Source organism: Methylorubrum sp. SL192 (genome assembly GCF_026672325.1).
GTDB lineage: Bacteria > Pseudomonadota > Alphaproteobacteria > Rhizobiales > Beijerinckiaceae > Methylobacterium > Methylobacterium extorquens.
The window spans coordinates 4,626,767-4,682,513 of the sequence record NZ_JAPPQV010000003.1 but is presented as its reverse complement, the minus strand read 5'-3'; the positions used below and the strand labels follow the sequence as shown (position 1 = coordinate 4,682,513).

General features: G+C 67.9%; 51 protein-coding genes, 2 tRNA genes and 2 pseudogenes (2 of these 55 cut by a window edge). 24 read left to right on the top strand and 31 right to left on the bottom strand.

Going from position 1 to position 55,747, the window contains the following annotated elements; genetic code table 11:
• A protein-coding gene (locus OVA30_RS22625) for a methyltransferase domain-containing protein (protein ID WP_268177011.1) crosses the window boundary here: on the bottom strand, positions 1–632 show its 5' portion. The gene continues 262 nt to the left of window position 1, outside the view; only the first 632 of its 894 coding nucleotides appear in the window; its start codon is at positions 630–632; its stop codon lies beyond the left edge, outside the window.
• Positions 633–835: 203 nt separating this feature from the next.
• Here OVA30_RS22625 and OVA30_RS22620 point away from each other — a divergent pair, with 203 nt between their 5' ends.
• On the top strand, positions 836–1,063 hold the full coding sequence (locus OVA30_RS22620; RefSeq protein WP_056500819.1) for a hypothetical protein: 228 nt from the start codon (positions 836–838) through the stop codon (positions 1,061–1,063).
• Between the two features lie 29 nt (positions 1,064–1,092).
• A complete protein-coding gene (locus OVA30_RS22615) occupies positions 1,093–1,860 on the top strand; it encodes a ComF family protein (protein WP_268177010.1) in 768 nt (255 codons plus the stop codon).
• An 80-nt stretch (positions 1,861–1,940) separates the two neighbouring features.
• On the opposite strand, the gene OVA30_RS22610 is transcribed toward OVA30_RS22615, so the two are convergent.
• The 4 genes from OVA30_RS22610 to OVA30_RS22595 all read right to left on the bottom strand — a co-directional run bounded on the left by OVA30_RS22610 (position 1,941) and on the right by OVA30_RS22595 (position 8,854).
• Positions 1,941–3,200, bottom strand: coding sequence for an MFS transporter (locus OVA30_RS22610; RefSeq protein ID WP_003603607.1), 1,260 nt, complete (start codon positions 3,198–3,200; stop codon positions 1,941–1,943).
• Between the two features lie 262 nt (positions 3,201–3,462).
• Entirely contained in the window at positions 3,463–7,209 is a 3,747-nt protein-coding gene (locus OVA30_RS22605; RefSeq protein WP_268177009.1) for an AAA family ATPase, read from the bottom strand.
• Positions 7,210–7,220: 11 nt separating this feature from the next.
• Positions 7,221–8,468, bottom strand: a complete 1,248-nt coding sequence (locus OVA30_RS22600) for an exonuclease SbcCD subunit D (protein ID WP_268177008.1) — start codon at positions 8,466–8,468, stop codon at positions 7,221–7,223.
• A 131-nt stretch (positions 8,469–8,599) separates the two neighbouring features.
• The gene (locus OVA30_RS22595; protein WP_268177007.1) at positions 8,600–8,854 is read right to left on the bottom strand and encodes a hypothetical protein; all 255 of its coding nucleotides are present in this window, start codon (positions 8,852–8,854) and stop codon (positions 8,600–8,602) included.
• 341 nt (positions 8,855–9,195) lie between these two features.
• On the opposite strand from OVA30_RS22595, the gene OVA30_RS22590 reads away from it, so the two are divergent.
• Complete coding sequence (locus tag OVA30_RS22590; protein WP_003597305.1) at positions 9,196–10,113, top strand: L,D-transpeptidase; 918 nt, start codon at positions 9,196–9,198, stop codon at positions 10,111–10,113.
• Between the two features lie 68 nt (positions 10,114–10,181).
• Positions 10,182–12,062 (top strand): S9 family peptidase, encoded by a 1,881-nt coding sequence (locus tag OVA30_RS22585; RefSeq protein ID WP_268177006.1) that lies wholly within the window; start codon positions 10,182–10,184, stop codon positions 12,060–12,062.
• Between the two features lie 77 nt (positions 12,063–12,139).
• Here OVA30_RS22585 and OVA30_RS22580 read toward each other — a convergent pair whose 3' ends face one another.
• Both OVA30_RS22580 and OVA30_RS22575 read right to left on the bottom strand, forming a co-directional pair.
• Positions 12,140–12,487, bottom strand: a complete 348-nt coding sequence (locus OVA30_RS22580) for a hypothetical protein (RefSeq protein ID WP_268177005.1) — start codon at positions 12,485–12,487, stop codon at positions 12,140–12,142.
• 185 nt (positions 12,488–12,672) lie between these two features.
• Positions 12,673–13,707 carry an alpha/beta hydrolase gene (locus OVA30_RS22575; protein ID WP_012778998.1) on the bottom strand — a complete coding sequence of 345 codons (1,035 nt, stop codon included), beginning with the start codon at positions 13,705–13,707 and terminating at the stop codon, positions 12,673–12,675.
• A 146-nt stretch (positions 13,708–13,853) separates the two neighbouring features.
• Between OVA30_RS22575 and meaB the strand changes: the two genes are divergently transcribed.
• On the top strand, positions 13,854–14,843 hold the full coding sequence (gene meaB, locus OVA30_RS22570) for a methylmalonyl Co-A mutase-associated GTPase MeaB (RefSeq protein ID WP_012778997.1): 990 nt from the start codon (positions 13,854–13,856) through the stop codon (positions 14,841–14,843).
• On the top strand, positions 14,840–15,457 hold the full coding sequence (locus tag OVA30_RS22565; protein WP_268177003.1) for a pyroglutamyl-peptidase I family protein: 618 nt from the start codon (positions 14,840–14,842) through the stop codon (positions 15,455–15,457). Before meaB ends, OVA30_RS22565 begins: the two co-directional genes overlap by 4 nt.
• A 7-nt stretch (positions 15,458–15,464) precedes the next feature.
• On the opposite strand, the gene leuD is transcribed toward OVA30_RS22565, so the two are convergent.
• Positions 15,465–16,070, bottom strand: a complete 606-nt coding sequence (gene leuD, locus OVA30_RS22560; RefSeq protein WP_012252105.1) for a 3-isopropylmalate dehydratase small subunit — start codon at positions 16,068–16,070, stop codon at positions 15,465–15,467.
• Positions 16,071–16,229: 159 nt separating this feature from the next.
• Here leuD and OVA30_RS22555 point away from each other — a divergent pair, with 159 nt between their 5' ends.
• Entirely contained in the window at positions 16,230–16,403 is a 174-nt protein-coding gene (locus OVA30_RS22555; protein ID WP_003597291.1) for a hypothetical protein, read from the top strand.
• Between the two features lie 115 nt (positions 16,404–16,518).
• Here the strand turns inward: OVA30_RS22555 and trpS are convergent, their stop codons facing one another.
• Complete coding sequence (gene trpS, locus OVA30_RS22550) at positions 16,519–17,580, bottom strand: tryptophan--tRNA ligase (RefSeq protein ID WP_012778995.1); 1,062 nt, start codon at positions 17,578–17,580, stop codon at positions 16,519–16,521.
• 151 nt (positions 17,581–17,731) lie between these two features.
• Positions 17,732–18,061 (bottom strand): ArsR/SmtB family transcription factor, encoded by a 330-nt coding sequence (locus OVA30_RS22545; RefSeq protein WP_003597287.1) that lies wholly within the window; start codon positions 18,059–18,061, stop codon positions 17,732–17,734.
• A gap of 108 nt (positions 18,062–18,169) precedes the next feature.
• Between OVA30_RS22545 and OVA30_RS22540 the strand changes: the two genes are divergently transcribed.
• Both OVA30_RS22540 and OVA30_RS22535 read left to right on the top strand, forming a co-directional pair.
• The gene (locus tag OVA30_RS22540) at positions 18,170–18,916 is read left to right on the top strand and encodes an SDR family oxidoreductase (protein ID WP_268177527.1); all 747 of its coding nucleotides are present in this window, start codon (positions 18,170–18,172) and stop codon (positions 18,914–18,916) included.
• A gap of 297 nt (positions 18,917–19,213) precedes the next feature.
• Positions 19,214–19,900, top strand: coding sequence for a DUF2490 domain-containing protein (locus OVA30_RS22535; RefSeq protein ID WP_268177001.1), 687 nt, complete (start codon positions 19,214–19,216; stop codon positions 19,898–19,900).
• Positions 19,901–20,009: 109 nt separating this feature from the next.
• Here OVA30_RS22535 and OVA30_RS22530 read toward each other — a convergent pair whose 3' ends face one another.
• On the bottom strand, positions 20,010–22,076 hold the full coding sequence (locus OVA30_RS22530; RefSeq protein WP_012778992.1) for a protein meaA: 2,067 nt from the start codon (positions 22,074–22,076) through the stop codon (positions 20,010–20,012).
• Positions 22,077–22,442: 366 nt separating this feature from the next.
• Here OVA30_RS22530 and OVA30_RS22525 point away from each other — a divergent pair, with 366 nt between their 5' ends.
• Positions 22,443–23,912 carry a catalase gene (locus OVA30_RS22525; protein ID WP_268176999.1) on the top strand — a complete coding sequence of 490 codons (1,470 nt, stop codon included), beginning with the start codon at positions 22,443–22,445 and terminating at the stop codon, positions 23,910–23,912.
• A gap of 180 nt (positions 23,913–24,092) precedes the next feature.
• The gene (gene ccrA, locus OVA30_RS22520; RefSeq protein ID WP_003597276.1) at positions 24,093–25,391 is read left to right on the top strand and encodes a crotonyl-CoA carboxylase/reductase; all 1,299 of its coding nucleotides are present in this window, start codon (positions 24,093–24,095) and stop codon (positions 25,389–25,391) included.
• Between the two features lie 72 nt (positions 25,392–25,463).
• Here the strand turns inward: ccrA and OVA30_RS22515 are convergent, their stop codons facing one another.
• The 4 genes from OVA30_RS22515 to OVA30_RS22500 form a co-directional block, all read right to left on the bottom strand.
• Positions 25,464–26,336: a class I SAM-dependent methyltransferase gene (locus OVA30_RS22515; RefSeq protein ID WP_268176997.1), complete on the bottom strand. Its 873-nt coding sequence runs from the start codon at positions 26,334–26,336 to the stop codon at positions 25,464–25,466.
• 63 nt (positions 26,337–26,399) lie between these two features.
• The gene (locus OVA30_RS22510) at positions 26,400–27,053 is read right to left on the bottom strand and encodes a pyridoxamine 5'-phosphate oxidase family protein (protein ID WP_056202347.1); all 654 of its coding nucleotides are present in this window, start codon (positions 27,051–27,053) and stop codon (positions 26,400–26,402) included.
• A gap of 167 nt (positions 27,054–27,220) precedes the next feature.
• A complete protein-coding gene (ilvC, locus tag OVA30_RS22505; RefSeq protein ID WP_003597269.1) occupies positions 27,221–28,240 on the bottom strand; it encodes a ketol-acid reductoisomerase in 1,020 nt (339 codons plus the stop codon).
• A gap of 33 nt (positions 28,241–28,273) precedes the next feature.
• Complete coding sequence (locus OVA30_RS22500) at positions 28,274–28,921, bottom strand: TetR/AcrR family transcriptional regulator (protein WP_268176995.1); 648 nt, start codon at positions 28,919–28,921, stop codon at positions 28,274–28,276.
• Positions 28,922–29,144: 223 nt separating this feature from the next.
• Here OVA30_RS22500 and OVA30_RS22495 point away from each other — a divergent pair.
• Positions 29,145–29,219 (top strand) — tRNA-Val (locus OVA30_RS22495).
• Positions 29,220–29,357: 138 nt separating this feature from the next.
• Positions 29,358–29,912 carry a tellurite resistance TerB family protein gene (locus OVA30_RS22490; protein ID WP_268176994.1) on the top strand — a complete coding sequence of 185 codons (555 nt, stop codon included), beginning with the start codon at positions 29,358–29,360 and terminating at the stop codon, positions 29,910–29,912.
• A gap of 94 nt (positions 29,913–30,006) precedes the next feature.
• Here the strand turns inward: OVA30_RS22490 and OVA30_RS22485 are convergent, their stop codons facing one another.
• From OVA30_RS22485 to OVA30_RS22440, 9 genes are all read right to left on the bottom strand, one after another.
• Entirely contained in the window at positions 30,007–30,738 is a 732-nt protein-coding gene (locus OVA30_RS22485) for a hypothetical protein (protein WP_268176992.1), read from the bottom strand.
• Positions 30,739–30,812: 74 nt separating this feature from the next.
• A complete protein-coding gene (locus OVA30_RS22480) occupies positions 30,813–32,345 on the bottom strand; it encodes an acyl-CoA carboxylase subunit beta (RefSeq protein ID WP_003597263.1) in 1,533 nt (510 codons plus the stop codon).
• A 284-nt stretch (positions 32,346–32,629) separates the two neighbouring features.
• Positions 32,630–32,767, bottom strand: a complete 138-nt coding sequence (locus OVA30_RS22475) for a hypothetical protein (RefSeq protein ID WP_196773959.1) — start codon at positions 32,765–32,767, stop codon at positions 32,630–32,632.
• Positions 32,768–32,938: 171 nt separating this feature from the next.
• Positions 32,939–33,742: an ATP12 family chaperone protein gene (locus OVA30_RS22470; RefSeq protein ID WP_268176990.1), complete on the bottom strand. Its 804-nt coding sequence runs from the start codon at positions 33,740–33,742 to the stop codon at positions 32,939–32,941.
• A gap of 60 nt (positions 33,743–33,802) precedes the next feature.
• Positions 33,803–34,504: an HAD-IA family hydrolase gene (locus OVA30_RS22465; RefSeq protein ID WP_012605466.1), complete on the bottom strand. Its 702-nt coding sequence runs from the start codon at positions 34,502–34,504 to the stop codon at positions 33,803–33,805.
• A gap of 644 nt (positions 34,505–35,148) precedes the next feature.
• Positions 35,149–36,555 (bottom strand): RluA family pseudouridine synthase, encoded by a 1,407-nt coding sequence (locus OVA30_RS22455; RefSeq protein ID WP_076641415.1) that lies wholly within the window; start codon positions 36,553–36,555, stop codon positions 35,149–35,151.
• Positions 36,556–36,781: 226 nt separating this feature from the next.
• Positions 36,782–38,029, bottom strand: a complete 1,248-nt coding sequence (locus tag OVA30_RS22450) for an Hsp70 family protein (protein WP_268176987.1) — start codon at positions 38,027–38,029, stop codon at positions 36,782–36,784.
• Positions 38,030–38,191: 162 nt separating this feature from the next.
• Positions 38,192–39,685, bottom strand: coding sequence for a carboxypeptidase M32 (locus OVA30_RS22445; RefSeq protein WP_268176986.1), 1,494 nt, complete (start codon positions 39,683–39,685; stop codon positions 38,192–38,194).
• A gap of 35 nt (positions 39,686–39,720) precedes the next feature.
• A complete protein-coding gene (locus OVA30_RS22440; RefSeq protein ID WP_268177526.1) occupies positions 39,721–41,034 on the bottom strand; it encodes a replication-associated recombination protein A in 1,314 nt (437 codons plus the stop codon).
• Between the two features lie 132 nt (positions 41,035–41,166).
• Here OVA30_RS22440 and OVA30_RS22435 point away from each other — a divergent pair.
• Both OVA30_RS22435 and OVA30_RS22430 read left to right on the top strand, forming a co-directional pair.
• Positions 41,167–41,255 (top strand) — tRNA-Ser (locus tag OVA30_RS22435).
• A 437-nt stretch (positions 41,256–41,692) separates the two neighbouring features.
• The gene (locus OVA30_RS22430; protein ID WP_253386862.1) at positions 41,693–42,223 is read left to right on the top strand and encodes a hypothetical protein; all 531 of its coding nucleotides are present in this window, start codon (positions 41,693–41,695) and stop codon (positions 42,221–42,223) included.
• A 167-nt stretch (positions 42,224–42,390) separates the two neighbouring features.
• Here the strand turns inward: OVA30_RS22430 and OVA30_RS22425 are convergent.
• The 3 genes and pseudogenes from OVA30_RS22425 to OVA30_RS22415 all read right to left on the bottom strand — a co-directional run.
• Positions 42,391–42,579 (bottom strand): annotated as a pseudogene (locus OVA30_RS22425) (integrase core domain-containing protein); the annotation flags it as partial.
• A pseudogene (locus OVA30_RS22420) lies at positions 42,576–42,701 on the bottom strand (IS3 family transposase); the annotation flags it as partial. The pseudogenes OVA30_RS22425 and OVA30_RS22420, both read right to left, overlap by 4 nt.
• Before the next feature lie 104 nt (positions 42,702–42,805).
• On the bottom strand, positions 42,806–43,141 hold the full coding sequence (locus OVA30_RS22415) for a hypothetical protein (RefSeq protein WP_253386864.1): 336 nt from the start codon (positions 43,139–43,141) through the stop codon (positions 42,806–42,808).
• Between the two features lie 73 nt (positions 43,142–43,214).
• On the opposite strand from OVA30_RS22415, the gene OVA30_RS22410 reads away from it, so the two are divergent.
• Complete coding sequence (locus OVA30_RS22410; RefSeq protein WP_017486745.1) at positions 43,215–43,388, top strand: hypothetical protein; 174 nt, start codon at positions 43,215–43,217, stop codon at positions 43,386–43,388.
• Between the two features lie 8 nt (positions 43,389–43,396).
• On the opposite strand, the gene OVA30_RS22405 is transcribed toward OVA30_RS22410, so the two are convergent.
• Positions 43,397–45,559, bottom strand: coding sequence for an AAA family ATPase (locus OVA30_RS22405; RefSeq protein ID WP_268176985.1), 2,163 nt, complete (start codon positions 45,557–45,559; stop codon positions 43,397–43,399).
• Positions 45,560–45,978: 419 nt separating this feature from the next.
• On the opposite strand from OVA30_RS22405, the gene OVA30_RS22400 reads away from it, so the two are divergent.
• From OVA30_RS22400 to sorB, 5 genes are all read left to right on the top strand, one after another.
• Positions 45,979–47,007 (top strand): IS110 family transposase, encoded by a 1,029-nt coding sequence (locus tag OVA30_RS22400; RefSeq protein ID WP_015951499.1) that lies wholly within the window; start codon positions 45,979–45,981, stop codon positions 47,005–47,007.
• 419 nt (positions 47,008–47,426) lie between these two features.
• Positions 47,427–47,915, top strand: a complete 489-nt coding sequence (locus OVA30_RS22395) for an RNA polymerase sigma factor (protein ID WP_091950927.1) — start codon at positions 47,427–47,429, stop codon at positions 47,913–47,915.
• Positions 47,915–48,631 (top strand): anti-sigma factor family protein, encoded by a 717-nt coding sequence (locus OVA30_RS22390; protein WP_268176983.1) that lies wholly within the window; start codon positions 47,915–47,917, stop codon positions 48,629–48,631. The genes OVA30_RS22395 and OVA30_RS22390 overlap by 1 nt, the downstream gene beginning before the upstream one ends.
• A 123-nt stretch (positions 48,632–48,754) precedes the next feature.
• Complete coding sequence (gene sorA / locus OVA30_RS22385; protein ID WP_108939631.1) at positions 48,755–49,966, top strand: SorA family sulfite dehydrogenase catalytic subunit; 1,212 nt, start codon at positions 48,755–48,757, stop codon at positions 49,964–49,966.
• Between the two features lie 13 nt (positions 49,967–49,979).
• Entirely contained in the window at positions 49,980–50,300 is a 321-nt protein-coding gene (gene sorB / locus OVA30_RS22380; protein ID WP_174804894.1) for a SorB family sulfite dehydrogenase c-type cytochrome subunit, read from the top strand.
• Positions 50,301–50,349: 49 nt separating this feature from the next.
• On the opposite strand, the gene OVA30_RS22375 is transcribed toward sorB, so the two are convergent.
• Together OVA30_RS22375 and copM are read right to left on the bottom strand one after the other, a co-directional pair.
• Positions 50,350–51,789 (bottom strand): YncE family protein, encoded by a 1,440-nt coding sequence (locus tag OVA30_RS22375; RefSeq protein WP_091950973.1) that lies wholly within the window; start codon positions 51,787–51,789, stop codon positions 50,350–50,352.
• A 49-nt stretch (positions 51,790–51,838) separates the two neighbouring features.
• Positions 51,839–52,237: a CopM family metallochaperone gene (copM, locus tag OVA30_RS22370; protein WP_091950935.1), complete on the bottom strand. Its 399-nt coding sequence runs from the start codon at positions 52,235–52,237 to the stop codon at positions 51,839–51,841.
• A gap of 197 nt (positions 52,238–52,434) precedes the next feature.
• Between copM and OVA30_RS22365 the strand changes: the two genes are divergently transcribed.
• The 3 genes from OVA30_RS22365 to OVA30_RS22355 all read left to right on the top strand — a co-directional run bounded on the left by OVA30_RS22365 (position 52,435) and on the right by OVA30_RS22355 (position 54,684).
• Positions 52,435–52,944 carry a sigma-70 family RNA polymerase sigma factor gene (locus OVA30_RS22365; RefSeq protein WP_091950938.1) on the top strand — a complete coding sequence of 170 codons (510 nt, stop codon included), beginning with the start codon at positions 52,435–52,437 and terminating at the stop codon, positions 52,942–52,944.
• Positions 52,941–53,738, top strand: coding sequence for an anti-sigma factor family protein (locus OVA30_RS22360; RefSeq protein ID WP_091950940.1), 798 nt, complete (start codon positions 52,941–52,943; stop codon positions 53,736–53,738). Before OVA30_RS22365 ends, OVA30_RS22360 begins: the two co-directional genes overlap by 4 nt.
• Positions 53,739–53,799: 61 nt before the next feature.
• Positions 53,800–54,684, top strand: a complete 885-nt coding sequence (locus OVA30_RS22355) for a LysR substrate-binding domain-containing protein (RefSeq protein WP_091950942.1) — start codon at positions 53,800–53,802, stop codon at positions 54,682–54,684.
• Between the two features lie 14 nt (positions 54,685–54,698).
• On the opposite strand, the gene OVA30_RS22350 is transcribed toward OVA30_RS22355, so the two are convergent.
• Positions 54,699–55,747 carry the 3' portion of a molybdopterin-dependent oxidoreductase gene (locus OVA30_RS22350; RefSeq protein ID WP_091950944.1) on the bottom strand. 43 nt of this gene lie beyond the right edge of the window, so 1,049 of the gene's 1,092 nt are visible here — the last part of the coding sequence; its start codon lies off the right edge, out of view — the gene reads right to left on this strand; it ends in the stop codon at positions 54,699–54,701.

Genomic DNA, 55,747 nt, shown 5'->3' with positions numbered 1-55,747 from the left:
ATCGCCCGCAGATCGCGCATCAGCGAGAAAGGGTCGCCGTAGCGCACGGTGATGGTGTCCGCGTCCACGACCGGCAGGGCGAAGCCCGCCCTCTGAAGCAGGCCGCCGAGGTCGCGCAGTTCGGCAAAGGGCGCCACACGCGGGCTCGCGCCGCCTTCGGTCTCGCTCTCGGCCTGGAGGAAGGCCTGGCGCAGCTCCGTCAGCGTCGCCCCTCCGAGGAGGCCGGCGAGGAACAGGCCATCGGGCTTGAGCGCACGGCGCACCTGCAGCAGGGCGCCCGGCAGGTCGTTGACGTGCTGAAGCGCCAGGGCCGACACCGCGAGGTCGAACCCGGCATGTCCACCGAACGGCAGCACTTCAGGGTCTCCGACCACCGACCCGCCCGGCTCGGAGACCGGAGCGAGGCGGATCATCCGCTCGACGCGTCCGGTCTGCAGCAGGCGCTCGGATACGAGGGGAAGCGGTGTGCCGAGATCGAGCCCGAGGGGAAAGGAACGGGTGACCGCCGCCAGACGATCCTCCAGATCCTCGGCGACCCGCTCGAGCAGGAAACCGGCATAACCCGATCTCCGCGCGCGCGCGATGCGTCGTCGAACAAGGGCGGGATCAAACAGGGGGGCGGACTCGTTCATCGATCGGGGAGATGGGGCTCCGAGGGCATGACGGCCAGGGCGTAAGTTCAGCCCCGACCTTATGTCCGTAGGCATCCTTCCGGCAGTGTAAGGCGCGGTTTCACGATTTCGCGAATCATGCCTCTACACTATCGTCTGGTCGGGATGGTCTTGGAACGGAAACCGGGTCTCTCCGTTTTGCTCGTCGATCGAGGAGATTGAAGATGACACGGATTTTGATCCGCGCCGCTCTGATCCTTGCCGCCGTGGCGCTGGCCAGCACCGCGGAGGCCAAGGGTTGCTTGAAGGGTGCTGCGGTGGGTGGCGTGGCCGGGCACATGGCCGGGCACGGCGTCATGGGTGCCGCGGCCGGATGTGCCATCGGCCGGCATCAAGCGAACAAGAAGGATAAGGCCGCACAGCAGGGCGGTCAGGGAAATAGCGCGCGCTAACGGCGTCGTGTGACAACGATCGGCTCTTGATGGCAGCGCCCGGCCCTCCCGCTCTGAGTGGTGGGATCCGGCGCATCGCTTCGACCCTCATTGGCCTGATTTATCCGCCGACCTGCGTATCCTGCGGAGCGGCGACGGGTCAGCCGCACGCTCTCTGCGCCGCCTGCTGGAGCGGTTTGCGGCTGATCGAGCGGCCCTATTGCGAGCGGCTCGGCACTCCCTTTGCCCTGGATCTCGGTGTCGGCCGCCTGTTGTCGCCCCGCGCGATCGCCGAACCGCCGGCTTTCGGTCGGGCCCGGGCGGCCGCCGTCTACGAGGGCACCGCACGCGACCTCGTTCACCGTCTCAAATACAACGACCGCCTCGATCTCGCTCGGACCATGGCCCGCATGATGGCCTCGGCCGGGCGTGAGCTGCTGGACGAGGCCGAGTTGATCCTGCCCGTGCCTCTGCACGGCCTGCGCCTCTGGCGCCGGCGCTTCAACCAGTCGGCCCTGCTGGCTCGAGAGATCGCGAAGGTTTCGGGAACGCCGTGCGACCTGCGGGCGCTCGCCCGTGTGAAGGCGACACGGCCCCAGGTCGGCCTGACCCGCCATCAGCGCGCGATGAACCTTCAGGGTGCCTTTCGTGTGCCGGACGACGCGCGGTCGCGGATCGCCGGCCGGCGCCTCCTGCTGATCGACGACGTGGCCACAACCGGTGCCACGGGCAACGCCGCCGCACGGGTGCTGCTGCGCGGCGGTGCGGCGAGCGTCGATCTCCTCACCTTCGCGACCGTGACGTGGGACGGGTTGTAGGCCCGCCCGTCCCTGAGAACGGAAACGGGGGCCGCAAGGGCCCCCGTCCAACCGATCCATTTCGGACGGAGCGATGCGTCTTACGCGTTTGCCGGTTCCATGCGGCCCCCGGCCTGAACCTGCGCCTCGGCCGGCTGGTCGAGCACCTTGCCGCGGGGCCCGACCCAGGCGCCGACCCACTTGCGCTGCCATAGGAACAGGCAGCCGAGCACGAGGCCGGTGAACAGGGCGTAGGCCACGAAGCCGGTGGCGAACCCGCCGGTGTACTGCTTCGAGAAGCCCATGACGTTGGGCAGGATCGCGCCGCCGAGCGCCCCGACCTCGCCGATCATCGAGCCGGCCACCGCGGTATTGGTCGGCCAGCGCAGGGGCACGAGCTGGAACAGCGCGCCGTTGCCGGCGCCGAGTGCGGCGAAGCAGAGCATGAACAGCAGCGTCGTCACCGCGAGCGAGGGCGTGGCGGTCAGCGCCAGGAACGAGCCGATTGCGGCCAGCAGCACCAGGGAGAGGACGAGGATGCCGCCCATTCGGTCGGCGAAGTAGCCGCCGAGGATGCGGATGCCGGAACCCATCAGGGCGGCTAGCATCGTCAGGCGCCCGGCCTCGACCTTCGTGACCGCGAACTGCTCGTAGAAGAAGGTCGGCAGGAAGTTCGACAGGCCGATGAAGCCGCCGAAGGTGATGATGTAGATCAGCGAGAACGACCAGCCGTCCTTGGTGAACAGGCAGGAGACGTGCTCCTTGAAGGTCTGGCCGTGGCAGTCCGGCGGCTCCTTGGCGAGAAAGATCATCACGAGGATCGGGATGATCATCACGAGGCCGGCAAAGCCGTAGACCGCCTGCCAGCCATAGGCCTGGGCCAGCGGCGGCGCGAACAGCACGGCGAGCACGGTGCCGGAATTGCCGGCGCCCGCGATGCCCATGGCGAGCCCCTTGTGCTCCGGCGGGAACCAGCCCGAGCCGAGCGACAGCGCCACGCCGAACGAGGCGCCGGCGATGCCGAGCAGCACGCCCATGGCGAGCACGTCGTTATAGGAGGAGACGAAGAAGAAGCCGTAGGCCATCGCCAAAACGATGACGCCCATCTCCGTCAGTGCCGCGTTCTTGCGACCGATATACTGAGCCAGGATTCCGAGCGGAAAGCGCATGATCGCGCCGGCCAGGATCGGAAGCGAGATCATGAAGCCGGTCTGGGCCGGGGTGAGGCCGTAGGTCTCGGTGATGAACGGGCCCATGGCGCCGTTGAGCACCCAGATCGCGAAGCAGAAATCGAAATAGAGGAACGCGGCGAACAGGGTCGGGGGGTGGCCCGACTTCATCACGGTCTTGAAGGATGCCATCGGCGTGCTCGTTGGGCTCGAAGACGCGCCGCTGGTCTAAACCGGGCGCGGTCTCTCATGCGGAAGAGTGTGTCCGGACATGCGCCGTCCGAGCGCGAGGCGCCGTTGCCCCGCTCGCCGCCCGAGGGCTGCGAGGCCGACAATGCAGTCGGCGTGCCAACTCTCTCCCCCGCTTGAAACCCACAGTCACGCCCGGATGTGACCGCCGCGTGCTGCCGATGCGGGCACCGCTGCCTATGAACGATGCAGCGGAGACGCTGCCTCAAACGACGGCAGCGCCGCGATCCACCACCCGGACCACGCTGCGACCGCTGCCGCGCTTCTCCACCCGGATCTGCACGGCGATGCGTTCCATCATTCCGGCGACGTGCGTGATGACGCCGACCTTACGGCCGCGGCCCTGGAGCGTTTCGAGGGCATCGACGGCCAGATCGAGGGTCTCGGCGTCGAGCGAGCCGAAGCCCTCGTCGATGAACAGGGTGTCGACAAAGGATTGCCGCCCTTCCAGGCCCGACAGCGCCAGCGCCAGCGCCAGCGAGACGAGGAAGCGTTCACCGCCCGACAGGCTACGGGTCGCCCGGCGCTCGTCGCCCATGTCGCGGTCCACCACATGCAGCGCGAGGTCGGCGCCGACGCTGCGGGCGAGGCGGTAGCGGGGGCTCAGGGCCCGGAGCTGTTCGTTGGCGAGATGCACGAGGTGATCGAGGGTCACCCCTTGCGCGAAGCGGCGGAAGCGGTCGCCGCCCGCCGAGCCGATGGCCTCCTCGACCCGGTGCCACGTTGTCAGCTCAGCCGTTGCCGCCTCGATCTCCCCTGCGAGGTCGGCCGCCTTGGCGCGGGCGGCCTCATCCCGGCGCAACTCCGCATCGAGGGCGCCGAGGCGTTGCTGGGCCTGCGCCATGGCTTCGGCGAACCGGGCCGTCTCGGCCTCAGCGGCGGCAACGTCGATCCCGGCCTCGGTGTCCAGGGCTTCGACATCCGCACGGCGGGTGGCGAGGGCGGTTCGCGTCTCGGCGGCCTCACGCTCCAGCCGGTCGAGGCCGGCCCGCAGCGCGTCGCGGGTCTCGGTCGGCACGGCGAGCAGCGCGGCCACCGCCTCGCGCCCGCGCTCACCGCAGGCCTGCGCGAAGGCGTCCTCGGCCGAGCTGTGGCGTGCGGCGGCACGCTCCGAGGCCGCGATAGCACCGGCCTCGTCGGTGACGGCGCCGGTCAACGCACGGGCGGCTTCGGCACACACGGTCTGCGCGGCCTGGAGGGCTTCGCGGGCGGCACGGCGCTCGTTGTTGAGCCGGGTGCGGTGGGTGCCGGTCGGTTCGCCACCGAGGAGGCCGGCGCGTTCCGCACGGGCCTGCTGCAGACGGGTCTGCCGTTCCTCGGCCTCCGCGCGGGCCTTCACGGCGGCCCGCGTCTCGGCCTCCCGTGAGGATGCGGCGGCGGCCCGTTCGGGAGCCAGGGCGCCGAGTTGCGCCTCCAGGCCGGCCAGCCGGGTCCGCAACGCTGCGTAAGCCTGCCCGAGCCTTGAGACACAGTCGGCGCACCTCTCCGAGTCCCGGTCGAGATCGGCCAGGCTCAGATCGGCGGCGCTCAGGGCGGGGGCGATCTCATCTGCCAACTCCGCCACGCGCTGGATGAGGGCGGCCCGCGTGCTCTCCGCGCGCTCGGCCGCCAGACCGGCCTCGGTCCGGCGCCGGGTGAGGGCGTCGAGCGCGCGGGCCTCCGCTTCGGCCCGCGCCTCCGCCGCGTCGCGTTCGCGGATCAGGCCATCGATCTCGCCGCGCAGCGTCCGCGCCGTGGCAAGCACGTGCAGGGTGGCGTCGCGTTCAGTCCGGGCGGTCGTCCCGGCGGCGGCCAGCGCTGGCGCATCGGGCCCCGGCGGCAGCACGGCCGTCAGGCCCGCCGCTTCGAGTGAGGCCAGGAGACCGGGCAGCGTGGCGCGATAGCGCGCAGCAGTGGCCGCCGCCGCCTCGGCTGCGGCGGCGGCGCGCTCCTGGGCGTCGTCGCGCCGGCCTTCCGCCGCCGCGAAGTCACCGCGGGCGCGGTCGCGGGCGGCTTGATGCTCGCCGATCCGCACATCGAGTTCGGCGCGACGGGCCCGCATCTCCTCGGCGAGGCGGCCGAGCGCGCCGTCGGATTCGTGGGCGTGCGGATGGTCGGAGCTGCCGCAGACAGGGCAGGGCCCGCCTGCGACGAGCAGGCTGCGCAGGCGGGCGGCCTCGCGCGAGACGCTTTCCTCGGCCAGTTCGGCCAGGGGCGCGATCTCGGCGCGGCGGATTCCGGCCTCGTGCAAAGCTTGGTCTTCCACCCCGTAACGCGCGGCGGCCTCGGTCGCGACCAGGCCGGCCTCGGCCTCGGCCTCCGTGGCGGCGGCCCGATCGGCGAGCGCCGTGCCGTGGCGTCCGGCCAGGGCGTAGGCCTCGCGCAGGGCATCGAGCAGCCCTTCGAGAGCGGCACTACGCGCCTGCGCGGCGGGTTCGGCGAGCGCAGCGAGTGCGGCCTCGCGTTCCGCGCGAGCGCCGGCCAAGGTCTCGCGGCGCGCGCGGAACGCGGCGAGGCGGGCCGTGCCGGCTTCCGCTTCACCGTCGCAGCCGGCAATCTCGGCCCGCTGCGCCGCGCCTTCCTTTCCGGCCGCCTCCGCCTGCTCCTGCAGCCGCGCCCGTTCACGGATGCGCCGGGCGATGTCGTCACCACGTTCGGCCAGCGGCGCATGGCTGCGGTCGGCCTCAAGCTGGCGGGCCGCGGCGTCGCGTGCCGCCCGCGCCTCGTCGAGGCGGCGCTCGATCGCGGTGAGTGCGACATCCGCCGCCGCCGCCGCTTCATTCGATCGGAGGGCCACCTGCGCGGCAGCCGCGGCTTCCTGCTCGGCGATGGCAATGGTCGCGTCGAGCGCAGCGGCCCGGTCCCACAGCGGCCCGAAGCTCTTGAAGACGGCTTCCGCCGCCTCGTCCCCGGCATACGCCTCAGCCCGCTTCGCCTCGGCTGCCGCGGCGGCGGCGCGGGCGTCTCGGACACGGGCAGCGGTCGCCTCGACCCGCGCCTGCGCCTCGCCGCGCTCGCGGGCGGTCTCGCCCAAGGCCTCGGCCCGTCCGCGCAGCGGCTCGACCGCGTCGAGCTCGGCGAGCCGGGCCCGCTCCGGCCCGGCCGCGTCCAGGCTTTCACCCGCCGACACGGCGCGCCGTTCGGCCTCCGCGAGCGCCGTGCGCGCGGCCTCGATCCGGCGGGCCGTCTCCAGGATGCGGCCGACCGCGGCCTGCTCGCCGCGCCATGCCTCGACCCCAGTGCGCAAGGCCTCGCGCTCGGCGTTGCGGCTCGACAGACCCTCCGCATCGAGCAGACCGATCTCGCCGCGGCGGAGCTCCAGCGCCTCGACCGCGCGGCGGTGCTCCTCGAAGCCGAGATGCACCCGCTTCGAGATCTCGGAATAGATCGCTGTGCCGGTGATCTTCTCCAGAAGCTCGGCCCGCTCGCCCTCGGCAGCAAGAAGGAAGGCGTCGAACTCGCCCTGCGCCAGCAGCACCGTGCGGCGGAACTGGTCGAAGGTCAGGTCGGTCAGCGCGACCACCCGGTCGAGCACCTGCGTCTTGCCCGCGGCGACGGCGCTGCCATCGTCGAGCCGGTGCAGGCGCCGCCGCTCCGCCTGAAGCTTTCCGGTCGCCCGGTTGCGGGCCCGAAAAGCCTCCCAGCCGACGCGGTAGGCAACGCCATCCTGCCCGATGAAATCGACCTCGGCATAGCCGGAGCCCGCGCCCCGGCGCAGGATCGCCCGCCCGTCGCTGGCGCTCAGCGCCTCGCCACCGGGATCGGGCACGTCCTCGCGGCGGCTCACGGCGACGCGGGGATAGCGGCCGTAGAGCGCGAGGCAGAGCGCGTCGAGGATGGTGGACTTGCCCGCGCCGGTCTCGCCGGTGATGGCGAACAGGCCGGTGGCGCCGAGCGGCTCGGCCGCGAGATCGACCGCGAAGGGCGCGGCGAGGCTCGCGAGGTTCTCGCCGCGGATCGCGAGGATGCGCATGCGTTAGAGCCTCAGGCTTCCGCTCGTGCGCGGTGGAACACGTCGAGATGGGCGGGCTCGGGGTCCTCGTCCCACTTGGCGCGGTAGGCAAGGCGGAACAGCTCTTCCGGATCGCGCTCGGACAGGCGCGGCGGCGGCGCTTCGGATTCCTCGATCGCGATCGCGGTCCGCGGCGGCACCGTCACCCGCACATCGACCACGCGCACCGGGAAGCTCTCGGCGATGCGGTCCACCTCGGCGCGGTAGCCGGGCAGCAATCCCTCGCGGGCGAGCCGCACCTGGATGTAGGGCCGCGCCTCCATCGGCGGATCGGGGTCGAGCGCCAGGGCGGTGAGATGATCACCGAGATCGGCCAGCGGCATGTCGCCCGAGGCCGGCAGGCGCAGGAATGGCACGGGGCGGGGGATCTCGATATGCTCGATCTCTGCCGCGCCCGCACCGAGCGTCACCAAAGTGACCCCGTGGCGGTAGGGCTGCTCGGCCGCCGAGAGCGGGATCAGCGAGCCGCAATAGCGCACCTGTCCCCGGCCCAGCACCTGCGCCCGGTGGAGATGGCCGAGCGCCACGTAGCGCGCTTCCTCCGGAAACACGTCGGACGGCACGGCATGCTCGCCGCCGACGAGGATGCGCCGCTCCGCGCCCTCCGATTCGAGCCCGCCCGCCACATGGAGATGGCCGGTGACGAGGAGCGGCAGGCCGGCGAGCCGCGGCCGGGCCGCCTCGAAGAGCTGGCCGTAGAGGTCGCGTACCGCCCGCACGATCGGCGAGGTCTCGCCGATGCGGGGCTGCTGGCCGAGCGACGAGAGCGGCGGCAGGCAGGCGGCGGTGGGATAGGAGACGGCGAGCACCTGCGCGGCCACGTCCCCGTTGGCCGAGCGAACCGGCACGAGGTGCCGGTCGAGGTCGATCGCGCCGTCGCGGCGTCGGACATTGCCGACGACGTGGACGCCGATGGCTTCGAGCAACGGGCGCGGTGCTTCCAGCCGCCCGGCGGCATCGTGATTGCCGGCGGTGATGACGATGGTCATGGCCGGCCGCGCCGCGTGGAGCCGCGCCATCAAGGTGTAGAAGCGGGCCTGCGACTCGCCGGACGGGTTCTGGCTGTCGAACACGTCGCCGGCCACGACGAGGGCATCGACCTCGCGCTCCACGACGATGCTCTCGAGACAGCCGAACACCGCGTTGTGCTCGCGTTCGCGCGAGAAGCCGCGCAGCGTCTGGCCGATATGCCAGTCGCCCGTATGGAGAACGCGGATCACTGGAGACGCCACTCACCGCTACCGGGGCCGCGACCGTCGCCGCCTCGAGCGGTTTGTAGCGGGTTAGGACGCCGGCTTCGAGAGCGTCCCGGCCGCAGGCCCGGATCTCCTGTGATTCGTCGGCGACCGGCTCAGTGGCAGACGGTGACCGTCTTCACGATCCAGCCCTCGTCGGCCTGCCAGAGCTTGCGCCGTACGCGGTTGCAGTTGGGGGATTCGGCCGCGGTCCAGGCGGTCTGCGGCCCGAGCGGCTGCGGTACCGGCTGCGCGACCGCCGTTCGCGCCGGGCGCGGGGGGGCCGCCTTGCGGGCGGCTAGGGCTTCGCCGGGCAGCATCAGGCCGAGGCAAAGCAGTCCGAGCGAAGAGCGGAGGAGGGAGGCGCGCAAGGGAAGGGGTCCGTGGATCGGGCCGAACGGCTACGCTTGATCTAGAGACCGGCCCGGCCAATGCAATCGCCGTCCGCCACAATTCGCCCCGGAATCCGCACCTTTTTTACGAAATCGTTAAAGCCCTTCATTCGGCGCATGGCGGCCGCGCGTGTAACCTTTCGGACACAATGTTCGCACACTTGCCGGTGCAGGAGGCGTGACGGTTGCGATCGGCCCTGACGCCCGGCCGCTTCCTTGCTAGGGAGCAAGCGGGGCAGTTCAGCCGGCCCGGATGATCGTGACCGTTTCCCCGTATTCCGGAGACGTTTCCCGGCCCGGCCACTTCGATCGAGCGATCCATGTCAGTTCAGAACCGCCGTAAGCTTCTTCTCGGAGCCATGACGAGCCTCGGGCTCGCGAGCCTGCCGGCGCGCGTCCTCGCCCAGAGTTTCGAAGGGTTCGACGACGACCGTCTTTATCAGGACAGCGCCGGCCAACTCTACCGCCGCCGGGGCGGGCAGTACGTTCCCTATAATGGCCGGGTGAGCAACGGACGGCCGGTGCCGGATTCGCAGACGGATCTCGACGCCGAGGCCTATGCCCGTCGCCGGGCCGAGCGCTATGGCGAGCCGCCCGCCGCCGAGGCGCCGAACCAGACGCCGCGCCAGCAGCAGGCCGGTTATCCGGTGCCGCCGCAGGAGCCCGATAACGGTCCGATCGACTACACGCGGGCCTACGCGGCGATCGCCAACGAGCCGTTCCCGGTCCAGGCGATCCCTTACAAGAAGTTCGACCCGGTCTTCCTGCGCCAGGAGGTCGATTTCCGCACGAACGAGGCGCCGGGCACCATCGTGGTCGATCCCAAGGCGCACTTCCTCTATCTCGTCCTGCCGAACGGCCGGGCTCGGCGCTACGGCGTCGGCGTGGGTAAGCAGGGCTTCTCGTGGTCGGGCAGCGCCACCGTCAACTCGAAGCAGGCTTGGCCGGATTGGTATCCGCCCAAGGAGATGATCGCCCGCCGGCCGGACCTCGCCCGCGAGGTCGACAAGCTCCAGAGCGGCCTCGGCGTGCCCGGCGGCAGCCGCAACCCGCTCGGCGCCCGGGCCATGTACCTCTGGCAGAACAACAAGGACACGCTGTTCCGCATCCACGGCACGCTGGAGCCGCACTCCATCGGCAAGAGCGTGTCCTCGGGCTGCATCCGCATGATCAATCAGGACGCCATCGACCTGTTCAACCGCGTCGAAGTCGGCGCGAAGGTGGTGGTGCTCGGCTGATCCCGCGATAGTTTCCTAGCACGGTCAGCCCGCCTTCGGACGGCGGGCACCCGAAACGAGGAAACATCATGGTCGATCTGATCCCGCGCGCGCATCTCTTCGGCAACCCGACGCGCTACGGTCATCAGATCAGCCCCGACGGGCGCCGCCTCGGTTGGGTGGCGCCCCATGAGGGTGTGCTCAACATCTGGTCGGCGCCGATCGACGACCTTGATGCGGCCGTGCCCGTCACCACCGACCGGCGCCGCGGCATTGACGCCTACGCCTTTGCCTATGACGGGCGCCACCTGCTCTACGTGCAGGACGCGGACGGCGACGAGAACCACCACCTCTACGCCGTCGATCTCACCACGGGCGAGCGACGCGACCTGACGCCGATCCCCGGCATCGCCGCGGCGATCGTGGGCCTCAGCCGCATCGTGCGCGACCGCGTGCTCGTCGCGATCAACGACCGCGATCCGCGCTTCCACGACCTGCACAGCATCGATCTCGCCACCGGCGAGCGTAGCCTCGTGATCGAGAATCCGGGCTTTGCCGGCTTCCTGATCGACGAGCGCTACGCCGTGCGCTTCGCCTTCCGCAATCTTCCGGACGGTTCGAGCCAGTTGATCGCCCCCGATGGCGCGAACTGGAAGCCATGGCTCACCTTCCCGCCCGAGGATGCCCGCGTCTCCGGCGCGGAGAATCTCGACGCCGCCGGCACCGCCCTGTTCTGCCGCGACAGCCGCGGGCGCAACACCGCCGCGCTCACCCGCATCGATCTCGCCACCGGTGAGACCTGCGTGCTCGCCGCGCACGAGGAGGCGGATATCGGCGCGGTGCTGCAGGATGCCGAGACGCACGAGCCGGTGGCCTACTCGGTCACCCATGCCCGCAAATCCTGGCACGTGCTCGACCCGCGCTTGACCGACGACTTCGCCTTCCTCGAAACGCAGGGGCTCGGCGATTGGTATCCGGCGAGCCGCACCGAGGACGATGCGCTCTGGATCGTGGTGGCCCGCGCCGACACCCGCGTCGGCGAGGCCGCGATCTACGACCGGCAGGCAAAGACGCTGCGCTCGCTCGGCAGCGCTCGGCCGGAACTGGAGGGTGCGCCGCTCGCCCCGATGAGCCCGGCGGTCATCCGCTCCCGCGATGGGCTCGACCTCGTCTCGTATCTCAGCCGCCCGCTCGATGCGCAGGCCCTCGGCCCGCTGGTGCTGCTCGTCCATGGCGGCCCATGGGCGCGCGACAGCTTCGGCTTCGACGGCCTCCATCAATGGCTGGCCAATCGCGGCTATGCCGCGCTCAGCGTCAACTTCCGCTCCTCGACCGGCTTCGGGAAAGCCTTCCTCAATGCGGGCGACCGCGAATGGGGCCGGCGGATGGACGACGACCTCAGCGACGCCGTCGCCTGGGCGGTGGAGCAGGGTGTGGCCGATCCGGCTCGCGTGGCGATCATGGGCGGCAGCTACGGCGGCTATGCCACGCTGATGGCGCTGACCCGCAACCCCGGATCTTACGCCTGCGGTATCGACCTCGTCGGTCCGGCCAACCTCGAAACCCTGGTGCGGACGATCCCGCCCTATTGGGAGGCGATGCGGGCGCAGCTCCACCGCGCCATCGGCGATCCCGACACCGAGGAAGGCATGGCGCTGATCCGCGAGCGCTCCCCGGTCTATTTCGCCGACCGGATCAAGGCGCCGCTGCTGATCGTACAGGGCGCCAACGATCCGCGGGTGAAACAGGCCGAGTCGGACCAGATGGTCGCGGCCATGGAGCGCGGCGGCATTCCCGTGACCTACCTGCTGTTTCCGGACGAGGGCCACGGCCTCGTGCGCCCGGCCAACCGGCTGGCCTTCTTCGCGCGAGCGGAAGAGTTCCTGGCGCGCCATCTCGGCGGGCGCTGCGAGCCGATCCGCGAGGACGAATCGGCCGGGACGTCGATGCAGGTGGTGCGGGAGGGATAGGCGCGCCTCCCGATCCCATGGCCATGCCGGCGGCCTTCGCCGGCATGGCCTGTCTTGATGCGGAGAACCGCGTTGCGTCAGGCGTCGAGCACCTGATCCTCGTCCTCGTCGTCGATGTCCACGAGGAAGACGATGTCGGCCTCGTCCTCGTCGTCCGAGCCATCTCCTTCCGCTTCGTGCTGCGCGTCGGGCTCGAAATCGCCCTCGCCGTCATCGGAGGCGAGCGCGTCCTCGAACTCTTCGATCTCGTCCTCATTGGCCTTGCGTACGATCAGGTCCGACGTGCCGTTCCAGATCGGCTGGCCGTCGATCGTCATCGTGCGGATGTCTTCCTTGAAGCCGTCGCAGGTGAACAGGTCGCGGGCGGTCGCCTCGTCGCCGTTGATGACCGCGATCGCCTTGCCGTCGATCTCGAGCGTGAACATCGGGACTGTCCTCGAAAGAGGGAAAAGAGCCGCGGGCCGACGGGCGGCGCTGCGCGGGAAACCCGCACCGGACTGGCCGGGTTCGGCGGCGCTTGTAGGACGCCGGGGCCGGATTCGTCGATGGGCGAAAGCCGCGCGTTCAGGGCAATCGCCGCAAAGCGGCAATCCACCCTCCTGAATTTACTTCAGGTGCCGCTGCTTCCTCGCGAGACGGCCCGCTTCACGACGGCCTGAACCTCGCGGTTCGACAGGAACAGATCGTGGTTGAAGAGGCCGCCGCCGTAATCCGAGGCATCGGCCACGCGCACGCCCAGAGCTTCCAGGCGCTCCCGGTCGGCGGCACCCGCGCGGACGACGCCGCCGGCAATGGCGCCCGACAGTTCGAGTGCGCGATCGTTCGTCGCCGAGATGACGGTGATGCGCTTGGCGTCCGGCCCCAGGCGCTCGACGCCGTTGGTGAACAGGTCGATGTCGATGTCGGGCGCGGCGAGCACCACCGCGCCGATCCGGGCGACCGCCGCCTCGCCGGCCTCGGCCCGCAGCATGCGCAGCGTCTCTAGCGTGAGGAGTGTGCCCATCGAGTGGGCGACGATGTGGATGCGCCCGCCGCTCGGCGTGGTCGCCACGGTCTTCAAGAGGTCCTCGAACGCGTCGCGGGACCACAGCGCGCTCTCGCGGTCGTAGCCGTAATCGAAGGTCGCCGCGGCCGAAGGCCATGTGAACAGTGCCGAGGCGCCGTTGAAGCGGATGCCGTCGGAGAGGCGGGCGGCGCTGATTGCGGCTGATTCGAAGCTCTCGCGGTAGCCGTGGACGTAGATCAGCACGTCGCGGCCGAAGGCGGATTGGGCGAAGGCCGCCGCCGCGCCCGACCCCGTCGTGACGTCGCCGACGGAGCGGACGCCCCAATCGCCGCCCACCACCGCCGAAACCTTGCCGATCAGCGAGCGGTCCGGCGCAGTCATGCGCGCCTCGGCAAAGCTCAGGCCCCGGCCGCGCTCCGAGCCGAAGAACGGCGCTTTGGGCGGATTGCCGGCGGCGGGGCGACGGGTGGTGGCGATGAGGAGCACCGGGCTCACGTCGAGCGCCGACTGCGTCTCCCCGACGGTGCCGGTGGCGAGCCCGTCCATCACGCAACCCGACAGGGCAGGGGAGAGTCCGGCCACGCCAGCCAACCCCATGAGGCGCAGGAGAGAGCGGCGGGTCGCGTCGGAGGGCTGCATGAGCGGTTTCGAGTCCCCGGGGAATCCCGCTCCGGTGGCAAGCCGGCGCTGGGCGCTCCTCCTTCGCGCACGATCTTGACCGTGGCGGGGCACGATTGGGATTTTGGGCACTCGACGCCCGCGCGACGCCCCGGCATGAAGGGGCCATGAGCGCGACCCTTCCCGACATGGACACACTCCGCGAGCGGCTTCTGGCCGGCGACCGAGCGGCGCTCGCCCGCGCCATCACGCTGGCCGAGTCGCGCCGGGCCGATCACCGGGCGGCGGTGCGCGACCTCATCGACGCGGTGCTGCCGCAGACGGGGCGGGCGATCCGCGTCGGCATCACCGGCGTGCCGGGAGTCGGCAAATCCACTACCATCGACGCGCTCGGCTCGCTCCTGACGGCGGCGGGTCACAAGGTAGCGGTGCTCGCCGTCGATCCATCCTCGACCCGCACCGGCGGCTCGATCCTCGGCGACAAGACGCGGATGGCGCGGCTCGCCATCGACCGCAACGCCTTCATCCGGCCCTCGCCCTCCTCGGGCACGCTCGGCGGCGTCGCGGCCAAGACCCGTGAGACCATGCTGCTGTGCGAGGCGGCGGGCTTCGACGTGATCCTGGTCGAGACCGTCGGCGTCGGCCAGTCGGAGACGGCGGTGGCCGACCTGACCGATTTCTTCCTCGTGCTGATGCTGCCGGGGGCGGGCGACGAGCTTCAGGGCATCAAGAAGGGCATTCTCGAACTCGCCGACATGATCGCGGTCAACAAGGCCGACGATGGCGACGGCGAGCGCCGGGCGAGTGCCGCCGCCTCCGAATACCGCGCCGCGCTCCACATCCTGACGCCGCCTTCCGCCACCTGGACGCCGCCGGTGGTCACGATCTCCGGCCTGCACGGCAAGGGGCTCGATTCCCTCTGGAGCCGGATCGAGGATCACCGCGCTAAGCTCACCGCGACCGGCGAGATCGCGGGCAAGCGCCGCGAGCAGGACGTGAAGTGGATGTGGGCGCTCGTCCATGAGCGGCTGCACCAGCGCCTCGTCGGCAGCGCCGAGGTGCGGCAGGCCACTGCCGAGGCGGAGCGGGCGGTCGCGGGCGGTGAGCACTCGCCCGCTGCCGGCGCCGACGCGATCGCGACCCTGATCGGGTTGTGAGCCGTCTGCTCATCACGGGCTTCGGCCCGTTCCCGACCGTGCCCGACAATCCGAGCGCCCGCCTCGCGCGGCGTCTGGCGGCCTCGCCACATCTGCGCCGCCTCCTCGGCTACGCGCCGGACTGCCTCGTGCTGGAGACGCGCTACGGCGCCCTCGACACGCAACTCGCCCCGGCTCTGGCGAGGCGGCCGCATGCCGTGCTGATGATCGGCGTCGCCGCGCGCCGCCCCCGCGTCTGCGTCGAGATGCGGGCGGTCAACCGGGTCAGCCGGTTGTTTCCCGATGCGAGTGGGGCTGTGGGGCGCTTCCTCGCCTTCGAGCCGGATGGCCCGGCGCAGCGGCGGAGCGGGGCGGCGGCGCAGGTGCGGGTCGCCCTGAAACGCGCCGGACTCGATGCCGCCGCCTCGCGCGATGCCGGACGCTACCTGTGCAACGCCTCGTATTATCGGGTTCTGGCGACGGGGTGCCCGGCGGTTTTCGTGCACATTCCGATGCCGCCGCGCACCCGCCGTCCAAAGGCCGGCGGAGGCCGCCGGCCCGCGCTCGATCGATGGACTGAAGCCTTGATCGAGGCGGCGCGGGTGCTCGCCCTGCGGGGCAGGGCGCAGCCTTAGCAGGTCTTCAGGCCCATTCGCGCTGAGCGAGCTTTGCCTCGTAGGCGTCGATTGCCGGAGCCTTCTGGTCGAGGGTCAGGCCGATCTCGTCGAGGCCGTTGAGCAGGTTGTGCTTGCGACCCTCGTCGATGTCGAAATGCAGGGTGCCGCCGTCCGGGCCCTTGATGGTCTGCGCCGCCAGATCGATCGTCAGCGTCGCGTTGGCACCGCGTTCCGCGTCCTGGAACAGCTTTTCCAGATCCTCCGGCGAGACGACGATCGCGAGGATGCCGTTCTTGGCGCAGTTGTTGAAGAAGATGTCGGCGAAGCTCGTGGAGATCACGCAGCGGATGCCGAAATCGGCCAGCGCCCAGGGCGCGTGCTCGCGCGAGGAGCCGCAGCCGAAATTGTCGCCGACCACGAGGGTCTTGGCGTGGCGGTAGGCCGGCTGGTTGAGGACGAAATCGGGATTCTCCGAGCCGTCGTCGTTGTAGCGCATCTCCGAGAACAGGCCCTGGCCGAGCCCGGTGCGCTTGATCGTCTTGAGATACTGCTTGGGGATGATGCGGTCGGTATCGATGTTGATGATCCGCATGGGCGCGGCGACGCCCTCCAGGGTCGTGAACTTTTCCATGGGTCTTCTCGAAATCGTCGTCGGCGGCCGGGTATCAATCCTGCGGCCTTGTGCGCCGGTATTTAGCAGTCCAAGCGCCCCACCGGTAGCCGCTCCGTTTCAGCCGGCATTGCGCTTGCGTTATGATAGAATGGGTCGCGAAGGGGGATATCGAGACCGATGGCCGACACGTCAGACACTTTCAAGAAGGCGCCCAAGCGCAAGCCCGCCAAGGGCAAGAGCGTGAGCGTTTCCCCCGAGATGCGCCAAGCCTATGCCGACCTGATCAAGGAGCGGGAGGAGAAGGAGCAGGCCTATGGACGCCACTTGCGCAAGGACGAGCCCCGGCGGTGACGGCGCTAAACCGCTAGAGCCGTGCCCGACCACGTTGGGTCGGATCACGCCTCTAACCTCCTGTTTTGCCGCGCTTTCTTTCGCCGAACCGGTGTCCACTTCGTCGGAAAGCGCTTTAAACCGCCCTGAGCGCCGGCCCGCGCCGGACGAAGCCGACGATGTCCTTGACCGCATCCAGCGTCGGCGCCGCGATCGCCTCGGCTCGGCCCGCGCCGTCTCCGAGAACGGAATCGATATAGGCCGGATCGGCGACGAGCCGCTTCATCTCGGCACCGATCGGCGCCAGCGTTTCGACGGCGAGATCGACCAGAGCCGGCTTGAAGCTGGAGAATTGCGCTCCGCCGAAATCCGCCAGCACTTCATCGCGGGTGATGCCGCGCAGCGCCGCGAAGATGCCGACGAGGTTGTCGGCCTCCGGCCGGCCGGCCAGGCCCGCGACCTCCGAGGGGAGGGGCTCTGGATCGGTCTTGGCCTTGCGCACCTTCTGGGCGATGGCGTCGGCGTCGTCGGTGAGCGCGATGCGCGAATACTCGGACGGGTCCGACTTCGACATCTTCTTGGTGCCGTCGCGTAGGGACATCACGCGCGCCGCCGGCCCGCCGATCAGCGGCTCGGTGATCGGGAAGAACTGTTCGCCGTGGCCATGCGCCAGGATCGACCCCGCGAAGTCGTTGTTGAACTTCTGCGCGATGTCGCGGGTCAGTTCGAGGTGCTGCTTCTGATCCTCACCCACGGGCACATGCGTGGCGCGATAAGCGAGGATGTCGGCGGCCATCAGCACGGGGTAATCGTAGAGACCGATGGAGGCGTTCTCCCGGTCCTTGCCGGCCTTGTCCTTGAACTGCGTCATGCGGTTGAGCCAGCCGAGGCGGGCGACGCAGTTGAAGATCCAGGCGAGTTCCGCGTGCTGCGGCACCTGGGACTGGTTGAAGACGATGGAGCGCTTCGGATCGATGCCGGCGGCAAGGAAGGCCGCGGTGACCTCGCGGATCTGGCCCTTGAGCGCCTCCGGGTCCTGCCACATCGTGATGGCGTGGAGATCGACCACGCAATAAAGGCACTGCGCGTCGCGCGCCTGCATCTCGACGAAGCGCTTGATGGCGCCGAGATAATTGCCGAGGTGCAGGTTCCCGGTCGGCTGGACGCCGGAGAACACGAGTTCGGTGAACGCGGCCATCGGCGCGGGTCCCTGGAAAGAAGGTCCGGGCCGAGGCGATCTCGCATCCCGCTTGAAGCGGCGGTTTCTGGCACCCGCAGCGGCGACCGGTCAAGCAGGATGGGCCGCGCTCCGGCGCCTCCCGTCCCGCGGCCACATCATCCGTGGGCGATTACGAAGCCCGCGCCGCGTAGGCGTTCATGATCGCGGAGAGCAGGCCGGGGAACCGCGTCTCCACTTCGGCGCAGCGCGAGTGGTTGCGCATCTCGACGCCGTGACGCTCACAGCGGATCAAGCCCGCCTCGCGCAGCACCTTGAAGTGGCTCGACAGCGACGATTTCGGGATCACCTGATCGCCTACCGATGAGAGGGCCGAGCACGCTTCCACGCAGCCGGCCTTCGTGATCCGGGCGAAGATGGCCGCCCGGCGCGGATCGGACAGGGCGTGGAGGATCGCCTCCGGCTGGACGTCCTCGATCGCGGGGTGAAACAGGGGCCTCATGATTTATCCATATGGGGGCTTGAACCCCGCTTCCATAGTTCCGAAATCCCGAACTATGGGACTGAGGTGACCGTACCGGCGCCGGCCCATGTCAAAGGGTTAGCACAGATGTCAAAGCTTGAGGGCAAGGTCGCGGTCGTCACCGGTGCGTCGAAGGGGATCGGCGCCGCCATCGCGAAGGCATTGGCGAAGGATGGCGCGGCCGTCGTCGTCAACTACGCATCGAGCAAGGCCGGCGCGGATGCCGTCGTCGATGCCATCACGGCCGCCGGTGGCAGAGCCATCGCTGTCCAGGCCGATGTCTCGCAGGCCGCGCAGGCACGGGGCTTGGTCGAGGCCGCGGTGCAGCAATTCGGTCGGCTCGACGTGCTAGTAAACAATTCCGGCGTCTACGAATTCGCGGCGATTGAGGAAGTGACCGAAGAGCATTACCGCCGCATCTTCGACGTCAACGTGCTGGGCGTCTTGCTCGCGACCCAGGCAGCATCGAAATACCTGGGAGAGGGCGGGAGCATCATCAACATCTCGTCCGTCGTCACCGACGTGCTGATGCCGACGAGTGCGGTCTATAGCGGGACCAAGGGGGCCCTGAATGCGATCTCGGGCGTCCTCGCCAACGAGTTGGCCCCGCGCAAGATCCGGGTCAACGTCGTCAGCCCCGGCTACGTCGTGACCGAGGGCACCCACACCGCCGGCATCGCCGGCTCGGAGATGGAAGCCGGCCTCGTCGCACAGACACCGCTCGGCCGATCCGGCCAGCCGGACGACATCGCCGGGGTCGTCGCGTTCCTCGCCTCCGACGATGCCCGCTGGGTCACCGGCGAGGTGATCAACGCCAGCGGCGGCGTTCGCTAGGGCGCTGCGTTTCTTCCTGCGCCCACGCGAAAGGGGCGCAGGAGGAAACCTCAAAGGAGGCGGGCCGGCCCTGTTCCGTCATCGTCGGCCTGCGTCGTTTCACCGTTTCCTGAGGGACGCGGCTGACCCGTCAGTGGGCGCTTCGTGCCGAGAACGGTCTCGACGCCAGACCGTTTGCGGCTCAGGTCGCATGCGGCCCTTGGTGAGCTTGACGTTACGCTCGGAGAACGGACATTCCCATTCCTGCCCTGACACCCCAAGCCGACGAGGGGCGAAGCTGCGGGCAGAGAGTGGATCGTGATCCGACATACGCGCCTCCTCCTCGTTTCCCTTTGCCTGATCGCGACAGGCGCGCAGGCCTCGGCCGAGCCAGTGCAAGACGGGCAGCTCTGGATCAACACGACCCTGTTCGGGTCCGTCGGCGATGTGGCCTACTTCGCGGAAGTTCAGCCGCGGATCGGCAATGGCATTTCGCAGCTCGACCAGCTCATTCTCCGTCCGGCGGTGGGCTGGAAGGTCAACGACGCGCTCGTGCTCTACCAGGGCTACGCCTATGTCGAAGACCACGGCATGCGTGACAATGTGCGGATCGAGGATCGCAGCTTCCAGGAGATCAACTGGAAGATCGGAGAGTTCTCCGGGGTGAAGGTCTCATCCCGCACCCGCTTCGAGCAGCGATGGCAATCCGCCGGGCGGGATGTAGGGTTTCGGCTGCGCGAGAATCTGCGTTTCGCGATGCCCCTGCCGCAGGGTTGGGGCGGTGTCTCAGCGGTCGGCTGGACAGAACTCTTCGTGGCCCTGAACGACACGGATTGGGGCACCCGGGCCGGCTTTGACCGCGTCCGGGCCTTCATCGGCCTCGAACTGCCGATCGGTGGGAAATCAACGGTCGAGATCGGGTACCTGAACCAGACGGCCCGGACGCAGGCCAGCGGGATCGAGCTGGATCACATCCTGTCGCTCAATCTCTTCGTTCGATACTGACAGGCGCCCCGCGCCGCGACCGACGCCGGCTCGGCGAGGATCGCGGACATCGATTCTGAAGAGCGGTGACGATCCGTTCGGCACCACTCCTGGTCCATCGCGGCGGACTTCAGAAGACCTGCGCCCCGCTCTCGTTCCGCTTCGGCGCGCCCGGCACGCCGGCTTCCGTATCCGCCCGGTCGGCAGCGCGCTTGTCGAGCGCCCGCTCCACCACCTTGGCAAGCCCGACCATGATCTTGTCGAGCTCGTAGTCCTTCGGCGTGTAGACGGCGGTGACACCCATATTCTTGAGCACGAGTTCGTCCTCGGTCGAGATGATGCCGCCGACGACGACCGGCACGTGGTCGAGCCCGGCCTCGCGCAGCTTGGCCTTCACCTCGCGCACAAGGGGGACGTGGCTGCCCGACAGCACCGAGAGGCCGATGACGTGGGCGCCGCGCTCCTTCGCCTTGGCGACGATCTCGGTCGGCGTCTGGCGGATGCCGTCATAGGTCACGTCGAAGCCGACATCGCGGGCGCGCAAAGCGATCTGCTCGGCGCCGTTGGAATGGCCGTCGAGGCCCGGCTTGCCGACCACCAGGCGGGGCGTCTCGCCGAGCCGTTCGCCGAGATCGGCGATGAGCAGGCGAGCATCCTCCGCCGCGCCGGAAGTGACGGTCTGCAGCGTCACGCCCGTGGGCGCGCGGTACTCGCCGAACACCTCACGCAGGCGCTGGCCCCACTCGCCCGTCGTCACGCCCGCCTTCGCCGCGGCGATGGAGGGCGGCATGATGTTGGTGCCCGAGCGCGCGGCCTGTTCCAGATCCGCGAGCGCCTGTCCGACCGCGCGGTCGTCGCGCTTGGAGCGCCATTCGCGGATGCGGGCCTCGGCCTCCATCTCCACCGTCTCCGAGACGGTGAAGATCGCGCCGTCCCCGGCCGTCAGCGGCGAGGGCTCGCCCTGCTGCCACTTGTTGACGCCGACGACGATCTGCTCGCCCTTCTCGATCGCCGAGATGCGCCGGGCATTCGACTCGACCAGCGCCCGCTTGAGTTCGCCCGCCTCGACCGCCGTGACCGCCCCGCCGATTTCGGCGATGCGCGTCAGCTCGGCCCGGGTCTGCTCCTTGAGCGCCTCGACGCGGGCCTCGATCACCGTCGAGCCGTCGAAGATGTCGTCGTATTCCAGCAGGTCGGTCTCGAAGGCGAGGATCTGCTGCATCCGCATCGACCATTGCTGGTCCCACGGGCGCGGCAGGCCGAGCGCCTCGTTCCAGGCCGGAAGCTGCACCGCGCGGGCGCGGGCGCGCTTCGACAGCGTCACCGCCAGCATCTCGATGAGGATGCGGTGGACGTTGTTCTCGGGCTGCTGCTCCGTCAGCCCCAGGCTGTTGACCTGCACGCCGTAGCGGAAAATCCGCTTCTTGGCGTCGGTGATGCCGTAGCGCTCCTGGGCGATCTCGTCCCACAGCTCGGCAAACGCCCGCATCTTGCAGATCTCGGTGACGAACCGCATGCCGGCGTTCACGAAGAACGAGATTCGGCTGAAGACGTCGGAGAAGCTGGCCTCGTCGAAATCGGGGTCGTCGCGCACCGTGTCGAGCACGGCGATGGCGATGGCCAGCGCGTAAGAGAGTTCCTGAACCGGCGTCGCCCCCGCCTCCTGCAGGTGGTAGGAGCAGACGTTCATCGGGTTCCACTTCGGCACGTTCTTGGTCGTGAACAGGATCACGTCCTTGGTGAGCCGAAGCGAGGGCGCGGGCGGAAACACGTAGGTACCGCGCGAGAGATATTCCTTGATGATGTCGTTCTGCGTGGTGCCCTGGAGTGCCGCGAGCGGCGCGCCCTGCTCCTCGGCCACCGCGAGGTAGAGCGACAACAGCCACGGCGCCGTGGCGTTGATCGTCATCGAGGTGTTCATCTGTGCCAGCGGGATCTGGTCGAACAGGGCCCGCATGTCGCCGAGATGCGCGATCGAGACGCCGACCTTGCCGACCTCGCCGCGGGCGAGTTCGTGATCCGGGTCGTAGCCGGTCTGCGTCGGCAGATCGAAGGCGACCGAGAGGCCGGTCTGACCCTTGGCCAGGTTGCCGCGATAGAGCTTGTTGGACTCCGCCGCCGTGGAATGCCCCGCATAGGTGCGGATGATCCACGGCTTGTCGCGCTTGACCTCGGCGACGCTCGCTTGCGCGCTCATCCCACTCGACTCCCTGTCCGATGCAATCGCGCGCCTTGAGGCGCGGCTATTGGCCGGCACCGTAGCGAAGCCGCTGCGTCGCGTCATCTGGGAGAAAGGTCGAGGGTGCGTGCCTCAAGCCCTGGAAAAACTTGATGTGGCGGTGAAGCGGATTTGTCGTTGGGCGGCCGGCTCCCGACACAACGCGAGCCCCCGGCGCCTTTCAAATCCCCGTGATCGTTCAACCGCCTGGCGACAGATGCACCGCATCGTTGCAGAAACGAATGGCTCCAAGCTCGGCCTGACGCGTTGGGGCGGCAACGTTCGCACGGCGCAAAGCTGGTTGCGACGCCCGCCCGCAGAGGCATCGAGACGGAGAGACATGCGATGGCAGACCAGGGCCCGCGCCTGACCACGGCCTTCGGAAACCCGGTTTCCGATAATCAGAATTCGCTCACCGCCGGCTCGCGTGGGCCGGTTCTGATGCAGGACTACCACCTCATCGAGAAGATGGCCCATTTCAACCGGGAGCGGATCCCGGAGCGGGTGGTGCACGCCAAGGGCTACGGCGCCTACGGCACGTTCCGGCTCACCAAGTCGCTGGCCGAGTACACCCGCGCCAAGGTGCTGACCGAGATCGGCAAGGACGTGCCGATGGTGGCCCGCTTCTCCACCGTCGGCGGCGAGTCCGGTTCGGCCGACACCGCCCGCGACCCCCGCGGCTTTGCCCTCAAGTTCTACACTGAGGAGGGCAACTGGGATCTTGTCGGCAACAACACCCCGATCTTCTTCGTGCGCGACGCGATCAAGTTCTCCGACTTCATCCGCACCCAGAAGCGCGATCCGCGCACCCACCTGAAACCCCACTGGCGCCGCTGGGACTTCTGGAGCCTGTCGCCGGAGGCGATCCATCAGGTCATGTTCCTGTACTCGGATCGCGGCACGCCGAAATCGGCGCGCTTCATGAACGGCTACGGCTCGCATACCTTCTCGCTCTGGAACGACCGGGGCGAGCGCCACTGGGTGAAGTTCCACTTCCACACCAAGCAGGGCATCCAGAACTTCTCGGCCGATGAGGCCGACGAGGTGGCGGGCAAGGATCCGGACTACTCCTCCGCCGACCTCTCCACCGCCATTGAGCAGGGCGACTTTCCAAAATGGAAGGTCTCCGTGCAGCTCATGCCGGAATTGGACGCCGACACCTACCGCATCAACCCGTTCGACCTGACCAAGGTCTGGCCGCACGGCGACTATCCGCTGATCGAGATCGGCGAGATGGAGCTCAACCGCAATCCCGAGAACTACTTCGCCGAGATCGAGCAGTCTGCTTTCGAGCCCTCGAACGTGGTGCCCGGCATCGGTTTCTCGCCGGACAAGATGCTGCAGAACCGGGTGCTGTCCTATGCCGACGCCCACCGCTACCGGCTCGGCGTGAACTACCAGCAGATCCCGGTGAACCAGGCGAAGAACGCTGACGTTCAGACCTATCACCGCGACGGCGCCATGCGCACCGACGGCAATCACGGCGCCCAGGTCGATTACGAGCCGAACTCCTTCGGCGGTCCGAAACAGGACCCGTCCTTCAGCGAACCGCCGCTGCGGATCCAGGGCGATGCCGGCCGCTACGGCTGGCCGGGCGACGACGAGGATCTCTACGGTCAGCCCAAGCTGTTCTGGACCAAGGTGCTCGATGAGGGCGGCCGCAAGCGGCTCGTCGAGAACATCGTCACCTCAATGGGCGACAGCCCGCGCCACATTCAGGAGCGGATGATCGCGCACTGGTTCAAGGTGCATGAGGATTTCGGGCGCGGTGTAGCCCAGGGGCTCGGCATCGATGCGGCACAGGCCGCCGAATAGTCATCTCAACATTATTTTGAATACAGGGGCATCGACGTTGGTCGGTGCCTCTTTTTTGTGCGGACGAGGCAAAGCCTTGCCTTTTAGACCACTTGGAAGGCTGGAAACATCGTGCTTATAGCGTCGGCCAAGGTCGCGCGGTTCGTCACGCGCGTGCCAGAACCAACAGGGAGTGCCACGATGGCTGCAAGCGCAGCACCGGCCTGGACCGGGCAGACGGCGGAAGCCAAGGACCTTTACGAGCTCGGCGAGATCCCCCCGCTCGGCCACGTGCCTGCCAAGATGTATGCCTGGGCGATCCGCCGCGAGCGCCACGGGCCGCCGGAGCAGTCGCACCAGCTCGAAGTGCTTCCCGTCTGGGAGATCGGTGACGACGAGGTGCTCGTCTACGTCATGGCCGCGGGCGTGAACTACAACGGCGTCTGGGCCGGCCTCGGCGAGCCGATCTCGCCGTTCGACGTGCACAAGGGCGAGTACCACATCGCCGGCTCCGACGCGTCGGGCATCGTCTGGAAGGTCGGCGCCAAGGTGAAGCGCTGGAAGGTCGGCGACGAGGTCATCGTCCACTGCAACCAGGACGACGGCGACGACGAGGAGTGCAACGGCGGCGACCCGATGTTCTCGCCGACCCAGCGGATCTGGGGTTACGAGACCGGCGACGGTTCGTTCGCGCAGTTCTGCCGGGTGCAGTCGCGCCAGCTCATGGCCCGCCCCAAGCACCTGACCTGGGAAGAGGCCGCCTGCTACACGCTGACGCTCGCCACCGCCTACCGCATGCTGTTCGGCCACGCGCCGCACACCGTGCGTCCGGGCCAGAACGTGCTGATCTGGGGCGCCTCCGGCGGCCTCGGCGTGTTCGGCGTCCAGCTCTGCGCGGCCTCCGGCGCCAACGCCATCGCCGTGATCTCGGACGAGTCGAAGCGCGACTACGTGATGAGCCTCGGTGCCAAGGGCGTCATCAACCGCAAGGACTTCGACTGCTGGGGTCAGCTCCCGACCGTCAACAGCCCCGAATACAACACCTGGCTCAAGGAAGCCCGGAAGTTCGGCAAGGCGATCTGGGACATCACCGGCAAGGGCAACGACGTCGACATCGTGTTCGAGCATCCCGGCGAGGCGACCTTCCCGGTCTCGACGCTGGTGGCCAAGCGCGGCGGCATGATCGTGTTCTGCGCCGGCACCACCGGCTTCAACATCACCTTCGACGCCCGCTACGTCTGGATGCGGCAGAAGCGCATCCAGGGCTCGCACTTCGCCCACCTCAAGCAGGCCTCGGCCGCCAACCAGTTCGTGATGGACCGGCGCGTCGATCCCTGCATGAGCGAGGTGTTCCCCTGGGACAAGATCCCGGCGGCGCACACCAAGATGTGGAAGAACCAGCACCCGCCGGGCAACATGGCGGTGCTCGTCAACTCCACCCGCGCGGGTCTGCGCACGGTCGAGGACGTGATCGAGGCCGGTCCGCTCAAGGCGATGTGAGCCAGCCCACGTGACACGAAGAAGCCCGCGTATCCCGGTGGATGCGCGGGCTTCTTTCGTTCCGGGACGCGTTCAGCGCACCCGGTCGATTGCCCGCTGCGGTGTGCCGATCGTGGTGTGGAACGGCCGTTCGCCGCCGCCCTTCTCGAAGGCGACGATGCTGTCGAAGACGTGGATCGCGCCGATGCTCCGGCCGATCTCCTGCGCGCCCCGGTCGTGATACCAAGCGTGCATGTCGTCGATGAACCCCTTCGTCATCTCCAGAAATGTGCCCCGGCGGCGATAGCCGCCCTCGTAGTCCCGCCAGTACGCGGTGTGCAGGTCTTCGGCGACGTAGAGACCGTCCGGTGCCAGGAGCGGAAACAGCGTCTCGAAGGTGACGCGTTGGTGGCTCGCGACGTGGCTGCCGTCGTCGAGGACGACATCGACGCCGCCCATCTCCTCGACCACGGACCGAAGGAAAGCGGGATCGGCCTGCGAGCCGATACGGACCTGCGCGGCGCGACCGTCGAACACCGCGCAGCGCGGATCGACATCGACGCCGTAGAGAATGGCGCTCGGTCCGAAGAAGCGACGCCAGAGGTCGAGGGAGCCGCCCTCGTAGACGCCGATCTCGAGGAAGCGCAGCGGTCGCCCGTCCGGCCTGCCGTCGCGAAAGGGCGCGAACAGCCGGCTGTAGATCGGCAGGAAGTGGTTCCACTTGTTGATCAGGTGGTCGCCGTCATAGCCGTAGAACAGCTTCGAGAAGGCGTCGTCGCCCCGCGTCTTCACCTCGGCCAGATCGCGATAGAAGTCGTTGGCCGGGCTGCTGCGAAATAATCCCACCGATTTGGCGACGGACTTGAGTGCCCGCTTGATCTGCGGATGATTGTGCAGCGTTCGTCTGAAAAACGTCATGCCGAGATGCGGCCCGTCGTGCTGTCCGAGGTCGCAGGCACGAAGCACGACCCGGCGCGGCTCGTAAAGCCGGCCGGATCGAACGAATGCGAGAGGCGACGCTGGCCGGGCTCAGGCCTCGCCGCGGGCGACGAGCGCCTCGTATTCCGGGACTTCGAGGCGGCCTTCCCTAGCGACGCGGGCCTTGTCTTCGTCGCTGATGACGTCGCCGGCAAGGTCGAGCCGCTTCCAGGCCGCGAGCGGCGTCTCACGGTCGGGGCGGGGGACGTACTTGTTCTGCTCGAGCTTCTTGTACTTGTGGATGTAGCGCGGGCAGTTGATCCAGATCTTCGTCACATCGACGCGCACGAGATACTTCGCCTCGGTGTACTCGGCCATCAGCGGATCGTCACGCAGCAGCGAGGCGTGACCCTGGACGCGGATGCGGTGCGGCGTCTCGAAGTCGATGAACAGGAGGCCGATCTTGGCCTGCCCCTCGATGTTGCCCATCGAGTAGAACATCCCGTTGCCGTCGAAGCCGGGGAAGACCAACGTCGAGCCGTCGACCACCTTCACGAAGCCGGTCGGGCCGCCCTTGTAGGAGACGGTCGGCATCCCGTCGGGATCGACGGTGGAGAGAAAGAACATGTCGCGCGAGGCGATGAAGGCGGCCTCGTCGGGTTGAATCGTCTCGTGAACCCAATCCTCGTCGAGGCGCACGGCGAGCTTGGTCGTGCCGAATTCCTCCTGGAGGGCGCGGTGCGCCTCCGAGTAGAGCGATGCCATTTGCGTCTCCTCCGGGGCCGATTGCTTCGGGCCTCCTGAGGGAGCGTTTACGGCAAAGGCGCAAGGGCGCAAACGGGGCCGCGAAAAAGGCCGGTTACGCTCGCGCGAACCGGCCTCAGGCACCACAGCGGAGGCCGAGCGAAGCCCGGCCTCCTCGTCCGAAAAGATCAGTTCTTGGTCTTATCGACCAGGGCCTTCTCGGAGATCCACGGCATCATGCCACGGAGCTTGGCGCCGACTTCCTCGATCGGGTGGGCGGCGAGCTTGGCGCGGGTGGCCTTGAACGAGGTCTGCCCGACCTTGTTCTCCAGCATCCAGTTGCGGGTGAAGATGCCCGACTGGATGTCGTTGAGGACGCGCTTCATCTCGGCCTTGGTCTCCGGCGTGACGATGCGCGGGCCGGTGACGTACTCGCCGTACTCGGCGGTGTTCGAGATCGAGTAGTTCATGTTGGCGATGCCGCCCTCGTAGATGAGGTCGACGATCAGCTTCACCTCGTGCAGGCACTCGAAATAGGCCATCTCGGGGGCGTAGCCCGCCTCGACCAGCGTTTCGAAGCCGGCCTTGATCAGCTCGACGAGGCCGCCGCAGAGCACGGCCTGCTCACCGAACAGGTCGGTCTCGCACTCTTCCTTGAAGGTGGTCTCGATGATGCCGGCGCGGCCGCCGCCATTGGCCGAGGCGTAGGAGAGGCCGAGGTCGTGGGCGTTGCCCGAGGCGTCCTGGGCGATGGCGATCAGGGTCGGCACGCCGCCGCCCTTGAGGTACTCGCCGCGCACCGTGTGGCCGGGGCCCTTCGGGGCGACCATGAGCACGTCGAGGTCCTTGCGGGGCTCGATCAGGTTGAAGTGCACGTTGAGGCCGTGGGCGAACAGGAGCGCGGCGCCCTGCTTCATGTTCGGCTCCAGCGACTCCTTGTAGATGTCGCCCTGCAGCTCGTCCGGGGTCAGCATCATCACCACGTCGCCCCACTTGGCGGCGTCGGCGACGTTCATCACCTTGAAGCCCTCGTGCTCGGCCTTCTTGGCGGTGGCGGAGCCCTCGCGCAGCGCGATGACGATGTCCTTCACGCCCGAATCGCGCAGGTTGAGCGCGTGGGCATGGCCCTGGGAGCCGTAGCCGACGATGACGACGTTCTTGCCCTTGATCAGGTTCAGGTCGGCATCGCGATCGTAATAGACGCGCATGGTGGTGTCCTCTCTCGTGTCAGTGGTTTCGGTTCAGGGTTTCGCCCGGCCGTAGAGGGCCAGGAACTGCTCGACGGCACGGGCCGCGTCGCTCCGGATCTCGGCGGCGTCGAGATCGAGCGCGTCGCCGAGAAGAAGTCGGATCTGAATATCGCGGCCGACCAGACCAAAGAAGGTCCGGAAGGCCGCCTCGCTGTCATCGAAGGCGAGCAGGCCGGCCGCGCGGCCCGCTTCGAGCACCGGCTTCACCCGCTCGCCGATGGCGAAGCGGCCATTGGCCAGCACGATGCCGCCGAGATTGCTCTTGCGGGACCCCGCATCGGCGATGGCGATACGGTTGAGCGCGACCGAGGTCGGGCTGGCAATGACCGCAAGCCAGCTCTCGGCGAAGTCGAGCAGGTTCTTGCGCAGGGCGACGGCATCCAGCCCGCTCACGTCGTAGCGGCCGGCATGGACCCGCGAGGCCTGCCAGCGGACCGTCGCGGTGAGCAGACCGTCACGGTCGCCGAACCAGCGGTAGAGCGTCTCCTTCGAGCAGCTCGCCCGGCGCGCCACCGCATCCATGGTGAGCGGATCACGGCCATCGACCATCAGCGCCAACGCGGCATCCAGCACCGCCTGCTGGCGCGGCGTGGGCGTCTCGGCCGAAAGCTCGTCGCTGATGAGGGGGCTCGGCTGCATGATCCGGTTGCTGGACAGTACCGTACCGTACGGTACGCTCGTCTAACCGACCCTGCCGCCTGGGACAAGCGGGGTGACCGAGATCGTCCGATCCCGTGCACCGTCACGTTTCTGTCGCCGCCTTGCTGAACCCGCTTGCCGAGCGCCCAGCCTCGGCGTATACGGCCCTCCGTCGCCACAGCGACGCCCGTGCCGCCCACCCGCGGCGGCACGACGGGTGTTTGGGTGCGTAGCTCAGCGGGAGAGCATTCGCTTCACACGCGAAGGGTCACAGGTTCGATCCCTGTCGCGCCCACCACCGCCCCTCCACGACAGTTCGGTCGTTCTCGGCACAAACAGCGTCCATGACGCCATCGGCAGGCATTTGACGCTTGCGCGCCTGCGTGGTGGGTTACGCGGCGATTCGCATCATTGGTGCGTTCGCGGAGACTGCCGGTTGCCGATCCTCGTCATTTTCACCGCCGTCATCGTCAGCGTTTTGATCTGGCTTCTGCGGGCCCACTACACGGTCAAGCAGCTCAAAGAGATCAATCAAGACACCAAGGGGCTTCAGCGCAAGGCGAAGTCGGCCTTCGAGAACTTCGTCGGGACGCCGTTGCAGCGGGTGAACGACGTGCGGCTCGCCGCCGTCATCCTGATGATCCAGATCGTGCGGACCGGCAGCCCGATCACCGCGTCCGAGAAGACCCGCATCTTCGAGCTCATGGAAAACCCGCTGGAGATCCAGACGATCTCCGCGACCTTCGAGCGGGCGTGGCGCTACACGCAGGAGCGCCGCCCGTTCTCGCTCGTGGCCGACCCGCTGCTGCCGCTGTTACGCGAAAAGCTGACGGGCGAGGAGCGGATGCAGCTCGTCGAGATGCTGACCAAGGTCGCCTCCGCCCATTCCGCACCGAGCGAGCTGCAGATCGAGGCGCTGGCGCGGCTGAAGCGTCGGCTGATCGCCGGCAAGCCGGAATTGGCGACAAGCCGGGCCGGCCACTTCGGCTAGAAAATCGATTTATTCAATAAGCGCCAAATACTAAAAATCATCGGTCACGGTGTGGAGACAATAATTTTCCGCGCACAACTCGAAACAAGGAAGGCTAATCACTTAAATTGCTCAACAGGGGCCAAACCCCTTGTGCTATTGTTGTCGCATTAGAAGAAAAAGATACAGCTTGATTTATTTTGTTGATCAGTCTCGCCAACAAGCTTTGTGCTTTTTTCTGCTCTTTTTCATTTAAGCTCAAATGCATTGATCCAAACAGACCAGTGACTCGCTCGAACTTATCCCAATAATCCTGTTCTCCAAATTTTTCGATATTTGCAATTATAAATCTCATTTTTATAAGGTCGTTCAAAATGATGCTGCGACAATGGTCTGGAAGAGTACTATCCTTGATAAAACTTTCAAGATCAGCGATCAGTTCCTCAGCGTCGCTCGGCTCTATACGTCTATGTACCCAAAAATCCTGGGCAGAAACTAAGTGGTCTAAAAAATTTAATGCTTGGATATGCACAGGCTGCATCAAATTATTGAGAAATTCATCCCATCTCGTTCCCATGTTTCCGAGTGAAAACGCAGATTCAAAATTCTTTATTGCGGCATGGAATGAGCTTTTATTCCCCTGCTTTAGGCGGGGAAGAAGCTCAACGTACGAGTGCATTCTTCCGCAAGATTCGAACACGGTCCTGATAATATCAAAACCGTTGCCGATCGAACTATTATAACCTTGCAGGGCCTGATAGGCAACAAGAGTATGTGTTGACGGTTTTTTCTCTCTTAGGTCTTCGATTAGATCAATTAATACGGCAGCATCCGTCTTCGTATCCATTTAATTACTCTCGGCCGCATTAAGATGGCGGACTGAGCCGCCATCAAGAGGTTTACATCGCGCGTACGAGATAGTTACAGCGGGATGTTGTCGTGCTTCTTCCAGGGCTGCTCCATCTCCTTGGTGCGCAGCATCCCGAGCGCCCGCGCGATCCGCTTGCGGGTGGAGTGGGGCATGATCACCTCGTCGATGTAGCCGCGCTCCGCGGCCACGAAGGGCGAGAGGAAGCGGTCTTCGTATTCCTTGGTCCGCTCGGCGATCTTGTCCGCATCGCCGATCTCGGCGCGGAAGATGATCTCGACCGCGCCCTTGGCGCCCATCACTGCGATCTGCGCCGTCGGCCACGCGTAGTTCAGGTCGGCGCCGACATGCTTCGAGGCCATGACGTCGTAGGCGCCGCCGAAGGCCTTGCGGGTGATGATGGTCACGAGCGGCACGGTGGCTTGGCTGTAGGCGAAGAGCAGCTTGGCGCCGTGCTTGATCAGGCCGCCATATTCCTGGGCGGTGCCCGGCAGGAAGCCCGGCACGTCCACGAAGGTGACGATCGGGATCGAGAAGGCGTTGCAGAAGCGCACGAAGCGGGCCGCCTTCCGGGAGGCGTCCGAATCGAGCACGCCGGCCAGCACCAGCGGCTGGTTGGCGACGAAACCGACGGTGCGGCCCTCGACGCGGCCGAAGCCGGTGATGATGTTGCGGGCGTAAGCCGCCTGGATCTCGAAGAAGTCGCCTTCGTCCACGACCCGGCGGATCAGCTCGCCCATGTCGTAGGGCTTGTTCGGGTTGTCCGGGATCAGCGTGTCGAGCGACTTGTCGAGGCGGTTGACGTCGTCGAAGCTCTCGATCTCCGGCACGCCCTCGATGTTGTTCGCGGGCAGGAAGTCGAGCAGGCGGCGGATCTGGAGAATCGCCTCGACGTCGTTCTCGAACGAACCGTCGGCGATCGAGGATTTCGAGGTGTGGACCTTGGCGCCGCCGAGTTCCTCGGCGGTCACGACCTCGTTGGTGACGGTCTTCACCACGTCGGGGCCGGTCACGAACATGTAGCTCGTGTCACGCACCATGAAGATGAAGTCGGTCATAGCCGGCGAGTAGACGTCGCCGCCCGCGCACGGCCCCATGATGACCGAGATCTGCGGGATTACGCCGGAGGCCGCGACGTTGCGGCGGAACACCTCGCCGTAACCGCCGAGCGCGGCCACGCCCTCCTGAATGCGGGCGCCGCCGGCATCGAAGATGCCGATGATCGGGGCGCGCATCTTCAGCGCCATGTCCTGAACCTTGACGATCTTGGCCGCGTGCGCCTCGGAGAGCGAGCCGCCGAACACCGTGAAGTCCTTCGAGAACAGGAAGACGGTGCGCCCGTTCACGGTGCCCCAGCCGGTGACGACGCCGTCGCCGGGGATCTTCTGCTTCTCCATACCGAAATCGGTGGAGCGGTGCTGCACGAACATGTCGAATTCCTCGAACGACCCGTGGTCGAGCAGGAGTTCGATGCGCTCGCGCGCCGTGAGCTTGCCGCGCTTGTGCTGCGCCTCAAGCCGCTTTTCCCCGCCGCCGAGACGGGCCTGTGCGCGACGCTCCTCAAGCTTCTCGAGAATGTCCTTCATGGTGCTGGCGAGACTCCCTGGGGATCGAAATCGTTTTTTGAATACAGATCAGAGCGTAAGAGCTTGACCTTGCATCGATCGATCGCCCTTAGCACGCGTTCCCGCCCTCGGAAACGGCCAGCGACGCGCCGCGAGCATCCTCCTTTTCTCCGAAAGCCGGTGGCCATCGTTCGGGACGACGCTCGACCGCGGCCAATCCGCGGGCCTCTCGGTTGAGGCGGCGGCCCCGGCTCGAAGGCCGGGGCCACGCGCTCTCAGAGACTCGATACGGACGAACCCGTGTTTCAGCCCTTCTTGATCAGCGGCGCCGGCTCGACCGGTGCGGGCGGGGGCTTGGTCGCGCAGGCGGCGGCGCTCAGGGTGAGCACGGCCGTGAGGGTAGCAAGGGCGATCCGCCGGGTGTTGAGTCGAAGGGTCGGCACGTTCGTCTCCAAAAGTTGGACGATGCCAAATTGGAATAGGAACAGGCCGGCCCGATAGTGCGCCGAAGTGACACTTCGACGCAATCTGATCAGGATATTATAATCGATCCAAGAATAGGCATCTTGCCTTACAAGTGGTTACGCTCGCATCATTCATATGCAGACGGTCGTTCAATTGGGTCGTTGCGCCACCATCGCCGCGGTCTCGAACTCCGTCCGGCGGTGGGCAAGGCGCGCCTCGGCCTCCGCGTCGCGCCCCCAGACGCTCGCCTGATAGGTCTCGTCCACATGTGCCGCCGCCCAGGCGTCGTCCGCGCTCAGGCGGCCGTGCAGCACGGCCAGCGCAATCACGAGGGAGCCGGTCAGCGTCGTGAGTGTGTGCAGGGCCGCGAGGCGGAAAGGGTCGTCCACCGCCTCGATCGCGGCGCGCAACGCGGCCACCGAACCCTCCGGCTGCTCGACATGCATGACGCCCTCGGCGAGGAACAGCCGTGCGCCGAGCGTCTCGGCGACCCAAGCCACGAGCGGGTCCCAGGCCTCGGACTGAACGGCAACGAGGCGTTCGGGCGCGCCGGCCCGGTAGGCAACGAGATCGGTGCCGGCAAAGGCGGCGAGATCCTCGGCGACCGCGGCGCGGCGCTCGACCACGCCATCGATCGTGGTGTTGACGAGGCGGGTCAGCGGCATGGTGCGCGGGTCGATTACGTCCGCTTGCGCCTCCCATTCCGCCGCGAGCGCTTCGCCCAGCACCCGGTCGGGCAGGACCAGCGGCCGGCGGCCCGGTGTGTTGGCGCCGCGCCCGTCGAGGACGAGGCGGAAGCCGCCCTCGGCCTCCGCGAGGCCGGCCTGCGCGTAGAAGCGTTTGGGCAGCGTCGGCCCCGTACCGGCGCGAGAGGCCTGAACGCGGTCCGGCTTTCCGTTCTCGCCGGGTTCGCCCAGCCAATCTCGGGTGACGTCGTCGCCTGAAGTGCTCATGGTCCGCAGATAGGATTTCTCATCGCTTCGCGCGAGTCTCGGTCGCGGCGGCGGATGCGCCTATTGCGTCGCGAGCCGTTCCGTCACCGGGCCGGGCTGCGAATCGTCCAGGGGGCCGGAGAATAGGTCGCTCAAGGTCGCCGCCGAATCGACGACCGTGACCGCACCCGCGCTGAACAGGGCGCCTGGGGTGTGATAGCCCCAGCCGACGCCGATGGCGGCCACGCTCGCGCTCCGGGCCATCATCATGTCGAAGGTCGTGTCGCCGATCATCACCGTCATCGACGGTTCGGCGCCGGTCTCGGCCATGGCCTGAAGCAGCATCGCCGGATCGGGCTTGGAGGGGGCGTCATCGGCGGTCTGGATCGTGGCGAACCAGCGCTCCCAGCCATACTTGTCCACGAGATGATTGACGCCCCGGCGTGACTTGCCGGTGGCGATGCCGAGCTGGATGTCGTCGCGGCGGTGCAGCCGCTCGACCAACTCGGCCATGCCCGGAAACAGCGGCTCCTCGTAGTCGGGATCGACCCGCAACGCCTGGAATGCCTTGCGATAGCTATGCGCGAGCGACTCGATCGGGCCGGCTTCGCCGACGAGGCGACGGAACGCTTCGGGCAGGGACAGCCCGACGACGGACAGCGCCTCCTTGCGCGGCGGAGCTACTAAGCCATGCTCGGAGAAGGCGCGGTGCTGCGCCTCCACGATCAGGTGCTGGCTGTCGATGAGGGTGCCATCGACATCGAAGACGATCAGCTTGAGCACGGCCGGAGCGCCCCGTCGGCTCACGGCCTGCGAGCGGGCGCCGGCTGCGAGGCCGGGCGTCGCTCGTAACCGAGGCGGCAGCGAACGAGGAAGCGGCGGCGGGCGCCACCGGAGAGCCTGCGGCGATGCGATTCGCGGTTACAGGCGGCGTAGGAGATGCGGCGTCGGCGCTCGGAGGCCCGCATGCCCGCACCCGGCGGTCGCGCCGCCGGTGCCGCCTGAGGCGGGGCAGGGGCCGCAACGTGGGGCGGGCCTTGGACCTGTCCTTGGGTTTGTCCTTGAGACTGCCCCTGCGATTGTCCTTGGGGCTGCCCCGGCGCCCCATCGCCGGGCGGCGCCGCGCCAGCCGGCGCAGCGGCCCAGAGCAGACCGGCCAGCGCGACGGACAACAGGGTGACGGGCCTCATGCGATCTTGAACCTCGTTGTACCGGCCCGTGGCAGGGAAAGGCTTTGGACAGTCCCGACGACCTCTGCCTCAGCCCGTCGATTCGAACTGTGGCAACGGGCTTCCGGGCCTGAACGCGGTTCCGATAGAAGCACCTCGCGGTGTTCTCGTCCACGCAGCGACTGACGAAGCAAGAGTTATGGCAACAGGCCCGTGTTCCAAGGCTCTCCTCGTTTTCGTGAAGAGCCTCGGATTCTGTCAGGCCTCCGGCGCTTCGACGATCGGGTCGTAGCGGGCGGCATCGAAGCCGAGCAGGTTCCAGCTCTGCGCCATGTGCGGCGGCAGCGGGGCGCTGACATCGACCGGCTGTCCGGTGCGCGGATGCGGGATCACGATGCGGCGGGCGAGCAGGTGCAGGCGATTCTGGATGCCGCCGGGCAGCTCCCAGTTCTCCACGTCGAAATATTTCGGGTCGCCGACGATCGGGTGGCCGATATGCGCAGCGTGGGCCCGCAACTGGTGCGTCCGCCCGGTGACGGGTTTCAGCGAGAGCCAGGCCAGCTTCTGCGCCGCCTGATCGACCGTGGCGTAGTAGGTGAGCGCGTGGCTGGCGCCGTCGTCGCCGTGTTTGGCGACGCGCATACGCGCATCGGCGTCGGTCGGCTCGTCCTTGACGAGATAGGTCGAGACCCGGCCCTGGCGGGTGCGGGGCACGCCGGCCACCAACGCCCAGTAGATCTTGCGCGCGGCGCGGGAGCGGAAGCTCTTGGCCAGCGTCGACGCGGCCAGACGCGTCTTCGCGACGATCAGGCAGCCCGCCGTGTCCTTGTCGAGGCGATGGACGAGGCGCGGGCGCTGTCCGTCCGGCCCGGTCAAAGCCTCCAACAGGCCGTCGACGTGGCGCACCGTGCCCGATCCGCCCTGCACCGCGAGGCCGAACGGCTTGTTGAGGATCATCATGTCCGCATCCTCGTAGAGGATCAGCGAACGCAGGAACTCGGCGTCCCCATCGATCTTGGCGGCGCTGCGCGGCCTCTCGGTCGGCTGGTCGAGCTTGAGCGGCGGCACCCGCACGCTCGAACCCGGCTCCAGGCGGTCGTTCGGCTTGGCGCGCTTGCCATCGACCCGCAGCTCGCCCTTGCGGACGATGCTCTGCACACGGGTGAAGGGAAGCTGCGGGAAGCGCGCGCCCAGAAAGCGGTCGATGCGCATCCCGGCCTCGTCGGGGTCGACGGTGAGCGTCTGCACGCCGCTCGCCAGTGTCGCCGAGGCCGCAGCCCGCTGTTCGCGGCGCGTCGGGCCGGCCGGAGCCTCCGCGGGCGGCGCTTTGGCCGGGTCAGGCTTGGCCAAGGAGGGCTTGGCAAAAGAGGGCTTGACGAAGGACGGCTTGGCAGCGCGAGGCTTGTCAGAAGGCGATTTGGCGCGAGCGCGCGGCGCGTCCGGCTTCGGTGCGGCAGCTTCGGGCACGCGATTCGGGCGCGGTGCGCTCTCAGTCGCCGCGCCGTCATCCCAGGGCGAGCGCTCGGCAGCGTCCTCGCCGCGGTTGCGGGCGGCGCGCTGCGCGGCGTCTTTGGCGGAGGTGCGCGGCCCCGTGCCGGCACGCGGCGCGAACCCGCTGGGTCCGCGTTTTGCGCCGGACCCGCGATGTGGTGGACGTCCCTTCATGTGCCGCTGCTATCACCCTGAGATGACGGCGCAAAGCGCTGCGGCTGGTTGCGCGGCAGAATCCTTGCCTACGATCCCTCGGATCTCAGAGGCGGCGAGCTCGGCAGCTGGTGTAACTTCCGCTCGTCCGTGAACGGCCGGGATCGATCCGACCGTCTGCAGATCCTGCGAAAACTTCTCTCGAAGGTAGGTGCAGAAGGAGGGCGCGCGGCGCCGAACTGGCGCCTCAGGCCGCCAACCGGGCCGCCTCCAGGGTGAGGCCGAGCCCGACCGAACCGAACGTGTCGCCATCGACGACCCGCGCGCCCGGCACGCAGGCGGTCAGCGCCGCGCGCACATGCGGCAGACCGGTCGAACCGCCGGTGAGGAACAGCGCGTCGATCCGATCGGCCGTCAGCCCGGCCTGATCGAGGCAGCGGTCGATCCGCTGCGCCATGCGCCGCGCGAGGTCATCGGTATGCCCGGCCAGCCGTGCCCGATCGACATCCGCCGCAAGGCCCGATTCGACCCATTCGAGATCGACCGTACCGGCCCCCGCATCGGAGGCGGCGATCTTGGCGCCCTCCACCGCCATGGCGAGGGAATGCCCGCGCTCCGCTTCGACGACGGTGCGCAGACGGGTCACGAGTTCCGGCCGGGCGGCGTCGCGCACCACCTCGTCGATCTCGCGAAGAGTTTTGGGATTGTAGAGCCGGTTGATGCTCGACCATGTGGCGAGGTCGTGAAAATAGGCGTTCGGCACGGCGAGGTCCGCACGCTTCATCGGGCTCCCGAGCCCGAGGAGCGGCATCACCGCGCCGAGGCTCAGGTTCCGGTCGAAATCGGTGCCGCCGATGCGAATGCCGTCATTGGCCAGAATGTCCTCGGCCCGCTCGTCGCGCCGATGCCGCTCGGGCGAGAGCCGGACGATGGAGAAGTCGGAGGTGCCGCCGCCGATATCGGCGATCAGCGCGATCTCCTCCGACGTCACGGTTCGCTCGTAATCGAGTGCGGCCGCGATCGGCTCGTACTGGAAGCGGACGTGGCGGAAACCGATGCTCTCGGCGATCTGGCGCAGCGTGTCTTCCGCCTTGCGGTCGGCGGCCGGGTCGTTGTCGACGAAATGGACCGGGCGCCCATGCACCACGGTGTCGAGTTCGACGCCGGCTTCCGCCTCGCCGCGCGCCTTTACCAGGGTGAGATAGCGAGCGATGACGTCGCGGAAGCGGATGCGCTCGCGCCCGACCGGCGTGGTCTCCTCGATCAAGGGTGAGCCGAGCACGGATTTGAGCGCCCGCATCAGCCGGCCGGGCGTGCCCTCGACATAGGCCTCGATCGCCCCTCGCCCGATCTGCGCCTCCTGGCCGGGCGCGAAGAAGATCGCGCTCGGCAGGGTGCGGTGCGTCCCCTCCAGCGGCACCAGGGTTGGGCGGGCGCCCACGCCGATTCCGAGGGTGGTGTTGGACGTGCCGAAATCGAGGCCGCAGGCCGCCATATGACCGGATCGCTTGGATTCTGAGGGGAGGGCGGCTCCGTTACGGCCCCCGGCCGCAGAGTGCAATCCCCGGACCGGCCTCGTTCAGGGCGAACACCTGACGGGATCGCCCTTTTCACCCAGGCCTCGAGCGCGAGTCCTGCGACCTCGTTCGATCTGCCCCTACACCGTCCCAAGATAACGGCTGCGCAGATGCGCCAGGAAATCATCCGCCCCGAGCGGCTTTCCGGTCGCGGCGGTCAGCAGCTCATCGGTTTCCATCAGGCTCGCGCGGGCATGGACGTTCTCCCGCAGCCAGCCGCGCAACTGCGAAAAATCGCCCTCGGCGAGGGCCGGACGGATGCCAGGATGGGCGGCGCAGGCGGCCTTGAAGAGCTGCGCGGCGGCCAGGGCTCCGAGGGTGTAGGTCGGAAAATAGCCGAAGCTGCCCCCCGGCCAGTGGATATCCTGAAGGCAGCCGTGCCGGTCATCGGGCACGGTGAGCCCCAGCAATTCCTTCATGCCGTCGTTGAAGGCGCCCGGCAGGTCGGCCACCGTGAGGTCACCCGCGATCATCGCCGTCTCCAGGCGGTATCGCAGCAGGATGTGAGCGGGGTAGGTCACCTCGTCGGCATCCACCCGAATGAAGCCCGGCTCGACGCGGGTGTAGAGGCGGTGCAGGTTCTTCGCCTCCCAGGCCGGCCCTTCGCCGCCGAACGCCGCGCGCAGGGTCGGCGCAAGGTAGGCGCAGAACTCGGCCGAGCGGCAGGCCTGCATCTCGACGAGCAGCGATTGGCTCTCGTGCAGGCTCATGCCGCGGGCCTGCCCCACCGGCTGGTGGCGCCATGCGGCCGGGCGGCCCTGCTCGTAGAGCGCGTGGCCGGTCTCGTGCAGCACGCCCATCAGCGCCCCGGTGGCGCTCGCCTCGTCGTAGCGGGTGGTGATGCGCACGTCGTCGGTCGCACCGCCGCAGAACGGGTGCAGGCTGACATCGAGTCGTCCGCGCGCGAAATCGAACCCCACGGCCCGCATTAGCTGCAGGCCGATCTCCCGCTGGGTCGCGACCGGAAACGGACCCGGCAGCGGCAGGGGAGGAGCGTCAGCCGCCTGCCGCTCGCGCGCCGCGACGACGAGATCCGGCAGGACGGCGCGCAACGCCGCGAAGATCGGATCGATGCGCGCCCGCCGCATGCCGGGGTCGTATCCGTCCAGCAGCGCGTCGTAGGGCGCAAGGCCGAGCGCCGCCCCCTTGGCCTCGCCGACGCGGCGTTGCAGCCGCAGCACCTCTTCGAGATGGGGACGCAGCCGCGCGAAATCCGAATCGCGCCGTGCCTCGCGCCAGACCATCTCGCAGCGCGTTGCCGCTTTCGAGGCCGCCTCGACGAGATCGCCTGGTACCGCCGCCGCGTGGGCATAGGCCCGGCGCATCTCGCGCAGGTTGGCCCGCTCCCATTCGCCGAGTTGGGCCTCCGCCTCCGCCGCGTCGAACCGCTCAGCGTTGCGCGGGTCGGTGAGGATCTCGTGGGCGAGCACGCTCAGCACGGCCAGTTGCTCCCCGCGGGTATCGGAGGCGCCGTCCGGCATCTGGGTCTGCGTGTCCCAGCCGAGGATGCCGCTCGCATCCTCCAGCGCGCCGAGCCGGGCGAAGGTGGCGCTGAGCGTCGCGTAAGCCTGCATGATCGGTCGAGATCCCTCGGTGTCGTCACTGACGGTCAATCGTCGCCGCGGCGCTCCTGCCGCAGCCGTTCCCAGTAGGCCAGCCGCTCCCGGTAGCGGGTTTCCATGCCCCGGTCGGTCGGCTCGTAGAAATGCTGGCGCCCGAGCGCTTCCGGCCAATAATCCTGGCCCGAGAAGGCATCGGGCTCGTCGTGGTCGTAGCGGTAACCTTCGCCGTAGCCGATCCGCCGCATCAGCCCCGTGGGGGCGTTGAGGATGGTCCGCGGCGGCGCGAGCGAGCCGGCGGCCTTCGCCACCCGCGTGGCCGCCTTGTAGGCGTTGTAGACCGCGTTCGATTTCGGCGCGCAGGCGAGATAGACAGTGACCTGTGCCAGCGCGAGTTCGCCCTCGGGCGAACCGAGGAAGTCGAAGGCGTCCTTGGCCGCGTTCGCGACAACGAGAGCCTGCGGGTCGGCCAGTCCGATATCCTCCACCGCCATCCGCACGAGGCGCCGGGCGATGAACAATCGATCCTCGCCCGCATCCAGCATGCGGCAGAGATAGTACAGGGCCGCGTCGGGATCCGAGCCGCGCACCGTCTTATGCAGTGCGGAGATGAGGTTGTAGTGCCCCTCCTGCGCCTTGTCGTAGATCGGCGCCCGGCGCTGCACGAGGCTCTGAAGCGTCTCCGCGTCGAGGATTTCGCCCGGTCGAGCCGAGCGCCACACCTCTTCCGCCAGCGTCAGCGCCGCGCGTCCGTCGCCGTCCGCCATACGGATCAGCGCCGCGCGCGCCTCCTCATCGAGGGGCAGCGGCTGGCCGTCCATCTCTTCGGCCCGGGCCAGAAGTCGAGCGAGGGCGGGGGCGTCCAACGCACGGAATAGCAGCACCCGAGCGCGCGACAGCAGGGCGGCATTCAGTTCGAACGACGGATTCTCCGTTGTCGCGCCGACGAGCGTGACGGTCCCGTCCTCCATCACCGGCAGGAAGGCATCAAGCTGGGCGCGGTTGAAGCGATGGATCTCATCGACGAACAGGAGCGTGCCCTGGCCCGTCGCGCGCCGCTTGCGTGCCGCCTCGAACACCTTTCGCAGATCGGCGATGCCGGAGAAGATCGCCGAGATCTGCTCGAAATGCAGGGCGGTCTCGTGCGCGAGCAGCCGCGCCACGGTGGTCTTGCCGGTGCCGGGCGGCCCCCAGAACACGAGCGAGCCGAGGCTGCGCGAGGCGAGCAGACGCGTCAGCGCCCCGTCGGGCCCAATGAGATGCTCCTGCCCCACGACCTCCGCGAGGCGACGCGGGCGCAGACGATCCGCGAGCGGCCGGGGCGCACCCGTCTCAAGACCAGCGGAAACGAACAGGTCGGACATTGGTGGCATGAACACCGCAGGCCCATCCCTCCGCAAGGGCCCGGACGGCGAAGTCCCCCATTCGCTGCAAAGCCGGCTTGTGGGCCGGCCCGCCCCGTGCTAGGGCGCTCCGCGTCGATACGACACCTCTGCGGAGAGGTGGCAGAGCGGTTGAATGCACCGCACTCGAAATGCGGCATGGGTGCAAGCCCATCGGGGGTTCGAATCCCCCCTCTCCGCCAAGTCTCCGTGACGCACGCCATAGATTGTCGTTTTTGGGTGCGTTTTTGACTTCGATCTCAGCATAATTTGTCACAGCCACACAAGCGCTGTTGATAAATAAGGGCTTTTTGCCCCGGCGTTTCGCTTCGTTCCGGTTAAGTCGAGTTCGACCCTGAACTCGTCGCGTTCCTCGAACAACCAAGCTGCACCAGTGCTGAGGCATGAAGTTCGAGGATTCCCCTCGCATCCGTCGCATGCCTCTGCGCCGAGAAAGTCCGCGCCAACAGATGGCGCACACGTGAGGCCGTAGCCTGTTGCGGAGTGACCCAACCTAACGTAGCAGTTGTGGCTAGAGGGCAGATCGAGCCAGCGAAGCAAGAAAATGGCAGTCGGAGGCGGGTGTCTCACGCTACTCAAGCGGCGTCTGGACGGGCGACCCTACGAGCGTGATCCGGAGGTGGAATCCCGGATCGGATCACTCACCAAACTCGGTGATCCCGATCTCATTCGGACCTGCAACCTGCCTAGCAGCAATCCCGCCTATGTTCGCTCTGAATGCGTTCTTTATCTCTTACGGCGCGCATATGGCGCGAGGGCGCTGACACTCAGTGAGCAGCTCCATAAAATCCTGGTCAGGCGGCTGCTGAAGCAAATGCCGCGAGCGGAGGCGGTGGACGGCAAAACCGCTTTAGCCCACAGCCTACGCGTGAGAAATTGCGTCCTCGATCGTTTCACAGATCTGCTGGCATCCGACGGGCAGGCCTACGAGGAACGCCTTGATTTTTATGAGGTACGCTTCGCGTCTGCCATCGCGCGGCTCCGTGATAGCGCGGAACGCGTTGTGACGCGTGAGGAGCGCAAGGCCAAGCCCCTGTTCCATTGGGAAGGACAGATAACGCCTATTTCTAATGACTTAGTAGACAATGTCGCGTGTATGTCGCACGCTCTCAGGGTTGTTGCGCGGGCGGGAGCGGGGCCGGCGCCGTGAGAAGGTTGTGCGACATGCGATCCACTAGCTCGCGGTGCTGCCCGACGCTCGCAACCGAATGGGTGTAATACTGCAACGTTGTGTCCAGGTGAGCATGTCCCATCAGCCCAGGCACCTCGTTCAGTCCGATGACCTGACCGGTATTTTGGACCGAGCCGAGTGAGAGGCTACTGCCTGGCCGCTGCCAAGGGTAGGCGGAAGGCCAGATCGGGAAAGCTGACAGGCGCGGGCGGCCGGTAGCCCAAGGACGAGTGCGGCCGGAGGCGGTTGTAGGTGTTCTGCCAAAGGGCGATCACAGTCTGGGCTTCCTTGAGCGAGTAGAAGATCTCCTGCCTCAGGCACTCGTCGCGCAGCTCTGCTCGGAGATCTCTGCCTCCTTGCACGCCAGCGCCAAGCTCTTGCCCTGGGCGGTCTGCACCTCGATCTGGCGCAGCTTCAGCACCACCCGCTCTGCGCTCGTCTTCTGACCTCGTCGCATATCCGACTCCTTCGGTCCTAGCTGATCCTCTCAATCAGCCCGGTCCAAAGCCAGCCGGTCAGGTCAGGTTGTGCTAGGGGCAATACCGTATGACACATTCTGCTCTATTTAGCAGATCCGACGAGCTGTTTTCGGCTTTTACTCAGCCATTTCTCGATTGTTGACATAACCTCCTCACGGCGACTGTCTCCAGCCGCAGTGAGGAGTCGATTTAATTCGGCTTCAAGAGTCCGTTCAATCGAAGCCCTATCACTATCAGACAAAAATCCGAATGGCAGCTCATGAGCAGCCATCAGATCGAGAAGATAGGCCACCTCCGACGGAGGGCCTTTGCTTGCCCAATAGTGGACAGTGCGTAGGGCCACGCCAATTTCGCTGGCAAACTCCACCTGGGTTTTGCCTAGAGCACGAAGGACTGCTTTGAACCCGGCTCCGTCCATCGACCTTCTCGATCAGGGACAACGAAGGAATGGATGGCTGTATGTCGACAGTGTACCGACTCTCTTACACGAAGTGATCGCGATCTTCGAACGCCTGCTTGTGCCGTTCGAACGCGGTACGCTGTCGGACGATTTCGGCCAATCCTTCGATGAGCGCCTCACGTTCTCCGTCAAGGACGTCGCACAGTGCATCAATTGCGTCGGAGAGCGGCTGGAGGTCACCCACATCTGGGGCGACTGGATGTAGCGCAAACATCATCGTACCTCCTCGACGCTCGCGACAGCCTTGGCGCTCACCTGCGTTGCAGTTGATGTCAGCATGCGGTCGATGTCTTCATGGGAGAGATAGCCGGCTTCCTCGAGCTCGCGAGCGATTGCCTGCAATGAGGCCCTCTGCTCCGTCAGGATGTTCCGTGCCCGATCGCTCGCGCGCCGCAGGCGTTCGGCTATGGCTGGCAGCAGGCCCCCGATCAGGACCATGTCGGTGGAGGCGGCCTCCACGACGACATTGCCCAGGTGTCCGAGGCCGTAGGTTAGCTCGATGTCGCGCGCGATCGCAGTCGCCATCGCGAGATCGGAACCGACACCGAAGCCCGCACCGATTGATCCGGCACCAAGTTCCACCTCCTCGGCGATCCGGCCCGCCAGAAGAGACGCAATTGCCGCCTCCAGTTCGTAGAGAGTCGCCGCTCCGCCGGCAGCGAATTCCAAACAGGCCTGCCCGCCATTATCGTGCAGGGAGAGGTCCACGAGCGTGCCAAAGCCGAGAGCATGACTCACGACTGCATGCCCAGCTTCATGAATGGCGACACGGTGCCTGATCGTAGGCGGAAGCGGGTGACGGCCCTGGCGGATTTCAGCCAGCACCTCCTCCAAGGTCACCGCCCTGCCATTACGGCGCGCCGTTCCTTTGGCTCGCCGAACGAAGGCTTCCACGTCCGCGCCGGTCATGCCGCGTGCGGCTAGTGCCAGGGGCAGCATCGGCGCATCTGGGAGGATCTCGCGCCCGAGATGGTGGCGGAAGATCTGCGCCAGAGCTGCAGTATCAGGTTTTACGATTGCGATTTCTCTGTCCAAGCGCCCTGCCCGCTTTACCGCAGGATCGATCTTCTCCGGATAGTTCGTTGCCGCAATCACCACGACGCCCGGTCGCTCATCCACCCCGGCGAGAAGCTCAAGGAAGAGGTTCACGATCTGAGTCCAATACTGCACGTACTCACCACGGATCTGCCCGCGGTCGGAGATGCCGTCGAGCTCGTCGATGAACAGGATGCAGGGCGCTTGGGCCTTGGCCTGTGCGAAGACCTTCCGGATCGCCTGCAGCGTGCCGGACAGGTAGTCGGCGGCGTTCCACTCGGCGACCGAGGTTGCCACCAATGGTACGCGCGCAGATTTAGCCAATGCGCGGGCAAAACTTGTCTTGCCGACCCCAGGTGGACCTGAAAGCAGCAGACCTCGATGGTCGAACTCGGCCCAGCTTAACCGGCCAATGCGATAGGCCTGCAGGTCGGCTGCAGCGGCCAAGCCCCATCTTTTAGCCTCACCGTAGCCATCGAGCTCTTCTAAAGCGGGGCCGACACCTAAGTACTCGGCCTTGGCAGAGACGATCCGCTCCAGCGCCTCGATGCAGGCATCGGGCGTGCCGGTCCTGCGGAAGGCGACGGGCAGATCGGCAATGTCGATCATGCGCAGCAGATTGGTATCGATCCGCCTGGTGGGGAGGCCACCCACGACAGCCTCAACCACAAGAGCTAGACCGGTCTGATCCAGACTCGCTAAAGCGATCTGATGCTCGGCGGACCGCATCAGGTCACGCGGCAATTGCCGTTTCGGATCGGGCGCAATGCCCACGATCGGGATCCGGACATGCAACGCCGTGCCAATCACCTCGTTACCTCTCTCCGGCCGCGCCTCCCGGCCGACGCCGTCGCAGACGAATAGGGCGGCATTCCTGCGGCTCAGTTCACGTGCTCTCCCAATGGCGAGATCCACAACTTTAGTATCAGGACCAAAAAGGCACTTTTCTGCGACGATCCGCACAGGCTCGACAAGATCGGTTACGTGGGTAGCTAGCGCGACGACGGGCGCCTCACGGCGCAGCCGACGAACGAGCCCAGGCTCCATCTCGATGGCGCGGGCGAGCATGACGGCCACGGCGGCGAGATCCGCAGGCACAGGTAGGTGGGCGCTCTCGGGTCGATTCGCCTCCTCCTGCGCCACGATGCGTTCGACGGCATCTTCGTCGTCGAGTATCGGCTCGACCTCGAAACCGTATGAGCTTGACCGATGGCTGGCCTTGAGTCGCTTGCGCTCGTCCTGAGCGAGGTGCTGCAGAAAGGCGCGTGCGAGTTGGTCGGAGGATGCGGACTCGGGCGAATGCGCGACTAAGGTCTTGGATGCAGGTGACAGAGCAAGCATGCGCGATCTCCCACGGCCTGGCATAGAGGCCGGCCGTCAGCTTAGGGGCTGGAATGGGCGTAGCGACGCGGCTGGTTCGACGAGGTCGAAGCGCTCGGCAAGCGTCGGCTTCCGGGGATCGCCTGCTTCATAGGCGGTATGCATTTTTTAGAACATATAGAGAACAAATACGAGGACTAAGTGAGCTTCTCCACAGGCTGAGGACAACATGCCCTGGACTGCAATGCGCCATGAGCGGACATCAACTCGATACCCGGAACCGGACATTCAGCTTCGCGCCCACCCCGGTCTTAAAACCGCATCCTCACAATGCCTGAAAGCAGATGGGGTGGATGGCTCCCGCTCCAACTGACGGCATCTCGGTGCCAAGGTGTGGTTGTTGTCGAAGCAGCAACGACGCAGATGTAGGAGCCATCCCCATGGAGATCACCACCGTCGGCATCGATCTGGCCAAGAGCATCTTCCAGGTTCACGCCATCGACGCAGCTGGGCAGGTCGTCGTTCGCAAGGCGCTTCGGCGGGCGCAGGTCGTGCCGTTCTTCGCCAAGCTGCCGCGCTGCCTGGTTGGCATGGAGGCGTGCGGCACGTCCCACCACTGGGCCCGGGAACTGATGAGGATCGGCCACGACGTGCGGCTGATGCCGCCGGCTTACGTGAAGCCATACGTCAAGCGCGGCAAGACCGATGCGAACGATGCCGCCGCCATCTGCGAGGCGGTGACGCGCCCCAGCATGCGGTTCGTGCCGGTGAAGTCGACCGAGCAGCAGGCGGCGCTGGCGCTGCACCGGACGCGCGACCTGCTGGTCAAGCAACGCACGCAGTTGGTGAACATGATCCGCGGCCTGCTCGCCGAGTTCGGGATCGAGATGGCGCGAGGCCTGCGCCATGCGCTCGAACTAGCGGCCAGGCTCTCAGCCGGAGACGCGGCCGAGGTGCCGCCCCTGGCCCAGCGCGTGGTGACCGGGCTGGCCGATCAGATCGGCGCCGTGCAGATCCAGCTCACCCGGCTGGAGAAGGAGTTGCTGGCCTGGCATCGGGACAACGACCTGTCGCAGCGCCTAGCGACGATCCCCGGGATCGGCATCGTCTCGGCGACGGCGCTGGCAGCCTCAGTAAGCGAGCCCGAGCGCTTCCGCTCCGGTCGGCAGTTCGCGGCCTCGTTAGGCCTGACACCGCTGCAGAACTGCAGCGGCGGCAAGGAGCGCCTGGGCCGGATCTCGCGCATGGGCGACCGTTATCTGCGACGCCTGCTCGTGGTCGGCATGACCTCTCTGATCCGGCGTGCGAAGGCGACGCCGACGTCGGTCGACCCACGGCTGCCGACGCTGCTCCAGCGCAAGCCAGTGCGTGTCGTGACCGTGGCAGCGGCTAATCGCACGGCGCGGGTCGCCTGGGCGATCATGACCCGCGGCGGCACCTACCGCGCACCCGCGGCCACGGCTGCCTGATCGCAGGAAGCGGAGCACTTTTCCAGATTGCGAGGACGATGAGAGTTGATGGCGAACCGGTCAGACCGGGAGCCGGGACACCCCGCCGAATGTCCAGGGCATCATAGCCCGCAAAGCAGAGTGGGACCCAGCTCGCGGATACCATCAGGGCCAGCGGTCAACATGAACGACTGCATCAACAGGCCGGACACAAGACTGCACCCGACCAACGCGTCAGAACCTCAATTCGTCACTTGCAATGCGGGAGCCATCCACACAAGACATACGAGCTTGCAATCGATTGTTCAGCAACAGCAACGCTCCGAGTAGCGCTGCAGAGGTGTAAGGCCTCCCGACATCCACAACCATCGACGACCGTTGCGACTCTGTGTGGACATGCATCGATGTGCTATGGAGTGCGGGGAGGATGACACATCAGGATGCGGTCCATCGGTGAGCACCTCGTCGAAGCGTGGCCGCGCCTGTTCCGCTACGCGCTGACGCTGACGCGGGAGCCCGACGCCGCGCGCGACCTGATGCAGCAGAGCGCCCTCAAGGCGCTCTCGACGGGGACGACGCCGAGCGAACCGCGGGCGGCCCGCGCCTACCTGTTCCGGATCGTGCGCCACGCCTGGATCGATCGGCTCCGCCGGAACCGGACCCGCCGCGAGGACGATCTCGTGGATTGGCCCGACGAAGGGTTCGACGACCGCCTGATTGAGGCCATCGCCGTGCGCCAGGCTTTCGCCACCCTCGATGCACCCTGCCGAAAGGTCGTGACCTGCGTGGACGTCGAAGGCCTGAGCTACCGGGAGACCGCCAAACGGCTCGGCATTCCCGTCGGCACGGTCATGAGCCGTCTGCACAGGGCGAGGCGGATCATGCTGCACCGGATCGCCGAGCCGTCCGATGGGAGCGAGGGGCCGTGATGCGCTGGGAGACCCTCAATGCCTACGTCGATGGGGAACTTGATGCGAAGGACCGGCGCGCGGTCGCGGAGACGCTGGCCCGCGATCCGGTCCTGGCCGCGCGGGTCGCGACCCTGACCCGGCTGAAGCAGGGGGTGAAACGGGAGGTGAAGGCTGCGGTCGTGCCGCCCCCGCGCGCGCCGATGGCCCGCGCCTCCCTCGGATGGGCGTGCGCCGCGGCCCTGGTCGTCCTCGTCGGCACCGGCTGGCTGGCCCTGTCGTCTCGCCCGCCGGCCGACGCCGCGCGCGCGGCCTTCATGGCCTGGAGTGCGGCGGGCGCACCCGCGAACGCCATGCAGCCCGCGGGCGGCCTGAACGGCTTCCCCCTCGATCTCGGGGCGGCGGGCTTCCGCTTGGTCTACCTGTCCGAGGGTGACGGTTCGGCTGGCCGGCTTGCCGGTTACGAGGGGCGTCACGGCTGCCGGCTCGCCGTCTGGAGCAGGCCGTCGCGCGGGCAGGCCGGACTCGAGATCGCGCAAGGGGACCGCGACCTGCGTGTGGCGCGCTGGGACAGCAAGGGGCGCCGCTACGTCCTCCTGTCCGAGACGGTGCCGGCCGAGCGCTTCGCCCTGCTGGCCGAGGCGGCCGTGCTCCTCACCGAACCGACCAAGACGGACCGCCTGCGGCTCGCCCTGGACCGGGCCACCGGCCTCTCTGAACGCCCCTGCACCGGCTGACCGGCGCGGGCCGCGGAATTTATTTCGACCCGCCGCGAATAGACCGGGGGCGACGTGCGTCTCCTCCTCCGCACGTCGCGGGCCCGGTCGCCGGAGTCACGCGCGAAACCGGGGAGGAATCGGATGCTCGACAGACGCGATCTCATCAGGCGGGCGGGTCTCACCGCCCTGGCGGGCCTCGGCGGCGGCAGCTTCGCGTCGTTGCGGGCACTCGCGGGCGACACCACCACGCTGCCCTTCGGCAACGGCGAGCGGCCCCTGGTGGCCTATCCGGGCAAGCGCCCGCTGCTCCAGATGACCGCGCGCCCGCCGCAACTGGAGACCCCGTTCTCGGTGTTCGACGAGGGCGCCATCACGCCCAACGACGCGTTCTTCGTGCGCTACCACCTCGCCGACATCCCGACCGAGATCGACCCCGAGACCTACCGGGTCGCGATCAAGGGCCATGTCGAGAAGGAGGTCTCGCTCTCGCTCGCCGACCTGAAGGCGATGCCGACGACCGAGATCGTCGCGGTCAATCAGTGCTCGGGCAACTCTCGCGGCTTCTTCGAACCGCGCATGGCCGGCGGGCAGCTCGCCAACGGGGCGATGGGCTGCGCCCGATGGACCGGCGTGCCGCTGAAGGCGGTGCTCGACAAGGCCGGGGTGAAGGCGGGCGCCGTCGAGGTCGCCTTCACCGGCCTTGACGGCCCGGTGATCCCGGAGACGCCGGACTTCGCCAAGTCGCTCAAGCTCGACCACGCCCGCGACGGGCAGGTGATGCTCGCCTGGGGCATGAACGGGCAGGATCTGCCCTGGCTCAACGGCTATCCCCTGCGCCTCGTCGTGCCAGGATTCTACGGCACCTACTGGGTCAAGCACCTGGAGAGCATCAGCGTGCTCGACAAACCCTTCGACGGCTTCTGGATGCAGAAGGCCTATCGCATCCCCGACAACGACTGCGCCTGCACGCAACCCGGCAAGGCGGCGGACAAGACCGTGCCGATCAACCGCTTCACCGTGCGCTCCTTTCTCACCAACCTGACCGACGGGGCGGACGTGAAGGCCGGGCGCACGCCCTTGCGCGGCATCGCCTTCGATGGTGGCTCGGGAATCAAGTCGGTGGCGGTCTCGACCGACGACGGCAAGACCTGGGCGGAGGCGCGGCTCGGGCAGGATCTCGGCCCCTACGCCTTCCGGCCCTGGACCCTCGACGCGGAGCTGTCGCAGGGGGCGCACGCGATCCGGGTGCGGGCAACCGCCAACGACGGGGCGAGCCAGCCGATGGAGCCGCGCTGGAACCCGGCCGGGTACCTGCGCAACGTGGTCGAGACCACCCGCGTGCGCGCGGCCTGAGGGAGTGACGACGATGACCCGCACCACCCTCGCCCTGACGGCGGCGCTTGCCCTCGCCACCGGCGCGGCCCTCGCCGCCCCGAAATCCTACGCGGTGCCGGAGCCGACCGCGGAGCTGCGGGCGCCGAAGGCCGGCACGCACGCGGAGGGCTTCGAGGCGGCCCAGGCGAACTGCCTCGTCTGCCATTCGGTGGACTACATCGCGATGCAGCCGCCCGGCAAAGGCGCGGCCTTCTGGGAGTCCGAGGTGACCAAGATGGTCAAGGTCTACCACGCGCCGATCGACGCGGCGCAGGCCAAGGCCATCGCCGCCTACCTCGCCGACACCTACTGAGGCGCGGCTGGAAACAGGGGGCGGTCCGGCGACCGCCCCCCTCGTCCCGTCAGCGCGGTGCCTGCGTCTGGACCGTCGCGCCGGTCTCGCCGGGCTTGCCCTCGACGATGACGAGGCTTCGCCGCGCGGCCTCGTTCGCGTTCTGCGTCACCTGCCGGATCGGGCCCACGGCGTTGACGATGGCCGCGCCCGCCGGGTTCGTCATGAAGGCGGCCAGCGGCTCCAGCGGCCCGGCGCCCTTCGGATCGGCCGAGAGGGCCAGCACGTAGGGCTTCTTCGGCGTGAGGCCCGTCACCGCCGCCTGCAGGGTCTGCAACACGCCCTGGTCGAACAGCGTGACCTGCGTGGCCGCCTTGCCATCCGGCCCGGCCAGCGTCAGCGTGCTCGACTGGCCCGCCGCGCCCAGCGGCTGGAGGTTCGGCGCACCCGCTCCCTCCGACACCGCGTCCGGGACGTAGGCCACCCCCTGCGGCCCCTGGCCGATCGGGATGGTGGCGATCACCGCGTTGCTGCCGGTGTCGATCACCGCGACCGCGTCGGCATTCTCCAGGCCGACATAGATCCGCGAACCATCGCCCGAGGGCCAGAGGCCGTGCGGGAGCGCGCCGGTGGGAATCGTCGCGACCTGCGAGAAGTCGTCGGTGCGGAACACCTTCACTTGGTTCAGGCCGCCGATCGTCACGTAGGCGAACTGCCCGGCCTTCGTGCGCGCGATGTTGACGTGGTTGGTGATCGGTCCGGTCTCGATGGTCTTGAGCGCCTTGAACGGCGGCGTGGCCTCGAACACCTGGACGCGGCCGACGTCCTTGAGGGTGAACCACACCTGCTTGCCGTCGGGCGTCGCCGCGATGTCGGGGCAGAACGGGCTCTCCTGCTTGATCCGCCCGACGATCTCGCGGCTCTTCACGTCGATGGCGACCGTCTCGGGGCTGAAGCTGGAGCAGACGTAGCCGTAACGCCCGTCGGGCGAGAAGATCGTCATGCCGGGCCCGTTTGGCACCGTGATCCGGCCCGTCTCCTTGCCGGTCCCCGCGTCGAGGATCGCGACGTAGTCCTCGCCGCGCACGCTGACCCAGACCTCGCGCCCATCCGGCGTGAAGAACGCCTCGTGCGGCGAGCGGCCGACATAGGTTGTGCGGCGCACAGTGTTGGTGGCGGTGTCGATGAAGCTGACCGAGTTCGAGCCGATCGAGACGGCGAGCAGGGTCTTGCGGTCGGGCGAGAAGCCCATGCCGTGGACCAGGAGCTGGCCGCGATAGAGCGGGCTCAGGTTCGCGGGCGTCGTGTCGCCGAGACGGATCACGCCTAGGAGCGTATTGGCGGCTGGGTCGATCACCGAGACCGTGTTGGAGAACTGGTCCGAGGTGTAGAACCGGTCGCGGGGGCCGACCGGCACGTCCGGCGCCGAGGCGGGCCCCGGCGCCTGGCCCGCAAGCGCGGTCCCGCCGAGGAGGGCGAGCAGCAGGGTCGCCGGAATGAGGTGTCGCATCATGAAGGTCTCTTCGCGCTGATGGTCGGGACGGGGGACGGCGATCCGCTCAGTGGTGGTGGCGGGCCGGCGGCTGCGTCGGTGGGGTCTGCGCGACCGGTCGCTCGGCGAGGGCGCGGCGCATGACCTCGATCTCCTGCGCCTGCTCGACGACGATGCCCTGCGCGAGCCGACGCAGGACCGGGTCGCGGCCGTATGCGAGTTCGGCCTTCGCCATCTCGATCGCGCCCTGATGGTGCGGGATCATCATGGCGGCGAAATCCCGGTCGGGGTCGCCGGACGGCGACACCGCCATGTCCGCGTGCATCCGCGCCATCGATTGGGCCATCATCGCATCGAAGCCGCCGGGGGCGGTCTCCGCATGCCCGGCGCGCATCATCATGCCGCCGCCCAGGACACCCCCGGCCATGAACAAGGTGATGAGGATCGCCGTCGGTGCTCCGCGCATGGTCTCTCCCGCAGTGTCGAGGTCACGCGGGGAGAGATGCCGGCCGGGCCGGGATATTCCCCGGCGCTCCCGGTCAAGCGGTCACGGATGCGTGATCGGCTCGCCGGGGCCAAGCTTGGAATAGTTCGGGCAATTCCGGCATCTCTGTTCCGAACGGCGGCACGGGCATCGCCGTAGCCGCGATCCGGAGACCACCCTTGGACGACCTCGCCGTCCTGATCGAACCGCAGATTCCGGCCCTGCGGCGCTACGCGACCGCGCTGCTGCGGCAGCGCGAAGCAGCCGACGACCTCGTCCAGGACACGCTGGAACGGGCGATCCGCGCCTGGCCGCAGCGCCGCGAGGGCGATCTGCGGGCGTGGCTGTTCGCGATCCTGCGCAACCGCTACCTCGAAGGCGTGCGCCGCCGCCGGGGCATCGAGGTCGGCCCGGAGGCGCTGATGGAGATCGCGGAGGTCGGGGTCGATCCCGAGGCGGCCGTGGGCGCGCGGGACGTGCTCGACGGGATCGCCGCGCTTCCCGAGGAGCAGCGGTCCGTCCTGCTCCTCGTCGCGGTCGAGGACATGTCCTATGCCGAGGTCGCCGCCGTGCTCGCGATCCCCGTCGGCACGGTGATGTCGCGCCTCAGCCGGGCGCGCGGCCGGTTGCGCGCCTTCCTCGACCGGGCTCCCACGATCGTCACCGGGCATCTGCGGAGGGTGAAATGACCGCGTCCGACCCGCGTCCCGTCGGCGAGGACGACCTGCACGCCTTTGTGGACGGACGGCTCGATCCGGGCCGCCGCGCCCGCGTCGAGGCGTGGCTCGCCGCGCATCCGGAGGCAGCCGCCCGGGTCGCCGCCGACCGGGAGGTGCGGGAACGCCTGCGGGCGCGCCTCGCGCCCGTGGCGGACGAGCCGATCCCCGCCCGCCTGCGCATCGCGAACCTCGCAGGCTCGCGCCGGATGCGCCTCCCGCGTCGGTGGCCGAGCGCGGCGGCGGCGGCGCTCCTGCTCGCCCTCGGCGGCGCGGCCGGGTGGGCCGGGCGCGGCGCCGTGCCGGGCCCGGGCGCCCACGCCGAACCGATGACGCAGGCGGCCGTCTCCGCCTTCCGCACCTACGTGGTCGAGGCCGCCCATCCGGTCGAGGTCCGCGCCGACGGCTCGACCGACCTCGTGCGATGGCTCAGCGCGCGCCTGGGCCGGCCCGTCACCGTGCCGGACCTGCGGGCGCAGGGATTCCGGCTCATGGGCGGGCGCCTGCTCCCCGCCGGAGACGAGCCGGCGGCGATGCTGATGTACGACGACGACCGGGGCACCCGCCTGACCCTGTACAGCCGGGCCGGGCCGACCGGCGGGCGCGGCGTGTTCCGCTACGCCCGCGCCGACGACGTGGCCGCCTTCTCGTGGATCGATGCCGGGATGTCCTACGTGGTGACGGCCCGCACGGACGAGGCGCGGCTGCTCCGGGTCGCCGAGGCGGTCGATGCGCAGGTCTCGGGCAAGCGCGAAGTCGCGCGGTGATGCTCGTATCCGAACCCTGCCGGACCACGCCGGCCAAGGCCCCCGCCGAGCACGAGACGCCATGACCCTCGACCAGTTGCGCATCTTCGTGGCGGTTGCCGAGCGCCAGCACGTCACGCGGGCGGCCGAGGCGCTGAACCTCGTCCAGTCGGCGGTCAGCGCCGCCATCAGCGCACTGGAGACTCGGCACGCCGTCAAGTTGTTCCACCGGGTCGGCCGGGGCATCGAACTGACCGAAGCGGGCGGCGTCTTTCTCAGCGAGGCTCGCGCGGTGCTCGCCCGCGCCCAGGCGGCCGAACAGGTGCTCGCGGACCTCAGCGGCTTGCGGCGCGGCACGCTGTCCATCCAGGCGAGCCAGACCATCGCCAGCCACTGGCTCCCCCGGCACCTCGTCGCCTTTCGGGCGGCCTATCCCGACATCGTCCTGCGGCTCGGCATCGGCAACACCGCCGAAGCCGCCGAGGCGGTCCGAGCCGGGACGGCGGAACTCGCCTTCGTGGAGGGCCCGATCGAGGACGGCAGCCTCGCGAGCACTCCGGTCGCCGAGGACCGGCTGATCCTCGTCATCGCGCCTGATCACCCGTTGGCCGCACGCGCGCGGTCGGGACGATCCGACCTCGCTTCAGTCTCCTGGGTGCTGCGCGAACCCGGATCGGGCACGCGCTCCGCCTTCGAGGCGGCGATCGTCGCGCTGGGCATCGCACCGGACGCACTCACGGTTGCCCTCGAACTGCCGTCGAACGAGGCTGTCCTCGCCGCCGTCGTGGCGGGGGCCGGGGCGAGCGTTCTATCCGAAGCGGTGGTCGGACCCTCTCTGCGAACCGGAGCGCTCGTCGCCGTGCCCTTCGCTCTGCCGACGCGAACCTTCCGGGTCCTGCGCCACAAGGAGCGCTACCGCAGTCGCGCCGCCGACGCCTTGCTCGACCTAATCCGTGCCGCCCCCTGACGGGGGGCGGCCCTTCAGGCGACCTCGACCCACACACGGTGCCAGGAGGCGCTGAGGTAGCCCTTGAAGTTCCACGTCTCGTCCGGCCGCGCCGGCTGGGTCTGCCCGGCGCTGTCCCAGGCGCGCACCACGAGGTCGCGCTCGCCGGACGGAAGGTCCAGCACGATCTCCCAGAACGTCCAGGCGAAGGGAGCGCCGGCCTCGTGTTCCAGCGTAGCTTGATGCCAGGACCGACCGCCATCGCCCGAGACATCGACGCGCACGATCGCCCGATCTCCCGCGATGGCGTACCCGCGAATGGTGGTCTCGCCCGCCTTGAGCCGGGCTCCGCGCGCGGGCTCGCAGATCGCGGCGTTGAGCGGCATCGTTTCGATGGTGTGGCCTTTCGCGGGATTGGCGGTCTCGGCCGTCACGTCCGGCGGGAACAGCTTGTAGTCGTCGGCTTGCATCGGGTTGGTCGAGGGATGGTCCTGCACCGTGATGCGCTTCAGCCATTTCGGGCTGCGCACGCCCGCGAAGCCCGGCACGACGGCCCGCACGGGGAAGCCGTGCTCGGGCAACAGCGATGCCCCGTTCATCGCGAAGGCCAGCAGTGTCTCGCCGGCGACCGCCTTGGCGAGCGGGATCGAGACGCCGTAGGGCCGTCCCTCCACCACATCTTGGCTCTCGAAGGCCACATGGAGGTCCGAGTGGAGGTTCGCTCCTGGCGCTACGCCCGCCGCACGCAGGACGTCGCCGAGGCGGACGCCGGTCCAGTCCGCCGTCCCGATGGCGCCGCCGTCCCAAGGATCGCCCGAGACCGGGGCGACCGCCCGCATATCGGCGCGGCGGTTGCCGGCGCACTGCATCGTGGCCGTGACGGTCGCCTCGGGAAAACGCGCGCGCAGATCCGCCAGCGACAGATCGAGGGGACCGACATGCGCGCCATCGACGGACAGGCGCCATGCGGCGGCGTCGATCTCCGGCAGGTCGCCGTGGGAGCGGACGTAAAAGTCTTCCGCAGGGGTCCGGTAACGGGCCCGCAGGCGGGTCAGCGGTGGCTCGGCATTGTAGGGGCGCTCCC

Excerpts from the sequence above, each read along its gene's own strand:
- OVA30_RS22395 (WP_091950927.1), top strand. The coding sequence starts at position 47,427 with ATGCGGTCCATCGGTGAGCACCTCGTCGAAGCGTGGCCGCGCCTGTTC.
- sorA (WP_108939631.1), top strand. The coding sequence starts at position 48,755 with ATGCTCGACAGACGCGATCTCATCAGGCGGGCGGGTCTCACCGCCCTG.
- copM (WP_091950935.1), bottom strand. The coding sequence starts at position 52,237 with ATGCGCGGAGCACCGACGGCGATCCTCATCACCTTGTTCATGGCCGGG.
- OVA30_RS22485 (WP_268176992.1), bottom strand. The coding sequence starts at position 30,738 with ATGGATACGAAGACGGATGCTGCCGTATTAATTGATCTAATCGAAGAC.
- OVA30_RS22590 (WP_003597305.1), top strand. The coding sequence starts at position 9,196 with ATGTCAGTTCAGAACCGCCGTAAGCTTCTTCTCGGAGCCATGACGAGC.
- OVA30_RS22470 (WP_268176990.1), bottom strand. The coding sequence starts at position 33,742 with ATGAGCACTTCAGGCGACGACGTCACCCGAGATTGGCTGGGCGAACCC.
- sorB (WP_174804894.1), top strand. The coding sequence starts at position 49,980 with ATGACCCGCACCACCCTCGCCCTGACGGCGGCGCTTGCCCTCGCCACC.
- OVA30_RS22575 (WP_012778998.1), bottom strand. The coding sequence starts at position 13,707 with ATGCAGCCCTCCGACGCGACCCGCCGCTCTCTCCTGCGCCTCATGGGG.
- OVA30_RS22400 (WP_015951499.1), top strand. The coding sequence starts at position 45,979 with ATGGAGATCACCACCGTCGGCATCGATCTGGCCAAGAGCATCTTCCAG.
- OVA30_RS22360 (WP_091950940.1), top strand. The coding sequence starts at position 52,941 with ATGACCGCGTCCGACCCGCGTCCCGTCGGCGAGGACGACCTGCACGCC.
- OVA30_RS22620 (WP_056500819.1), top strand. The coding sequence starts at position 836 with ATGACACGGATTTTGATCCGCGCCGCTCTGATCCTTGCCGCCGTGGCG.
- OVA30_RS22615 (WP_268177010.1), top strand. The coding sequence starts at position 1,093 with ATGGCAGCGCCCGGCCCTCCCGCTCTGAGTGGTGGGATCCGGCGCATC.
- ilvC (WP_003597269.1), bottom strand. The coding sequence starts at position 28,240 with ATGCGCGTCTATTACGATCGCGATGCCGACCTGAACCTGATCAAGGGC.
- leuD (WP_012252105.1), bottom strand. The coding sequence starts at position 16,070 with ATGGAAAAGTTCACGACCCTGGAGGGCGTCGCCGCGCCCATGCGGATC.
- OVA30_RS22445 (WP_268176986.1), bottom strand. The coding sequence starts at position 39,685 with ATGCAGGCTTACGCGACGCTCAGCGCCACCTTCGCCCGGCTCGGCGCG.
- OVA30_RS22530 (WP_012778992.1), bottom strand. The coding sequence starts at position 22,076 with ATGAGCGCGCAAGCGAGCGTCGCCGAGGTCAAGCGCGACAAGCCGTGG.
- OVA30_RS22585 (WP_268177006.1), top strand. The coding sequence starts at position 10,182 with ATGGTCGATCTGATCCCGCGCGCGCATCTCTTCGGCAACCCGACGCGC.
- meaB (WP_012778997.1), top strand. The coding sequence starts at position 13,854 with ATGAGCGCGACCCTTCCCGACATGGACACACTCCGCGAGCGGCTTCTG.
- OVA30_RS22510 (WP_056202347.1), bottom strand. The coding sequence starts at position 27,053 with ATGGCATCGCTCTACTCGGAGGCGCACCGCGCCCTCCAGGAGGAATTC.
- OVA30_RS22540 (WP_268177527.1), top strand. The coding sequence starts at position 18,170 with ATGTCAAAGCTTGAGGGCAAGGTCGCGGTCGTCACCGGTGCGTCGAAG.
- OVA30_RS22375 (WP_091950973.1), bottom strand. The coding sequence starts at position 51,789 with ATGCGACACCTCATTCCGGCGACCCTGCTGCTCGCCCTCCTCGGCGGG.
- ccrA (WP_003597276.1), top strand. The coding sequence starts at position 24,093 with ATGGCTGCAAGCGCAGCACCGGCCTGGACCGGGCAGACGGCGGAAGCC.
- OVA30_RS22415 (WP_253386864.1), bottom strand. The coding sequence starts at position 43,141 with ATGGACGGAGCCGGGTTCAAAGCAGTCCTTCGTGCTCTAGGCAAAACC.
- OVA30_RS22355 (WP_091950942.1), top strand. The coding sequence starts at position 53,800 with ATGACCCTCGACCAGTTGCGCATCTTCGTGGCGGTTGCCGAGCGCCAG.
- OVA30_RS22450 (WP_268176987.1), bottom strand. The coding sequence starts at position 38,029 with ATGGCGGCCTGCGGCCTCGATTTCGGCACGTCCAACACCACCCTCGGA.
- OVA30_RS22525 (WP_268176999.1), top strand. The coding sequence starts at position 22,443 with ATGGCAGACCAGGGCCCGCGCCTGACCACGGCCTTCGGAAACCCGGTT.
- OVA30_RS22405 (WP_268176985.1), bottom strand. The coding sequence starts at position 45,559 with ATGCTTGCTCTGTCACCTGCATCCAAGACCTTAGTCGCGCATTCGCCC.
- OVA30_RS22605 (WP_268177009.1), bottom strand. The coding sequence starts at position 7,209 with ATGCGCATCCTCGCGATCCGCGGCGAGAACCTCGCGAGCCTCGCCGCG.
- OVA30_RS22500 (WP_268176995.1), bottom strand. The coding sequence starts at position 28,921 with ATGCAGCCGAGCCCCCTCATCAGCGACGAGCTTTCGGCCGAGACGCCC.
- OVA30_RS22610 (WP_003603607.1), bottom strand. The coding sequence starts at position 3,200 with ATGGCATCCTTCAAGACCGTGATGAAGTCGGGCCACCCCCCGACCCTG.
- OVA30_RS22390 (WP_268176983.1), top strand. The coding sequence starts at position 47,915 with ATGCGCTGGGAGACCCTCAATGCCTACGTCGATGGGGAACTTGATGCG.
- OVA30_RS22480 (WP_003597263.1), bottom strand. The coding sequence starts at position 32,345 with ATGAAGGACATTCTCGAGAAGCTTGAGGAGCGTCGCGCACAGGCCCGT.
- OVA30_RS22545 (WP_003597287.1), bottom strand. The coding sequence starts at position 18,061 with ATGAGGCCCCTGTTTCACCCCGCGATCGAGGACGTCCAGCCGGAGGCG.
- OVA30_RS22440 (WP_268177526.1), bottom strand. The coding sequence starts at position 41,034 with ATGTCCGACCTGTTCGTTTCCGCTGGTCTTGAGACGGGTGCGCCCCGG.
- OVA30_RS22580 (WP_268177005.1), bottom strand. The coding sequence starts at position 12,487 with ATGTTCACGCTCGAGATCGACGGCAAGGCGATCGCGGTCATCAACGGC.
- OVA30_RS22555 (WP_003597291.1), top strand. The coding sequence starts at position 16,230 with ATGGCCGACACGTCAGACACTTTCAAGAAGGCGCCCAAGCGCAAGCCC.
- trpS (WP_012778995.1), bottom strand. The coding sequence starts at position 17,580 with ATGGCCGCGTTCACCGAACTCGTGTTCTCCGGCGTCCAGCCGACCGGG.
- OVA30_RS22455 (WP_076641415.1), bottom strand. The coding sequence starts at position 36,555 with ATGAAGGGACGTCCACCACATCGCGGGTCCGGCGCAAAACGCGGACCC.